A 57,671-nucleotide genomic window follows, 5' to 3' on the forward strand; every position below is an offset into this window, starting at 1 on the left:
GACGACTTTTTAGGCAAGGCTATTTATCTTAATTTCGATAAGCCACAGAATATTGTTGACAATAGTTCAACCATATAAAGTGATTAGACATGGATATAAATAATGAATAAACTACAACTCCAAAAACAATAATAACTCCTGATTCATATCGTTTTTTGATTAATAAAGTTACGGATATGTCAAGAAAAAGGCAAATTCCACCTCTACTATACAATATGCAATAAACTCAAAACGTTGCAAATTTCCGTCCTCATTTGCCCTGTTTACATAAATAAAAACTATCTTTGCGTTTCAGAATCCCGAAAGACGAAAAGAAATGGAGCAAATAGACAACCTAAAAGAGCTTATCAATCAGGGGGATGTGGACACAGCGATTAAGCAATTGGACCAGCTTCTCCAGGACAGTTCTGTCGAAAAAGAGAAAGATACTCTTTACTATTTACGGGGAAATGCCTACCGAAAGAAAGGAGATTGGAAGCAGGCACTGGACAACTACCAGTATGCCATCGAGATCAATCCGGACAGTCCTGCCGTTCAGGCCAGGAAGATGGTAATAGATATCCTCAACTTCTACCACAAGGATATGTTCAATCAATAAAAGAGATGTATAATCAATAACCGTACTCAAAGATAACGTAATAAAATAAAGATTATGGCAAAAATCAAAGGAGCAATCGTAGTCGACACGGAGCGTTGCAAAGGATGCAACCTGTGTGTAGTGGCGTGTCCGCTCGATGTAATCGCCCTCAATAAAGAGGTAAACATGAAAGGCTATAACTATGCCTGGCAAGTGAAGGAAGATACCTGTAACGGATGCAGCTCGTGTGCAACGGTTTGTCCGGACGGATGTATTTCAGTGTATAAAGTAAAAGTAGAATAAAAGAAAAGAATATGGCAGAAGAAGTTGTATTAATGAAAGGAAACGAAGCCATCGCCCACGCAGCTATCCGTTGCGGTGCCGACGGTTACTTCGGTTATCCTATTACTCCCCAATCGGAAGTGTTGGAAACGCTTGCCGAACTGAAACCGTGGGAAACAACCGGCATGGTAGTACTCCAGGCGGAAAGTGAAGTGGCAGCTATCAATATGGTATATGGAGGTGCAGGTAGCGGAAAGAAGGTAATGACCTCCTCTTCAAGTCCGGGTGTGAGCTTGAAACAAGAAGGAATCTCTTATTTGGCCGGTGCCGAACTTCCTTGTCTGATTGTGAATGTAATGCGTGGCGGTCCCGGATTGGGAACTATCCAACCCAGCCAGGCTGACTACTTCCAGACAGTGAAAGGTGGTGGTCATGGAGACTACAAACTGATTGCCCTCGCTCCGGCATCCGTACAGGAAATGGCGGATTTCGTAGCATTAGGATTCGAACTGGCCTTCAAATACCGTAATCCGGCTATTATCCTTGCCGACGGTGTGATCGGTCAGATGATGGAAAAGGTTGTTCTTCCTGCACAAAAGCCACGCCGCACGGAAGCAGAAGTAATTGAACAATGTCCATGGGCTGCTACCGGAAAAGCAAAAGACCGCAAACCGAATATTATCACTTCCCTTGAATTGAAACCGGAAGCAATGGAAATCAACAACCTCCGTTTTCAAGCTAAATATCGTGAAATTGAAGAAAATGAAGTACGCTTCGAAGAGATCAACTGCGAAGATGCAGAGTATTTGATTATCGCTTTCGGTTCAATGGCACGTATTGGCCAGAAAGCAATGGAACTAGCTCGTGAAAAAGGAATTAAAGTAGGTATCCTTCGCCCGATTACACTGTGGCCGTTCCCAACCAAAGCGATTGCTGCATACGCTGATAAAGTAAAAGGTATGCTCGTTACGGAACTAAATGCCGGACAGATGATTGAAGATGTCCGTCTCGCTGTTAACGGTAAAGTAAAGGTAGAACATTTCGGACGTCTAGGTGGCATCGTTCCCGATCCGGATGAAATTGTAACTGCCTTGAAAGAAAAAATAATCAAATAACGAAACAATGAATCCCGATAAAATAAGAAACGTACTGAACATCCTATTTATGATATTGGCTGTTGCAGCCATCATCACCTACTTTGTAGCAAAAGATGATTTCAAAATGTTTATCTACGTATGCGGCGCGGCAATCTTTGTCAAGCTGATGGAGTTTTTTATACGGTTCACCAACAGATAAGGAGATGAAGTTATGACTAAAGAAGAAATAATCAAACCCGAGAATCTGGTTTACAAAAAACCGACTCTGATGAACGATAACGCCATGCACTACTGCCCGGGTTGCAGTCACGGTGTGGTACACAAACTCATTGCCGAAGTCATTGAGGAAATGAGTATGGAAGATAAAACTGTAGGAATCTCTCCGGTGGGATGTGCAGTGTTTGCCTACAACTATCTCGATATTGACTGGCAGGAAGCAGCACACGGACGTGCTCCTGCTGTGGCGACTGCTGTGAAACGCCTGTGGCCGGACCGTCTTGTTTTCACTTATCAGGGCGACGGTGACTTGGCTTGCATCGGTACAGCCGAAACAATCCACGCTTTGAACCGTGGTGAAAATATCACGATTATCTTTATCAATAATGCGATCTATGGTATGACAGGCGGCCAGATGGCTCCGACTACACTAGTAGGCATGAAGAGTTCGACTTGTCCTTATGGACGTGACGTTGAACTTCACGGTTACCCATTGAAGATTACTGAAATCGCAGCCCAACTGGAAGGAACTGCTTACGTAACCCGTCAGTCCGTACAATCCGTACCGGCTATCCGCAAGGCTAAGAAGGCAATCCGCAAGGCTTTTGAGAACTCCATGAACGGTAAAGGTTCCAACCTGGTAGAAATCGTTTCCACTTGTAGTTCAGGCTGGAAGATGACTCCGGAGAAGGCGAACAAATGGATGGAAGAACACATGTTCCCATTCTATCCGCTGGGTGATTTAAAAGATAAAGAATAACGCTAAAAGTCAACAGAACAATGAAAGAAGAAATAATTATAGCAGGATTCGGTGGACAAGGCGTATTGTCTATGGGTAAGATTCTGGCATATTCCGGTTTGATGGAAGGCAAAGAAGTGACCTGGATGCCCGCTTATGGTCCCGAACAACGAGGTGGAACAGCCAACGTTACAGTTATTGTAAGCGATGACAAAATTTCCTCACCGATTCTTAGTAAATACGACGCTGCCATCATTCTGAATCAGCCTTCACTCGAAAAGTTTGAAAGCAAAGTGAAACCCGGTGGTATCCTGATTTATGACGGTTACGGAATTATCAACCCTCCTACCCGTAAGGATATTAAGGTATATCGTATCGACGCAATGGATGCAGCTAACGAGATGAACAATGCCAAAGCATTCAACATGATCGTACTTGGCGGATTATTGAAGCTTCGCCCCATCGTAACGTTGGAGAATGTTATCAAAGGACTTAAGAAAACCCTGCCGGAACGCCACCATCACCTGATTCCTATGAACGAGGAAGCTATCAAGAAAGGTATGGAGTTAATCCGTGAGGTTTAATTAACAGATAATGTACAATGGATAATTGATAATTATTAGCTACGTATAGTACGTATGCAACATAATTTTCAATTATCCATTATCATTAAATCAATTAAAGTAAGTATCTTTGCCTCCAATTATGAGACGAATCTTACTATTATATATAATCTTTTCCGTTATAGGTTTGACAACTGTCCATGCACAGTTCGATAATGGTCGCCAGAGAGTGGACGAGAACGGATACGACCAATACGGTAACCAGGTGGACCCTGCCATGATTCCGGACAGACTGGATAGTGCAAATGTAGAAGTACAGGGGTTACCTCCGAAATTATATATGTGGCGTATTAATAATCAGTTGGGCGACCGGACTATCATCCCGGCGGATACTGCTTATCACCACTTCCAGAATTCAAATCTTACCGAAGGACTTACCGGACATTATAATTATCTGGCCAATATGGGTTCTCCCCGTATGTCACGCATCTTCTTTGAACGTCGTGATCCGGAACCGACTATCTTTATGGAGCCTTTCTCCAGTTTCTTTATTCGTCCTACGGAGTTCAATTTCACCAATAGTAACGTACCTTATACCAATCTGACGTATCATAAAGCCGGTAATAAAATAAACGGAGAAGAACGTTTTAAGTCTTATTTCTCTGTCAATGTAAACAAGAAGCTGGCTTTCGGTTTTAACATAGATTACTTGTACGGACGAGGATATTATAATAACCAAAATACGGCTTATTTCAATGCGGCAATTTTCGGTAGTTATATCGGCGACCGCTATCAGATGCAAGCTATCTACAGCAACAATTATCTCAAAACAAATGAAAACGGAGGTATTGAGGACGACCGATACATCACTGCGCCTGAAGAGATGGCACAAGGGCAAAGAGAATATGAATCAACCAATATCCCGACTGTATTAAGTGCAACGACCAACCGTAATCATGACTTTTATGTATTCCTGACCCAACGTTACAATCTGGGATTCAGCCGCGACATACCGCAGGCCGAAAATGATACGACTCCAGCCAAACAAGAATTTGTGCCGGTCACTAGTTTTATACATACCATTCAGGTAGAGCGTGCACGTCATAGTTTCAACTCTGATGATGACATGCGTGAAAAAAACTATTATCAAAACACCTATTTGGAACCGGATAATCCGATTGCCAGAGACAGTACTACCTATATGGGTATCAAGAATACCATAGGTATTGCTCTACTCGAAGGATTCAATAAATATGCCAAAGCGGGTCTGACAGCATTCGCTTCCTATAAAATCAGCAAGTATACTCTTATGAATATGGAGGGGAATCCATTGCCCGACAAATACAATGAAAATGAAATATTTGTTGGAGGCGAATTATCCAAACGTGAAGGAAATGTACTTCATTACCATGCCATTGGTGAAGTGGGACTCGCCGGAAAAGCAATCGGACAATTCAATGTGAAAGGAGATATCGACCTTAACTTTCCGTTATGGAAAGACACTGTGAGCCTTATAGCCCGTGGTGAAGTCAGCAATAAGCTTGCGCCTTTCTATATGCGTCATTATCATTCCAAACACTTCATGTGGGACAATGATATGGACAAAGAATTTCGTACCCGTATTGAAGGAGAATTAAGCATTGCACGTTGGAGAACACGTTTGAAAGCAGGAGTTGAAAACATAAAGAATTACACTTATTTCAACCAACAAGCAATGCCGGAACAGAAAAGCGGAAGTATACAGGTGTTGTCAGCAAGTCTTAATCAGGACTTCAAGCTGGGAATCTTCCATTTAGATAATGAAGTAACCTGGCAAAAGTCCAGCGACCAGACCGTATTGCCTTTGCCTGATCTTTCGCTGTATCACAATTTCTATATGCAGTTCAAGCTGGCAAAGAAAGTGCTTAGTGTACAATTGGGTGCCGACGTGCGTTATTTCAGTAAATACAATGCACCCGCTTATATGCCGGCTATCCAAAACTTCTATTTGCAACCGGAAAATGACCAGGTAGAGATAGGAGGTTATCCGATCGTGAATGTATACGCAAACTTACACCTAAAGCGTACACGTTTCTATGTAATGATGTATCACGTGAATCAAGGTATGAGCAGCCCGAATTACTTCTTGTCTCCTCACTACCCTATCAACCCGCGTGTACTGAAATTCGGTCTTTCATGGAATTTCTATGATTAACAAAATCTATACGGCTTATGGTAACACGCCCCAAATTGAGACTGGCCAGATATTTAGTGCCCGTAATCATTGTATTGGCAATCATCTTTTCTATCCGCCAATGCGGTAATCAGGAAAAGCCGTCAGGACACCCACGTGATTATGCAGCCATTGCCAAAGAAGGTATATTGCGTGTAGCGACTGAATATAACTCGATCAGTTTCTACGTGGACGGCGATACCGTTTCCGGTTTCCATTACGAACTGATACAGGCTTTTGCCCATGACAAGGGATTAAAGACCGAAATAACACCCCTGATGAGTTTCGAAGAACGGCTGGAAGGATTAAGTGAAGGACGTTACGATGTAATTGCCTGCGGTATATTAGCCACCAGCGAACTGAAAGATTCTCTGCTCCTCACCTCTCCCATCACGCTCAACAAGCAAGTGCTCGTGCAACGGAAAGAAAACGGAGAAAACGACTCACTCTATATCCGTAGCCAACTGGACTTGGCTGGGCGGACACTTCACGTAGTAAAAGGCTCTCCCTCCATCCTGCGTATCCAAAACCTGGGAAATGAAATTGGCGATACCATTTATATCAAAGAAATAGAGAAATACGGTTCCGAACAATTAATCTCAATGGTAGCTCATGGAGATATCGACTATGCCGTTTGTGACGAAAGCATCGCACGCGCGGCTGCCGATTCCATCCCGCAGATAGATATAAATACAGCCATCAGCTTTACACAATTCTACTCATGGGCAGTCAGCAAACAATCACCAGCTTTACTCGATAGTTTGAATGCATGGCTGGATAAATTCCAAAAGGAGAAAGAATACCAGAAGATTTATAAAAAGTACTATGATAAAGAATAACCTTATCATTTTACAGATCAGAAGAAAACAATCAAAAACAGAATGTAAGATAGATATATTCATGTCTATTTCCAGAAATAAACTCCCAAAGACTTGACTTTCGCTTTCGAATGTCGTATCTTTACAGAGTTAATGATAAAGTAGTTTCAATTAAACTACATGCAAAGGAGGGAATCGCGATTCTCTCCTTTCTTTTTATCCAGCCGGGAAAAACCTCTCCCCGCCCCGGCTTTTCCTTGCGCTTTGCCCGGTGGTTATGGTCCTTCAGCCGGAGGATCAGCAGTGTTCACCTTGCTTCTTACCGAAATGAAGTATATATCCGCCTCAAACAGACGTTCTGTTTGCCTGAAACAGAGCCTCTGTTCCGATAAAACAGAGCTTCTGTTGAAACAAAACACAATGTCTGTTTTCCAACTGTCCCCGCTAAGTTAATAATCAATAAAGTTGCTCTTGACAAAAAATAGCTTTATCTTTGGGGTTTGTTAGAACAGACACAATAGGTATATTATATTATGAGTGAAAAGATTATCAAATGGGGCTTCATTGGTTGCGGAGAAGTAACCAAGACGAAAAGCGGTCCCGCTTTCCAGAAAGTAGAACATTCGGAAGTCGTAGCCGTGATGAGTCGTGACGGCGCGAAAGCGAAAGCGTATGCCAAAGAGAGAGGAATCAAGAAATGGTATGACGATGCACAGGAGCTGATAGATGATCCGGAAGTAAACGCTGTCTATATCGCCACTCCTCCTTCTTCACACGCTACGTATGCCATTATGTCCATGAAAGCGGGTAAACCGGCCTATATTGAGAAACCAATGGCGGTGACGTATGAAGAATGTACCCGAATCAACCGCATATCCAATGAAACGGGGGTTCCCTGTTTCGTAGCATACTACCGACGTTATCTTCCCTATTTCCAGAAAGTAAAGGAATTAGTAGAGAACGGGACGATCGGCAACGTTATCAATGTACAGATTCGTTTTGCCCAGCCGCCACGCGATCTGGATTACAATCGTGATAATCTTCCCTGGCGTGTGCAGGCTGATATTGCCGGCGGCGGCTACTTCTACGACCTTGCTCCGCATCAGATTGATTTGTTGCAGGATATGTTCGGTTGCATCCTCGAAGCAAGCGGTTACAAGAGTAATCGCGGCGGACTTTATCCTGCCGAAGATACATTAAGCGCCTGTTTCCAATTTGACAACGGACTGGTGGGTAGTGGTTCCTGGTGCTTCGTAGCCCATGATTCTGCCCGCGAAGACCGCATAGAGATTATCGGTGACAAAGGAATGATTTGCTTCTCTGTCTTTACTTACGAACCTATCGGACTACATACCGAGAAAGGACGGGAAGAAATCTGTATCGGTAACCCGGAACACGTGCAACAGCCTCTTATCCAAGCAGTAGTAGACCACTTATTGGGTAAGTCGGTTTGCTCTTGCGACGGCGAAAGCGCAACGTTGACTAACTGGGTAATGGACAAGATCTTAGGTAAGCTATAACCCTAAAAAAAGCAAAAAAAAGTTCCTTCTTTTTCCGGATTCTGCCAGTATTGTTAAGAAATTAATAGGGACATTCCATTGTATATTGTTAGTTTTTTCTATCTTTGTAGAAAGAAGCAAAGAAAAAATGAAACTAACAATATATTTTTTGTGCCATGACTAAAGAAGCTTTAATGAGAAAAGCGATCGAGCTTTCAAAAGAAAATGTTGAAAATGGTGGAGGTCCTTTCGGTGCTGTGATTGCCACGAAAGACGGAGAAATAGTTGCAACAGGAGTTAATCGTGTCACTGCATCTTGTGACCCTACGGCTCACGCCGAGGTAAGCGCCATACGTGCCGCAGCTGCCAAACTCGGAACATTTGATCTTAGCGGATACGAAATCTATACTTCCTGCGAACCTTGCCCCATGTGCCTAGGTGCTATTTATTGGGCACGCCTGGATAAGATGTACTATGGAAACAACAAGACCGATGCCAAAAACATCGGCTTCGACGACTCTTTTATCTATGACGAACTGCAACTGAAACCTGAAGACAGAAAGCTGCCTTCCGAAATCCTACTACATAATGAAGCCCTTACTGCCTTCAAAGCCTGGGTGGCCAAAGAAGACAGAGTAGAATATTAGAAAACCTCTCACTATTATTAACCTATTAATTACCCTCAAATGAAAAGAAAAAGCCTTTTATTTGTTATGGCATCAGTATGCCTGTTCAGTTGTCAACAGCAAGAAGAACTGCAAGATCCCAGTAATGGAGTGATCGACTTTTCTACTTCTATTGACCAAAGTATCAACAATGCTCTTACTCGTAACAGCAGTAGTCTGACACTTCCGTTAAAGAGCAACTTCGCTGCCGGAGATGTTATCTCCATGTCCGTTGCCGAGCAAGATTATCATCCGTTTGCCATAGGCATGGATAGCCAGACTTGGAACGAGGCGGGCACCGATTCGGAAACGGTTACTTTCTATGCTCATTATCCTGAATTGACCGACGAAGCTGCTACTACCAGATCATTGAGCAGCCGCTATCGTGAAATCAAGGGTGGCTTAGAATATTTGTTCGGTACAGCCCAAGCCAACAAAGGTTCTAAGAGCGTTGCTCTTGCATTTAAGAGAATGACAACGCCCGTCGTTCTGCTTGACGAGAACAACCAGCCGTACGAAGGTAGAGCAATCGTTAAACTGTTCTTGAAGAACAAAGGTGTGCAAGACCTGTTCAGCGGTAAAATCGAAGCTGACCCCAATGCAAAACCGGAATACATTGATATCCGGAAAGTATCTGAAGGTATCTTGACTAACTTGATTCCACAGCTCATCAAAGCCGGCGAGAAAATAGGAACGGTTATCCTGGAGGACGGTAAAGAAGAACCTATCATCGCAGAGGAGGACATTACCATAGAAGCCGGAACTCCTGTTGCGGTAAAAATGTACGCAAGACGCGGAATCATTGACGAACGAACTCCACTATTCAGATAAGACTAAAGAATAAAAAGTGATACTAATAAAAATCCCCGGAACCGCTGTAGACACTCAGCATTCCAGGGATTTTTTACACACAAAAGTTATTATTGAAATTGAAAACTGTCTTTTTTAGGTTAGAAACGCATACCTACGGTAAATAACACTTGACTACGTGTATTCGTAACTTTCGTTGCTTCCGGTGAACCAATGACTGTATTACCATCTTCATCTGTAAATCCATTCACAAACGGATAGAAATTTTCTTTATATGTAGAGTATTTATAAGCCAAATCAGCATAAAACATTGATCCGCGATAACCAATACCCAATGTATAATTACTCATTGATTTAGAATTGGCAAAGTCTGTATCTGTCTGAATAGAGTTAATAGCCAAATCTTTGAAAGCATCTTGATGGAAAGCCGCAGTACTATAATTATATCCTGCCCTAAAAGCAAACTGTGGAATCACCTTATACTCTAGACCAAGACGGACTGTACTAACCCCTTTCAACATAGACGTCGTACTATTCTCAAATTCATAAGCAGAAGAATTACCTTCAGTATCTTTAAACTTCATGGAAGAATAATCTTGATACTCATACTCTGCTCCTAAAGCCAAGCTCTTGCCTACCGTATATCCCAAACTTACATTATAAGTCCAAGGAGTCTGAAAATCGAAAGGAAGAATCATATCCCCTTTTCCCGGAAGATTATCCCATGATCTCACGTCATATCCTTTTATTTCTCCAGTTACAACATCCATCACATCCGATATAACTTGTGCACTCGTTTTATAATCCAAACTATAGAATATTGGCGTATGTATAGCTAATCCAACCCGAAAAGGCGAATATTCAAAAGGACGAATAATAGCCCCCAACTTCACGTCAAAGCCAGACCCCTTTATTCTATTCCAACTCTGCAAATTATATCCTTCATCGTTTCCATAATCCTCATCATAAAAAGTATACTTATTCTTAGTATATGACAAAATTTAAAAATAATTGTTGTAATCTACTGATTATTAGATAATTACTATTGCAAAAGACCTTAAAAATTCGTAACTTTAAGGTATGTTAACTCTCACATTAACACCATGTTACGAACTTCTAAGGTCCACTACAAAAGTAGTGAATTATATCCGATATTGCACGAACATTTTGGTAAAAGTATGAATCTGGCACGAATCAAGGCTCTCAGCATGATGTTATGCGCCCTCTGCAAGGTGCAGCGGGTTACGTATTCCAAGCTGGCCTCCGCCTTTGATAGCAATGCGGCATCTGAATCTTCCCTGCGGAGAATCCAGCGACTCATTGCCCAATGCGAGATTAGTACCGACCTCATAGCAAAACTCATATTAAAGCTGATTCCGGTACAGGGCCCGTACAACCTTACGCTGGACAGGACGAACTGGAAGTTCAGCAATACCAACATAAACATCCTTACCCTGGGCATCATCTACGACGGAATGGCTTTTCCTATCGTATTCAAAATGATGGACAAGCGGGGTAACTCCAATACCCAGGAGAGGATTGAACTTGTAGACCGGTTCATTCGTCTTGCCGGAGAAAACTCCATCAACCACCTGATGGCTGACCGTGAGTTCATTGGAAGCGAATGGCTGGGCTATTTGAACGCAAGAGGCATTCACTACCATATCAGGATACGAGAGAACTTCCGTGTGTATCGGCATGGTCAGGAAACACGGGCCCACTGGCTGTTCAACGAACTGAAACTGGGTGAAAGCAAACATCTTGACGGTATCTACTACGTTAATGGACAGGCCTGTTACCTGTCTGGCTCTAAAATCAAGGACAAGGAGGGTGCACCCGAATTGCAGATCCTTGTCTCGTACTGTAATGCAGAGGAAGCATTTGAGATGTACAAACTGAGGTGGCAGGTGGAGACGATGTTCAAGGGCATGAAATCAAGTGGCTTCGATATCGAAGGCTCCCATGTCCGTGACCATTCCCGTATGTCCAATCTCTTTGCCATCATCATGATTGCGTATGTCTGGTGCTACCTCGTAGGAATCTATATCAACGAATACATCAAACCGATAACGGTGCTGAAGCACAAGCGGAGGGCTGTAAGTCTATTCAAGTACGGACTGGACTACATCTTCCAGTCCCTTGTCAACCACACAAACCGCTACCGAATCGATGTCTTCAAATTTTTGTCATATACTTAGATACTTATTATAATCTACAGAATAAGCACCCAGCGTCAACCCCAAATATACCCGATCATTAAAATTAAATGATACATTAAAATCATATTGATCAATTCCACCGCGTTCTTCCGAGCGAAAATTTGCATATCCATTGTCCGGCATTCCTTCAAAATGTCCAGGAGAGATATAAAGAGGATTACCATTTATATCCTTATACTGTACCTCCTCCCCTTTTTCATCCTTATAGGTATAAGGAATATTGTTTACCCCTCCTGTTTTGTCATGTATTGTTATATCCCTAATCAGTCCAGCATCAGCTCCAAGAATAGAAAGCCACCCAATACCATTATCCGTATAAGGCGAATCTCCCCATTTTTCAATGCCAGCTGCTTGAGATGCCATTAGATAGGTTTGGGAGTAAAGCCCCAAATTACCTTCCATACGCATGTTGTTATTAAATGATTTCGCTTTATGATAGTTAAAACCGAAATTCACAAAACGCAGCGGAGTTTCATTACCAATCTTCGAAGAAAATACAAACCCGATGTTATTAAAATCTCCTTTAGTTAAATCGGAATTAAACTTTTTCCCCAAATACTGGCTTTCATTCCCATAAAGAGAAAGCCCAAATGAAGTCATTATATCATTACTGCGATAAAGGCCAATACCTGCCGGATTAGTCCCCATCGTAGATATGTCTCCTCCAAGAGCTCCCATAGCTCCACCCATACCCACAAATCGAGCTGTGCCATTCAAATCTTTTCCTGTTAGTTTGGCACCGTCATATATCGTTTGTGCCATTCCCCAAGGCGCTATCATTAGCATCCCCAGAACAATTAAAACACTTATCTTTTTCATTCCTGTCAAAACCATTTAATTAATACTTATCTTCTGGCACTGCTACTACGAGAGGAACCTCCACCTGATGATGATCTAGAAGAAGAACCACCGCTCGAATAACTACCCCGAGAGCTACTGCCACCTGACGAAGCTGGAGAATAACTACGTGAAGAAGAACGAGAAGTACCATAGGAAGAAGAACGGGTATTACTATTACTTGCTGGAGAATAACTACGCGGTGCTTCTGAACTTCCACGACTATAAGTTGATCTTGCACTACTGCTTCTAGTAGTGGTTCCAGACGAACGCGAATAACCAGAAGAACCAGTCGAACGGGAAGATGAAGAACTTCCGCTACTTCTAGTACTACTTGGACGAGAATAAGTAGCACTGCTACGACTACTTGAGCCACTGCGTTCACCTGAAGTCCGTGTACCCACTACACGTCTGGAAGTAGTTCCCCTACTATAAGTAGAACCAGAAGAACGAACAGAACTACCTTCTGAACGAACTGCAGAGCCTCCCCGAACAGAAGAACCACTGGAACGAACGGCACTCGAACCATAACGACGAATAGTAGAAGGATTCCTGTAACTGCTTTGTCCGGAAGAACGACGGTTTGTATAGGTAGGACCTGTCCAACGACCGCTTCCACCTCCGCCCCAGCCCCAGCTAGGACCACCATGCCAGTGGTGATGATGTCCCCAATATCCGCCGCCATACCAGCCACCCCAGTAGCCGCCACCCCAATAACCGGGGTAATATCCCCAAGAGTAATAAGGACGATTCCATCCCCAGCCATAGTTCCATCCCCAGCCGTAAGAGCCATAACGCCAATCCCACCAAAGCGGGTTACTGAACGTCGGGAATGCATAAGCATACATACCATCGGTATATACGTTCCAGTCCCATGAATTCGGACCGTAAACTACATCCCAGTACAACGGACTGCTGATACTGATAGCAAAACGCGGATTGCGGAAACGGATGATACGTTCAGCGTATTCATAGTCGTCTTCCGTACCATTGAATTCGCCCGTCACCCATTCTCCGTCCAAATCCGGATTAGATTTTTCTTTTATATATAAGGTATCATTATCCATTACGAATTCATTTTCACGTGCATCGTAACGGCGGTTATATTCATCCACATCCCGTGTTCTTCCCTTACGGTCCTGAACAACCACTGTAGTACCCGGTGAAGTATAGATGTTAGTCGTCACCTGTTTCTTCGGTTCCTTCTTAACTGGAGTTTCTTTCTTCTCCTGTTTGTCTTTAGAAGGTACGAAGTAAAGGTCGTCATCAACGCTTTGTGCAAAGATACCTATCGGAAGGCACAAGGCAAATAGCAAGAAATAAACAATCTTTTTCATATCATCTCGGTTTATGTAATTACTTAAACTTATTCACGTTACAAAGATAAGGAAGAGATTTTTCGTCCGGGGGAGATTTTCCCCAAAGGATAATAGGGAAATCCCTATTTCTAACTATCTTTGTAGAAGATACAACGCTCACCGGCATAAAGTTCAGGCAAACTTGACTTTCTATACCCGGATTGCTGTATCTTTGCACATTATTCACCAGCATTAAAAACAACTATGAAGTATTTTGAGTTCACATTCCGCACCCAGCCTTGTACCGAAACCGTCAATGACGTACTGGCTGCCATATTGGGTGAAGTCGGATTTGAAAGTTTTGTTGAGTGTGAAGGCGGACTGACCGCATATATCCAACAGACATTGTGTGATGAAAACGCCATCAAGATTGCCATCAACGAGTTCCCCCTACCCGATACGGATATTACTTATACATATACCGAAGCGGAAGACAAGGACTGGAACGAGGAATGGGAAAAGAATTTCTTCCAACCCATCATTATCGGAAACCGATGTGTGATCCACAGCACTTTCCACCAAGATGTCCCCAAAGCGGAATATGACATCGTCATCAATCCTCAAATGGCCTTCGGAACAGGACACCACGAAACTACCAGCCTCATCATTGAAGAATTATTGGACAGCGAACTGAAAGATAAATCCCTGCTCGATATGGGCTGCGGAACTTCGATTCTTGCCATCCTCGCACGTATGCGGGGCGCACGTCCCTGTACGGCCATCGACATTGATGAATGGTGCGTACGAAACTCCATCGAAAACATCGAGTTGAACCACGTAGACGATATTGCCGTATCACAAGGAGATGCCTCGTCGCTTGCAGGAAAAGGACCTTTCGACGTTATCATTGCCAACATCAACCGGAATATATTACTAAATGATATGAAGCAATATGTTGCCTGTATGCATACGAATTCCGAACTCTATATGAGTGGATTTTATATAGACGACATTGCCGCCATCCGCGAAGAAGCGGAGAAGAACGGGCTGACTTTCGTTCATTATAAAGAGAAGAACCGTTGGGCAGAAGTGAAATTTATTTATAAAGGATAAGAGCCAACAAATATCTTTAAAAGAGAAAGCTCCCTTATCATTAAAAGATATAAGGAAGCAAGCAAAAATCGCAGTCGATATACGCTATAAACAAGCGTAAGACTCCAGATTAATGCAGAAAAAAATAGTGACGGTATACGCGTGGGATAGTGACGCTATCCATAGCATATACCGTCACTATTTGCATTGGATAGCGTCACTATCTTATAAAGAGAAACAAAGTCGTTACGCGAACTCTTTTTTGACCTGTTGGCACCATGCTTTGATTTTCTTTTCCGCCTGTTCGGACTGATTATCCAAATCGACAACCAACCCGCACCACTGCTCGCCACGTAAAGCCTTTGAACGTTCAAAAGTGTAACCTTCGGAAGAAGTAAAACCGACCAAGGTAGCCTCATCCCCTTCAAAGACTTCTGCCAGCAAACCGATTCCATCCGCAAAATTCTCCGGATAGCGTATCTGATCTCCCAAACCGAAGATAGCAACCTTCTTACCTTTCAATTTCATTGTCCGGAGTTCCGGCAACAGTTCGTCCCAATAAGTAGGAAGTTCTCCGTCAAACCAGGTGGAAGCACCCACAATGAAGCAGTCATAAGCTGCAAAATCATTCTGCCAGGCCTGCTCGATAGGCACTACTTCTATCTTGTCTTCACCAAACTCTTTCTGTATTTTCTCTGCCACCCAACTCGTTCTTTCGGCTTTGGTAGCATAAAACAAACCTATCTTTTTCATAATTCTTCTCTTTTAATATTCCAATAATTTCCGTGCAGCTTCGTATATCTTAGCTTCGTCCGGCAAAATTTCTTTTTCCAGTATCGGATTGAAACCGACGGGAGTAAACGTAGAACCGACACGCTGCACCGGTCCGTCGAGATAACGGAACATTTCCTCACCAATCATTGCTGCAAGCTCCGCACCAAAACCGGAGAATACTTTATCTTCATGTACAACCAATGCTTTGCTGGTCTTCTTGACCGATTCAAAGATTGCCTCTTTATCCAACGGAATCAGAGAACGGATATCGATCACTTCTACTTTCCAACCACCCTCTTTCTCCAATCGTTCGGCAGCATGCAGACAGAAATGGGTCGTATTTCCGTATGTGATAATACTCAAATCCGTACCCTCACGGCGGATACGTGCTTTTCCGAAAGGTACTTCAAAGTCTTCCGGCACCACAGTGGCGGCTTCTACCGAATTATACAATGCTTTCGGTTCGAGAAACAAAGTAAATCCCTTAGAGCGCATACTAGTACGTAACAATCCGGCTGCATCATCGGCAAAAGAAGGGCAGACAATTCGTGCTCCCGGCAATGTAGTCAAAGCTCCTTCTATATTTTGAGAGTGATACAACCCACCACCGATATAACCTCCGGAAGCCAACCGCAGCGTTATATTCGGGGCAAACTTACCATTGCTGCGCCAATACTCATGCGTACATTCTACATATTGTTCTACGGCAGGCCAGAAGTAATCGGCAAACTCCGCTCCCTCTATCACGACATGGATTTTAGGATCAAAGCGGCTCATTCCGTTGGCGGTGCCTACAATATAATCTTCGGCAATCGGCGCACTGAACACACGGGCTTCGCCGAATTCCTGCTGCATCCCTTTGGTGACATTAAACACGCCGCCTTTCTCTCTGTTTGCTACGTCCTGTCCCCAGATAAACGTATCGGGATTGTAGCGGAATTCGGCTTTCAATGTCTCGTTAATGGCATTTACCAGGAAGGTCTTTTCGCCCTCTGCTTCATGAGTACCTTCTTTGTACTTCTGGGGTTGATAAGGTTCGGGTATCACAAAATCGTAGATGCTCTTAGGATCAGGATCGGGAGCAGCTAACGCTTTTCGGTTGGCAGCCGACAGTTCTTTCTTTGCGTCAGCTTCGATCTGTTGCAACTCTTCTTCTGTCAGGCGTTTGTAACGCAACAACATCCGGCGGAATTTCATCAGCGGATCGGCATCTTTTACGTATTCCAGTTCGTTCTCATCCCGGTACAGGGTATGTTTATCCGAGTTGGAATGGGAACCGATACGAACACAGTTGGCCTGCACAATCACCGGGTTACGGGTTTCCCTTGCATATTCGTGAGCTTCGGTCATGGCATTCATCGAATCGAATACATCTTTTCCATTGCAATAGATGATTTTCAGGTTCTTGAAACCGGAGAAGTTCTCGGCTACTTTGCGGTTGGCTGTCTGTTCCGATTTAGGGACAGAGATACCATATCCGTTGTCCTGTATCACAAAAATGACAGGAAGACGTTCAAGGCTGGCGCCATTGATAGCCTCATATACAAATCCTTCGGAAGTGGCAGATTCTCCGTGAGAAGTGATGGCGACTCCTTTATGTCCATAATATACCATTGCCCGTGCCACACCTGCCGCATGAAGGTCGTGTGTACCCGTTGCAGAAGAAATGTTTTCGATGTGCCATTCCGGTTTGGCGAAATGGTTCGACATGTGACGTCCGCCGCTGCCCGGGTCTGTCGCTTTCGAGATACCATTCAGGATGATTTCTTCCGGAGTCATTCCGGCAGAAAGTACAGTCAGCATATCGCGGTAGTAAGGAAACAGGAAGTCTTCGCCCAAAGTGAATACCTGACCGATGGCAAGCTGAATACCATCATGCCCCGCGTAAGGAGCATGATAAGACCAACCCAAAGATTGTAGCAGGTATGACGGTGCTTTTTCATCCAAAGCACGCCCCAATGTCATCAGATGATACCACTTTTTCAGGGTTTCTACATCTGTTGTTTTTATATCATATTTCTTTTTCATAGTGAATGAAGTTCTTAATGAGTGAAACAATCAGTTATCAGCCTTGCCAGTTTTCGAGGTAGTCGGCTATAAAGTGAAGGAAGTTACCTCCCAACATTCCGTCTACTACCCGATGGTCATAAGACAAAGACAGATACATTTTATGGCGGATGGCAATCGTATCGCCTTCCGGTGTTTCTATCACAGCAGGTTTCTTTTCAATATATCCTACTCCCAAAATAGCAACCTGCGGCTGATTAATTATCGGTGTACCGAACAGGCTCTTGAACGTTCCGAAATTGGTAATGGTAAATGTACCGCCATCAATATCTTCCGGCATTAATTTATTATCCCTTGCTTTCAGGGCTAAAGAGTCAATGGCAACTGCCAGGCCATTCAGATTCAAACGATCGGCGTCATGCACCACAGGCACAATCAGATTTCCATCATTCAGAGAGACAGCAATACCTACATTGATATGTTTCTTAAAAAGGATATTATATCCGTCTACTGACACATTCACTTGAGGATAGGCTGCCAATGCTTTCGCTACGGCCTCGGTTATCACAGGCATATAAGTCAACTTCACTCCTTCGCGACGGAAGAAAGCATCTTTATTCTTTTCGCGCCAACGCACCAGTTTGGTGACGTCTACTTCTACCACATTGGTTACATGAGGAGATACTTTCTTAGACATAACCATGTGGTCGGCAATAATCCGGCGGACACGATCCATCTCTTTCACTTCAACTCCAGGCATGGCAACAGGAGCAGACGATTTGGATGAAGTAGCAGCCGACTGTGTAGCAGGGGCAGATGCAACCGGAGACGTTTTCGGAGTTATCTGTTCGGGAGCAACAGCCACCGATGGTTTGCTTGTAGCCGGAGCAGCAACGGCAGAGGCTGGCTTCTGTTCAGCCATATCTCCTCTTTTCTTCTTTTCAATATAGTCTTTTATATCTTTCTTACTCAACCGCCCTTCATAACCCGTACCTTGTATAGCATCCAACTCTTCTTTCGGAATCTTAGCCTCCCGCGCCAACTGAATCACAACAGGAGAATACCAACGTTCTTCCTCAACAGCAACGGGTTTGGATGTATCAACGGGGGTTGATGCAGTATTCACTGATTGATTCTTAGCAGTGTCCGTTGATGATTGCGATGTTCCGGAAACATCAGCAGCAACCTGGCCAGCATCGGCTCCTTCATTTGCAGTACCTTCGCTTGCCGGCTCTGTACCGGATGCTTCTTCGCCATCCAAATCAATAATGGCGACAACTGTTCCTACAGCAACCGTGTCACCTTCCTTATATAAAATCTCCACCACTTTTCCCGCTACGGGAGAAGGGATTTCCGCACTTACTTTAGCAGTATTCACTTCAAAAAGCACATCGTCTTCCTGAATCATGTCACCCACCTTTACAGACCAAGAGACAATGGTCCCTTCGGTTATACTCTCGCCCAACTTAGGCATTTTTATTTCGAATTTTGACATAGACAGTAATTTTATTATTCAACCTTAGATATATTACAACAATGGGCTGAAATAGAAAGTTTTAAGTTAAGTAAATTTTAACCGGAGGCCAATCGGTACAACCAAGCATCAACGGCTATATATCCACTCTTTCTGAATATATTTCTCCTCCCGAAGCTGATTGACAGCTTCTATCTCCTCCTTAGTGAAAGCTCTGACAGATTGCGACTTACTGAAATACTGAAAAGCCTTTTCTTTGAAATCAGTGACAGTCCCCGCCGGCAAATGCCTGCGAATATTAGTTACCTCACTCCGAACGGAAGGAACAGCATATACAGACGATAACGTTTCATCATCGACCATCGGTTCCGGATTCAATGCTTCATGTAACGCTGTAAGATCTGTATCATACAATAGCGTGCAATGATACAATACCCGATCCTTGTACAGGCATTGCGCACTTCCTGATATTTTCAATCCATTCAGATAAATTCCCAATCGTTCGCCTCCTGTTGCCATCACTCCCATAGAGTTCAGGAAATCCAACGTCCGCTGCAAATACGTGACAAACTCCGGCAAGCGGGAAGTCGTTTCTATAAAAGTCAGATTGACATTGCCCAAATCATGGTACACTGCTCCTCCACCAGAAAAACGACGGGCAATATGTACCTGCTCCCGTTCCGCCCATTCCTGATCGACTTCCGACCGTAACCGTTGATGCTTCCCTATTACCACAGAAGGAGTGTCCTGCCAAAGCATGAAAATGTCTTCATTTCCCTGCTTCAACAGATATTCTTCTGCAGCCAAGTGAAAGTAAATATCAGAAAACGGACTATAGATACATCGAATCATAGGTCAGACAGAATAAGAGTTAAAACATAATCTCGTGATAAATCTCTCCGACCGTAGGATGCGGAAATACAGTCTTCTGAAATTCTTCCACCGTATAGCCTCTCTGAATAGCAATACCTGCGATCACAATGAGTTCCGACGCCGGATTTCCCAATATGTGACAACCAATGATCTTCCCTTCTTCATCCTGAATCAACTTACAAAGGCCGTTTCCCTGTTCATTCTCGGCTACAAACCGACCGGAATAAGCCATCGGTAATTTGGACACACGGTAAGAAAGTCCTGATTTTATCAATTCTTCTTCTGTCTTTCCCACTCCTGCCACTTCGGGATTGGTATAAACAACTCCCGGAACACAATCGTAATTCATCCGGTCTTCCACTCCCAAGATATGATTGATAGCGACTTCCGCTTCACGAATAGCGGTATGTGCCAATAAAGAATAACCTGTAATATCCCCACAAGCATATACGCGGGGATGCGAAGTCAACAGATGTTCATCTACTTTGACCCCATTCCGATGCAATTCTATATTCAGCTTGTCCAGCCCCACTCCGGATAAATTTGCCTTACGGCCTACACTAAGCAAGATTTTCTCCGCTTCAATAGTGGAAACTTTGCTTTCTTTTTCTATCACGACTCCATGAGCGTTCACTTCCACTACTTTCGTATTCAAATAGAAAGTGACTCCCCGTTTGGCATATTCGGCGCGAAGCATACCGCTCGTTTCCTTATCCATCACTCCCAAAATCTCCGGCATCATTTCTACCACATGCACCTTTACTCCCATGCTGTTGAAGAAAGAAGCAAATTCCATCCCGATCACTCCACCGCCAATAATAACAAGCGTCTTGGGAAGTTCTTTTATCTCCAACGCCTCCTTGGAAGTCCAATAACTGACTCCCGACAATCCCGGTATGGGAGGAATCACTGTATCGGAACCGGTACATACCAGCAAGTATTTCACGGAATAGGTTTCTCCATCACAGGTGATGCGGAGCATCCCCTCTTTCTCTCCTTCTATAAAAGCTTCTTTCTCCACGATCGTCACTCCGTAAGAATTCACAGTCATCTTCACGCCACCCGTCAACATTTTCACTGTTTTGTCTTTGCGGCTCATAATCTTGGATAAATCGAACGAAGGAGATTCGGCAGAAACGCCATATTTGGAAGCACTTTTGATGCTATCCAGTATTTTAGCAGAATATAACAAAGTTTTAGTAGGAATACACCCCTCATTGAGACACACTCCACCCATTGCCTTTTTCTCAAAAAGAACGGCTTTTAATCCGTTGGCCCCTGCCCGTTCGGCAGCTGTGTACCCGGCAGGACCACCACCAATAATAGCTATATCAAAGTTCATAATCGTATCTTTTTTAGTAATAATACGATTATAACAAATGAGAGAAGAGATAAGTTGTTGGGAAAAGAAATACCTGTTACTTAATTGTCAGCTTTTTAAGTTCCTCTAACGAGCCATTGAACACGTTCAGGTCTACGTCTTCTTTGATACCGGGAACACTTCCTACATCAGTATGTTGCCAAAAGTCCCATTTCCCCTGATACTTTACAGAGTCAACATAATAATGGGCAATCCAGTAAGGGTATGTATTGAAGATGGAATCGTCCAGATAACGGGTTTTAAATTTATAAGAAGTATAAAGAATAGGTTTCACTCCATAATGAGATTCCACCCGGTCTAGCCAGCGTTTAATGCCTTGCTGCAATTCCTTTTTTTCCTTCCGCCCGGTCACTTCCACATCAAGTACGGGAGGTAAATCACCCGTGTCCAGTTTCACCGTACGAATAAAGAAGTCCGCCTGTTTCAAAGCATCCGTACCAGGAATATAAAAATGATAAGCACCACGGATAAATCCATGGTTACGGGCATTGGCGAAGTTCGCCTCAAAGGTTGTGTCGTTATGATCTCCTCCTTCTGTAGCTTTCATAAAAACGAAATGCAAAGGAGTAGCCGTCTCTTTATTTTGCAACAGTCTTTTCCAATCAATCTTTCCCTGATAATGAGAAATGTCAATACCATGAATATCATATCCATCAGGGATACAAACTCCGTATTCCTTTAAACCATGACAAGGTTTCCATCGATAAGCATAAGGACGGATAAAGAAATAGTAGAATACAACGGAAAAACAACCGATAATCACCACTGCCAAAATGTTACGAATCCAGACAGGCATCACAGTTCGATGCTTCATCTGTTCCTTTTTTGAGGTACGGGAAGTTTTGGAAGAAGAGGTCGTTCCCTTTTTCTTGGTAGTGGAAACAGTTCTTTTCTTCTGTACGGCAGACATCGGGTTGTTGCGTTGCGGCATTTACTTTAAACGATCAATGTTTTTAGAGATAGGCACGGATTACGCGAATTAACACGGTTTTTTAGTTATTTCTTATAAACCGTGTAGTCCGTGTAGTCCGTGCCTGAAAGAATCTTTCATTGCAACTGTTACATCAACAACTGCTCTGAAGTGTATTTATTTAGCTTGTTCCAGCTGCAAAGTCTTAGTTGCCTGGTCGCAAACTTCTGTAGGACCGAAGTACTGGATCGGACCCGGATATACATAATCCGTTTCGATAGCCCAACGATCACGTTGCGCAGCAAATGCCTTGAAAGGAGCACCATCCAGTTTCACCAATGCTTTCTGAATAACCGGTTTCATTTCACCGTGGCGACGTTCCATGTTCATCATCATAGTGATAGGCACACCACCAGCAATCCATTCAGCAGCAGGAGCAGTTGTGTTGCGTACAGAAGACATATAACCAGTCTTACCGTTAGCAATCAACATAGAAGCTGTGTAACCCAGAGAGTAGCAATAGTCAGCGTCAAAGTTTGACGGAGCAGCACAACGTCCTTCATAACCGAAGAAGTGGTGTTGAGCAGCAAATTTACCAACATACTTGCCTTCTTCTTTCCATGCAGCCAACTTAGTAGCTACCATTTCAGACAACAGTTTTTCTGTTTCGATCAATGATACCTGAACGTTTCCGTGCGGGTCACGATCCAAAGTCAACTGACGAGCAACACCTTCCGGCAGACTTGCGTAGATAGCAGAGTTTTCCGGAGAAAGTTTACGGATGATATAATCACGTTGGTGAGATTTCTTAATCTGACCGAATTCTTCAGCATTAGCAGCCAGGAAGTCGTTCAATTCAGCAATCAGGCGTTTCATGGCAGGAATGAATTCTACCAATCCTTCCGGAATCAATACAGTACCGAAGTTGTTTCCCTGTGCGGCACGGTCAGCTACCACTTTAGCGATGTAAGTCACTACATCGTCCAAAGACATATCTTTAGCTTCTACTTCTTCAGACACGATACATACGTTAGGCTGTACCTGCAAAGCACATTCCAGTGCGATGTGAGAAGCCGAACGACCCATCAATTTGATGAAGTGCCAGTATTTACGTGCAGAATTACAGTCACGTTGAATGTTACCGATTACTTCTGCATAAGTCTTACACGCTGTATCGAAACCGAAAGAAGTTTCAATCATATCGTTCTTCAAGTCACCGTCGATTGTTTTCGGGCAACCGATTACCTGTACACCATACTTCTTAGCAGCATAGTATTCAGCTAATACACAAGCGTTTGTGTTAGAGTCGTCACCACCAATGATAACCAATGCTTTGATGCCAAGTTCTTTGATGATTTCATATCCCTTTTCGAACTGGCTTTCTGCTTCCAGTTTCGTACGTCCGGAACCGATGATATCGAAACCACCTGTGTTACGGTATTCGTCGATAATATCAGCAGTCAGTTCCATATAGTTGTGATCTACCAGACCACCAGGACCCAGGATAAAACCATATAATTTGTTTTCCGGGTTCAATTTCTTGATACCGTCGAACAAACCGGAGATTACATTGTGTCCGCCCGGAGCCTGACCACCGGAAAGAATTACACCTACGTTCATAGCGGGAAGAGCAACAGCTTCACCAGCTTCGAATGTAATCAACGGCATTCCATACGTGTTCGGGAATAACGCTTTGATAGCTTCCTGATCGGCTACAGATTGAGTAGCAGCACCTGCTACAGCCTTAACAGCTCCTGATGCCAATGCTTTCGGAAGTTTGGGCTGGTAAGCAGCCCTTGCGATTTGCAATGCACTTTTAGTCATTTTCTTTAATTTTTTATTTAAAGGTGTTAGTAAGTTTCTTGTCAAACTTGAAAAGCGTTGCAAATTTCGCACTTTTTTCCGAATTATGAAAATTCTTCTGTTGTTGTTTTTAAGACAAAAAGAAGAAGAAAGAAAAATTAAGGCTACCTCCCGGTGTGGGAGATAGCCTTTACGTTTTCTTCAATGAGTGAATCGATATGATAATTCTAGGGATTTTGTTCCCAACCTCCACCAAGAGCCTTATAAAGTTGAACTACCGCAATCAACTCGTCACGGATAGCATTACTCAACCCAATCTGTGCATCAAAATATCCACGTTGGGCATCCAATACGTCCAGATAATTAATAACTCCATTGATGTATTGCAGTTGTGCCAGGTCCATGTAGCTCTTGGCCGAACGTTCCAAATTGGCACGAAGTTCATACACTTCCTTGATCTTGTTGAAATTGACAATTGCATTACGTGTTTCCTTGAAAGCTTCCAGTACGGCTTTTTCATAACTATGTACTTCAGCCTCATAAGCTGCCTTTTTGGCTTTTAATGCCGCACGGTTCTTTCCCCAGCCAAAAATCGGAGTCAGCAAAGCTCCTTCCATCACTGCGTATGGAGATTTCAGAAGTTCCGACAAAGAAGTACTTTCACTACCGAAACCACCTGTCAGGGCAAGACGCGGGAACATATTTGTATAAGCCACTCCCACTTTCGCATTGGCAGCAATCAATTTCTGCTCTGCCTGACGGATGTCGGGACGACGTTCCAATAATGTAGACGGCAATCCAACAGGAAGTGTTTCCGGAGAATTGAATTCCTGAAGCAAACGGGAACGGGCTATCTTATTAGGATATTCACCCGCAAGATAGGCAATATCATTTTCTTTCAGGGAGATTTTACGTTCGAGGTCAGGAACCAAAGTTGCCGTACGCGCCAATTCCACCTGTGCCTGTCGATAGGAAGTCTCGGAAGTCAACCCGCCGGCAAACCGGATACGTGCCAGACGTACTCCTTCTTCACGGGCTTTTAATGTTTGCTTTACGATGTCCAGTTCTGTATCTAAAGCAACCAATTCATAGTAAGCCTGTGCCACTTCAGCAACAATCGTCATCCGCAATGCGCGTTGCGCCTCGATAGATTGCAGATATTCGGCAATACTGGCCGAACGTGCCCAGCGCAGATTTCCCCAAAGATCGAGTTCCCATGAAACGAGGAATTGTGCTTCAAAAGTATCTGATCTCTTGAAAGCGTCTCCTCCATGATTTTCGAGTTCACGTTCTGCCGTTACTTTTCCTTTGATATCCGGAAGTAACGCAGCGGTGGAAATACGTTTCTGTGCTGCCATTTCTTTCACACGGGCAGCGGCAATCAACATATCCTTGTTATGATCCAGTGCACGTTCTATCAGACTTCTCAAGGTAGCATCCGTATAAATATCCCTCCAGTCCTGATCGCCGAAACTGATCGAGTCTTGCGCTCTTTCCAAGCTGTCGGGCAAATGAAGATCAGGACGGACATAGCTTTTCCCTACCTTGCAGGAAGTCAAGACTCCGGCAAGTAACAGAATAGCAATATATAGTTTCTTTCGTTTCATTATTTCTTATGTTTTAAAATTTTCGACTTTGTTTTATACACCATCACAAAGAAGAACGGCACAAGAATGATACCGAATACAATGGCAAATATCATTCCGAAAAATACACCTGTACCGATTGCCTGTCGGCTTGCCGCCCCCGGACCGCTTGCCAATACCATCGGAAGCATACCGAGTACGAATGCGAGAGAAGTCATCAAAATCGGACGGAAACGCAATTTGGCTGCGTAGATAGCCGACTGCACCAGGTCTTCACCTTTATCTACCTGTACTTTTGCAAACTCTACAATCAAAATCGCGTTCTTAGCGGCAAGTCCCACCAGCATTACCAGACCAATCTGGAAATAGACATCGTTCTCCAATCCGCAAACCCAGACTCCTAAATAGGCTCCCAAAGCGGCAACAGGTAAAGAGAGCAACACGGCAATAGGCACCGTCCAACTTTCGTATTGTGCAGCAAGGAAGAGGAATACGAACAGGAATACCAATGCCATCACCATACCAGTCTGACCTCCCGCCTGCTTCTCCTGATAAGAAAGGCCACTCCATTCAAGACCGATATTATCGGGAAGATGGTCACGGGCAATCTGCTCCATGATTTCCATCGCCTGTCCGGAACTATATCCCTGTGCAGCTGCTCCACGGATAACGGCCGTAGTAAACATATTGAAACGTTTAATACTTCCCGGTCCTGTGGTATAGGAGGCATTTCCTAAAGAAGTCAACGGTACCATCGCTCCATTGGAGGCTTTCACGAAGAACAGATTGATGTTGTCTTTATGTTCCCGGTAAGGAGCTTCCGCCTGAATGTAAACCTTATATATACGGTTGAACATATTAAAGTCGTTCACATACACCGAACCGGTATAAGCCTTCATGGTAGAGAACACATCAGCCAGTGGCACACCCAGCATCTTTACTTTGTCACGGTCTACATCGAAATAGAGTTGTGGTATTTCCGACTGCAAAGAAGATGACAGACCAGCCAGTTCTTTGCGCTTGGATGCGTAGTACATTAATGTATCTGCCGCGTCTACCAAATTATCGAAAGTGGCTTCTCCACGAGCTTCCAATTGCATTTCAAAACCTCCCGAGCTACCCAGTCCCGGAATAACCGGAGGAGTGGACAGATAGACTTTACATTCGGGATATTCCCTCAAATGTTTTTCCACCGTATCCATAATCTTCTCAATAGTGGTGCTCTTCCGCTCTTCCCAAGGTTTCAGGATCACCGTCAGTTCAGCACGTCCCTGGTTACTTCCAACACGCGGACTACTTCCTGTTACGTTCTGTATATATTCAATATATGGATTCTTTTCCAAATAAGCAATGGCACGTTCTGTTACGATACGGGTACGTTCCAAAGTAGCTCCCTCCGGCAGTTCCAATTCAATCTTGAAATATCCCTGGTCTTCCACAGGCAAGAAACTGGTCGGAATAATACGGTGAATCAGCATGATAGCAATCAACACCATACCAAAAGCACTCAAAACCCGGCGAGGATGCTTGATGGTGCGAGTTACAGCAGCCACATATTTATTGCTACCGATGCCCAGCCATTCATTAATCTTCCGGAAAACGATATTCTTTTTCTTTCCGTTATCCGGCTTCAGAATCAATGAACACATCACCGGGCTCAATGTCAGAGCCACTACCGTAGAAATAAGTACGGACACCACAATCGTCACCGTAAACTGACGATACAACTGCCCTGTAATCCCACTTAAAAAACTAACCGGAACGAACACTGCCGCCAATACCAGTGATGTGGCAATCAAAGCACTAGCAAGTCCGTTCATCGCTTTCTTCGTTGCTTCGTATGGGCTTAGATGTTCCGTTTCCATGATATGTTCTACGCCTTCCACCACCACAATCGCATCATCCACAACAATACCGATGGCAAGAATCAATCCTAGTAATGTCAGTATATTCAGCGAGAAACCGAAAATCAACATGAATCCGAAAGTACCGATCAATGAAATAGGCACCGCCACTACCGGAATCAACGTTGCACGCCAGCTTTGCAAGGATAGATAAACCACCAATACAACTAATACCAACGCTTCAAACAACGTCTTATATACTTCATGAATAGATTCGGAAATATAAGTCGTCATATCGAACGGAATCTCATAGCTCAATCCTTCCGGAAAATTCTTGCTAATCTCATCCATAGCCTCTTTTACTCTCTCGGCTACTTCCATCGCATTTGCTCCCGGCAACATATAAATGCCAAGAACAGCGGCATTCTCGCCGTTGATACCACTTTCCGTGTTATAGGAAGAGGCCTCCAACGATACACGCGCCACATCTTTCAACCTGATAATAGATCCGTTGGCATTGGCACGCACTACAATATCTTCAAACTGCCCTACGGTAGACAAACGTCCTTGAGTCGTAATAGGAATGGTAATATCCAGTCCCTGTACCGGTTGTTGCCCCAATACCCCAGCTGCCGATTCACGGTTCTGATCCTTCAATGCATTCTGTAAATCCTGCACGGTCAGTCCAAAGTTTGCCAACTTATCGGGTTGCGCCCATATCTGCATCGCATAATAGCGGCTACCGATATTAGATACACGTCCAACCCCAGGAATACGGCGAATTACATCGAGCACATTGATAGTAGCAAAGTTACTCAAATAAATTTCGTCGAACTTCGGATCAGTAGAAGTCAAACAAAGCGTCATCAACTGACTGGGAGCCTGTTTTTCTACCGAAATACCATTCTGAATGACTTCCGCCGGCAGACGGGATTCCGCCAGTTTCACACGGTTCTGAATCTCAACAGCTGCCAAATCCGGATCGGCAGATACGTCAAAAGTGACCGTTGCCGAAAAACCTCCGGAGTTAGAACTGTTTGATTCCATATAAAGCATACCCGGCGTACCATTGATTTCCTGCTCAATCGGAGTGGCTACCGCCTGCGACACGGTAAGTGCGCTGGCACCCGGATAGGATGCGCTGATCTTCACCACCGGAGGGGTAATCTGCGGATATTGATCCACCGGAAGCATCGTCAGACCAATAATGCCGACAATCACAATCACGATGGAGATTACAGCCGAGAAGACCGGCCTATCTATAAAAAAAGTAACTTTCATCGTTTATTCTCCTTTCGCGTTATCCTTCGTTCCGGTAGTGTTTTCTTTTACTCCGGTCACTTCATTTTTTGTCGTAGTTATACTGTCCCCAGCTTCGGCTTCCGGATCACTGACCCGTACTTTCATGCCCGGAGTCAACTTATGGAACCCTTCTACAACCACCATTTCTCCTTCTGCCAGTCCTCTTTCTACCACCACATTATTCCCGACTTCCGGTCCTAATTCGATAAAACGTTTCTCTACCGCATTATCTTTGCGCATGGTATAAATATATGCTCCACCCTTTTCGATGGTAACGGCTTTCATCGGAACAACCAGTGCACCTTCACGAACATCCAGCAACAACTTTACCTTTGTAAATTGTCCCGGCAACAATACTTGTTTCGGATTCGGCATTTCTGCACGTACAGAGAAAGTTCCGGTTTGAGGATCGACTTGCGGTTCGGCAAAATCCACATATCCTTTAAATGGATAGACGGTATTATCCGCCAATGTAATGGTAATATTCGGCTGCCAGGAACGGGTGGAATCCTGCTGTCCCAAATTAATGTTTCTTTCTTTACTCTTCAAATAATCGAGTGCTGTCATACTGAAATCCACCAACACTGTATCACTCTTCACAATGGTAGCAAGCAATGATTTTCCTCCGGGACCGACTAATGTACCCAAGTCCACATTTCTTTCACTAATGTGTCCCGATAAGGGCGAACGAACAATGGTATAACCCAATTCCAGTTCAGCCTGTGCCAAATCCGCCTCGCTCATGGCTACCGTTGCCTCGGCACTTTCATATGCAGCTTCCGCATTATCCAAGTCCAACTGGCTTGCAGCGTTCTGTTCAAACAACGGACGGATACGTTTTAAATCACGTTCCGCTTTCAAAGCCTGCGCTTCGTCTTTTTTCAATTGTGCTCTGGCTTTATCTGCTTTGGCACGATACTGGTCCTGGTTGATTACAAACAAAACCTGATTCTTATTGACATATGTACCTTCGGCAAAAAGCATATTTTCCAGATAACCTTCCACACGGGCACGTACCTCGACGAACTGTTGGGCACGAATACGCCCCACATATTCCCCGTATATCTCTACGTCGTCTTTCACTACCGGTTCAACAATGACTGTCGGCATTTCCGGCGCAGCCTTCTGAGGTCGGGTCAGTATCCAGTACACACCCAACACAACTACCATACATATAATAGCAGCAATGGTTCTCTTTCTCCTCAGTTTCAACTCATGTTTCGAAAAGAATAATCTCATATCGAATCTTATTATTTAATTTAACTTATGTTTGTTCTATATCCTTATTTACAACTCATATACCAAAAATGCGTTAGCTGCATTATTTGCTTAAAATCAAAGCATTAGATATTTCTTCGTTTTGCAGAAAGTGTGGAAATTCACTGTATGGTGTAGAAAAAATCCACATTTCCGACTTTTGGAACATTTTTTTTAGTTCCTATTTCAACAACTAAACAAATTATGCTCTACATTTGTATTATATTAAACATCAACACTAGACCACATCCTAATGAAAAAACAAATCTTTTCAACATTAGTTTTATCAATTGGCATCTTATTGCCTTTTTCTTTGCATTCTCAAGAGCAAAGGAAAAAGGTAGGTGTCGTTCTAAGCGGTGGCGGTGCCAAAGGAATGGCACACATCAAAGCACTGAAAGTAATTGAGGAAGCCGGAATTCCTATTGACTATATAGCCGGCACCAGTATGGGAGCTATCGTAGGTGGTCTGTATGCCATCGGTTATACTACGGAACAATTGGACAGCATGGTACGAAAACAAGATTGGACATTCCTGTTGAGCGACCGTATCAAACGAAGTGCCATGTCATTGACTGATCGTGAGCGGTCTGAAAAATATACAGTCTCTATCCCTTTCACCAAAACTCCCAAGGATGCTGCTGCCGGAGGACTCATGAAAGGGCAAAATCTGGCTAACCTATTTTCAGATCTCACTGTGGGGTATCATGACTCCATCGACTTCAATAAACTTCCCATTCCTTTTGCCTGTGTAGCGGCCAATGTTGTCAATGGAGAGCAAATTGTATTCCATGACGGAATACTCTCAACCGCTATGCGTGCCAGCATGGCTATTCCGGGTGTATTCACTCCGGTACGGCAAGACAGCATGGTATTAGTGGACGGCGGCATTGTAAACAACTATCCGGCAGATGTTGTAAAAGCCATGGGAGCCGATATTATTATCGGAGTAGACGTGCAGAATGCTTTGAAGAAGGCTGACAAGCTCAACAGCGTCCCCGATATTCTGGGGCAGATTGTAGACATCACCTGCCAGTCTAACCACGAAAAGAATGTAGACCTCACAGACACTTATATCCGTGTCAATGTGGAGGGATATTCATCTGCCAGTTTTACCCCGGCAGCCATCGACACTCTGATGCGAAGAGGCGAAGAAGCGGCTAAAGAACAATGGAATTCGTTGCTTGCCTTGAAAAAGAAGATAGGAATAGCCGAAGATTATACTCCGAAGCAACATGGCCCTTATTCTTCTCTTTCCAATGCACGCACAGTTTATGTGACGGACATCTCATTTTCCGGTGTAGAGGTGGATGATAAAAAATGGCTGATGAAGAAATGTAATCTGAAAGAAAACAGTGACATTACCACTCAACAAATAGAACAGGCCTTGTATCAATTACGCGGTAGCCAATCCTATTCCAGTGCCAGCTATACGTTGAAAGAGACTCCTGAAGGTTATCACCTCAACTTCCTGTTGCAGGAAAAATATGAAAGAAGAATCAATCTGGGCATCCGTTTCGATTCGGAAGAAATCGCGTCTTTGTTGGTGAATGCAACGGCAGACCTCAAAACTCATATTCCTTCCCGCCTGGCTCTTACCGGTCGATTGGGTAAACGATATGCTGCCCGCATAGACTATACGCTGGAACCCATGCAGCAACGTAATTTCAACTTCTCGTATATGTTCCAATACAACGATATCAACATTTACGAGGAAGGTGACCGTGCCTATAATACAACTTACAAATATCATCTGGCCGAATTCGGCTTCTCTGATGTATGGTACAAGAATTTCCGTTTCGGACTCGGTCTTCGTTTTGAATATTACAAATACAAGGATTTCCTGTTTAAGAAACCTGAAATCTCCGACCTGAAAGTAGAATCGGAACATTTCCTAAGTTATTTTGCCCAAGTGCAATATAATACATACGATAAAGGACGTTTCCCTTCTAAAGGAAGTGACTTCAGAGCCGCCTATTCACTCTATACGGATAATACGGCACAATACAACGAACACGCTCCATTTTCAGCACTGAATGCTTCGTGGGCAAGCGTCATTCCTGTAACCCGCCGTTTTGCAGTCATTCCTTCCATTTACGGACGTATCCTGATCGGAAGGGATTTTCCTTATCCGCTACAAAATGCCATTGGTGGTGAAGTCCCCGGTTTCTATATTCCTCAACAATTACCTTTTGCCGGGGTTACCAATCTGGAATTAATGGACAACACCGTTATGATCGCCTCTATTAAATTCAGGCAACGTATGGGAGCCATTCATTATCTCACGTTGACAGGCAACTACGGACTAACGGATAGTAATTTCTTCGATATATTGAAAGGCAAACAATTATTCGGTATCAGTGCCGGCTATGGAATGGATAGTATCTTCGGACCATTGGAAATATCATTAGGATATTCCAATCAGACGGATAAAGGAAGCTGCTTTGTGAATTTAGGATATTATTTCTAATTACCCAGACAATATCGGTCAAGCTAAAAAGAGAAGTAAAAGAAAAACCGTCACTCACGTGAAAGTTATTCTTTTACTTCTCTATAACTTAATGAACAAACTTAATAATTAACCTTATGACTTAAATGTCTTCAGTGTACATCATAGACATACAATTATCTTATTATTCCCTTTAGATTTTAAAGGGTGTCATTTTCAGATATACCCGATAATCTTTAATCATGCCTGTCTTACCGGCTTCTGCTCTCGGCAAATATGAAAATCCGGTTACTACCTTATCTTCACCGAGATTAATCACAATCTGATGCGGGAATTTATGTTTGGCAGCCGAAGAATAGCTTGTGTGCCAAAAGGTAGATTCCTGCAAGTCGAACACATTCGTTGCAATATTATTCGCTTCTTCCGTTTCCTCACTATCTGCATAAACAACTTTCCAATGTTGGCGTGACAAGGGCTTGCCATCAGCTCCCAGTAACTCCAATTCCGCAATGGCTGCAAAATCTTTCCCATCATGTGCATTCAATGCTTCCAGACAGAAGAAACGTGTTTCCACCTCTTTTCCAAACTTCACATGTTGCCAACCATTACCCGCCTTGAAAGAACCTTTATAAACGGGCGTTTCTCCGCTCAAGTCCAAGTTCTCACCTACTTTACGATGTGCATAGGCAGCACCATGAACGCGTAAATTATCGAGAATAGGTTGTTGCAAGCCTGCCGTTTCCGGTTGTACAGGTCCAGCCATATCCAATATAATCACTTCGTTCTCACCTTTCTTCAACCAACATCCCGGCACATATAAGGTTTGTTGTGGTCCTATTTCCCAGTAACGTCCAATAGCATAACCATTCACCCAGACCATCCCTTTACTCCAGTTAGTCATATCCAGGAAAGTATCACCGGTTTTATCCAGTGTAAATGTTCCACGATAATATGCAGGGTCTTTTTTCGGATTATCTTGTTTCACAAATTTCTTATTCTTTGCAAAAGCATAATCAACCGGGATATTATAAACTTTCCAATTCTTCAATGAAGTAGCAGCACCGTCCGATTGAATTTCCACCTTTTCAGTAATACCTTTCCAATCATAAATACCTTTACCGAAATTCATACGGCCCATCGCTTCTACTAGAATATCCAATTGGGCTCCTTCTTTCACAGGTGGAAGAATAACAGTCCCTTCCCCTTTCAAACGACTTAACGTCGCCAATTTCTTGCCATCAAGGAAAACCTGTGCCCAGTCATGAGCCTCTGTAATTGTCAGAACTTGCTCTTCGTTAGATGCCGGAAGTGTAGTTCGATATAGAATACTTCCCCAACCCTGATCAAACGCTTCCATTGACTGAATATTTTCACTGATTTTTGGCTCCGGCAGATTATCAAACAGTATCGCCACTTCATCTAACTTAAATGAAGGAACAGTAATCGTTGGAATAGAATCCGGGATTTCCGGCAACGATTCGCCTTCAGGTAAATAGTTACTTAACAATTTACGTACTTCAAAATATTTGGGAGTGACTTTTCCTGATTCATTGATAGGTGCATCATAATCATAAGACGTACATGTCGGAGAGAAGTTCGGGAAGTTTGCTCCTCCCCAATGTCCGAAACTAGTACCTCCATGAGTCATATATAAACTAAATGAAATATTACGATCGAGCATATCTTTCATTCCTTTTACCAAATCCTCCGCACTGCGTGTTTCATGCTTCGCTCCCCAATGATCGAACCATCCGGACCAGAACTCACTACACATCAATGGAGTATCAGGACGAAGCTCTTTCAAACGTTCAAACTGCTGATCTATATTGGCTCCCGTACCAAAATTGACAGTCCAAAGAAGATCATCCAAAGCATTGTTCTCAAAATTAGAATTCCAGTCACACTGGAATAAAGGTACCCCTGTGAATCCCGCTTGCTTCACAAGATCACGGATAGCAGAAATATAAGGCTTGTCAATACCAAATGAGCCATATTCATTTTCTACTTGTACCATAATTATATTCCCACCTTTACTAATCTGAAGATCAGCAAGTTGTTTACCAACTTCATTCATAAACAGTTTCACACGTTCCATATAATACGGATCCTGTTCACGGAGCTTAATATCTTTCTTTTTCAGTAACCACCAAGGCAATCCGCCCATCTCCCACTCTGCACACACATAAGGACCAGGACGCACAATGACGTACATACCATTCTCCTGTGCAAGACGACAAAATGCTGCAATATCCTTTTGCCCGGTAAAATCATATTTTCCTTCTTCCGGTTCATGGAAGTTCCAGAAAACATAAAGGCAAATGGTATTCATACCCAACGCCTTAGACATTTTAATACGATGTTCCCAATATTCTTTTGGAATACGAGGATAATGAATCTCTGCCGCTTTTACGACAAACGGCTCTCCATTAAGTAAGAAAGTCTTGTCACCCACCTCAAATGTTCCCTTTGAAGATTGAGTACAGGAAGTGCTGAATACAGTCACTAACAAAATAAGCAAATACAATAAAGGTCTTTTCATTTTCAATCTATTCTATTGTTTTCATGATACATTAATCTCTTTAGAAATTCACCACCGGTTAATGTTTCCATTAAAACCGATAGCGAATTTGAAAACTAATCCCATTTAATTACCCCAAAAAACTAAAACTATTACCTATTGAAAACTAAAAAATAAACACACATATCAATTAATCAAATCTGAATCTGTTACTTTACAAATCAGTATAAAATTCTCGATACTATATTCTATGAAATTACAATTGCAAAGATGGAACATTATTTGAGAACAAAGGTCTTCAAATCAGTCAAAACAGTATAAATATCATTCAATATAACGTAAGAAACTGTCTTTGAGCGATAATACACCATTCAATAATAAAAATCCTGCCAATACCTTTTACAGTACCGACAGGATCAGCATTCATAGAGAGGGTTAGCTAGTTCTTATTTATTAGACATATTATTTTATCAGCCTAAACCAATTCTACTTAATATAAAAGGAAATAACCAAAGAAACAGAGATGAAACAATAGCTTAAAAAATTTCAATGACAATGGTAGCCGGTATAATATACCAGAACTGGGTAAAGCTTTCTCCTATAAGAATACCACTCCAAACAAAATCCAATAATACAGAATTCATATTCGTCTATTTTTTATTATAAGCTATTCTTGTGCAACACAACTTTTATTTTCCCGGCCTTCCTCTTCCTTACCCTCACCTCCTTCGTCTTCATACCTGAAAGACTAACCTCCAAAACAGGTCTTTTTCCTGATACTTGAAGCATGAATCGACCATTCAGGTCAGAATATGTCTTATGGTTAGCTCCTCTTTCAATAATTTCCGCACCTATATTCGGATGACCGTATTTGTCTACAACAGTACCTTTTACAGTGACAGCCTTTACCTTTTTAATGACAACTCCTCCCGCCACGACAGTACATCTTCTGACAACCCGATTTCCCATAACTTCCACTTGTGGAAGCATATTAGAGTCATTTTTCAAACGATCCTCCCCCACTTGCTGCCCATTCAATGATGTAGCCCCCATTGCAGACATTCCAAGCGAAACACCCACTATTTTAATAACCAGTCCCATCCTCCGACGGAAAAGAAGTTGCTGTTCCAGATAATGCACTTCAGCCTCACACTTTGGACATGTACCTAAACAATCTCCCCGATATTTACATTCGGATGTAATGAGTTCGATATCATTAGCTTCCGCTATCTGTCTCCGAATTTCTTTCAATATTCGGCATTTTTGCTTACCTTCTTTCATCACTATATTTATTTAAATAGGTTATTCTCTTGCCATATATCTATCTTTTCAAAGAATCAATCAATTTGCAAATGCAAGATAAGAAGAAAAAAAGAAGAAATAAGAGATAGGTGTACCCAAAAAGTTTACATTTTTTCCTCATCCCAAGAATCCGAATAATATTGAAAGAAATTATAATGAAGAATACTGGATATTTTGAGAAGTAAGAGCGTATTTATACCCGGCTTTGAGAAAATTTTATAAACATTGCTTCGCGAGCAACACAGCTGCTCTGCAAACCAGACAATAGACCGCCCTTGACGATATAATTCCTGTTGTATCAATTGTCCTATGTGTACTGCTTCTTGTTCCATTCGTGGTATAAAAGAAAGTTATGGAAAGAGCAAAACTCTTTCACATAACTTCTACCAATAATTAATTCCTTAAACAATCTTTTCTATTTAAACACACATCTATTTATCCTGCGGAATAATCAAGAAGCTGAATCCACAAGCTCCTCCACCACCGTTTTCCAATCGAACCAGAACACGATTCCATCCTTGCCTGAATTCAAAAGGAGCAATATGCTCGTCAATATTATACCAACTGGTACCATAATCACGCCACACATCTTTACCATTGATCCATACCCGTCCACTATCATCCGTACCGATAGCTACCAACATCGTAGTAGCCTCATCAAAATAAAGCTCCGTATAAGCATAATAGGTTGAATTTCCGGTAGTAACAGGTACCGTATTGTGCATGGACTCACTTTGCATAAATTTCCAACGCAATGTTCCATCCAAATGCACCTCTTCTCCAATCACTTTAATCGGGTCGGAATCCGTTTCCATAATTCCCGTCCCCACCTGTCCATCCGTATATACAGCATCAAAATCCACAGAAATTTCAGGTGGATGCACAATCGAAAAATCTTCCCGTCCATAACTATCCCATGGACCAATCATATACCAGGTGTTGATATACAACCACCCTTTGCGTTCTGCATTCTTAGAAAAACGACGTCCGGGTAAAGCTTGTGCTTTCACCATTGCCTGATTCAAACGTGAGCCTGCATAATGATTCATCGGTCGCTTGTTCCCATTCCCCTGGGCTGCTTCACCCATGCCACCATTACCGCTTCCATCTCCATTGCCTCCGCCTTCGCTTCCACCAGGCTGACCATTACCTTCACCGGCACCTCCACCAGGTTTTCCTACCTGCTTCACTACTCCGAAAAGATTTTCCAGACGTGATTGAGCAAGTCCGGCCTGCCGTGTCGCTTGTCCCAACAATCCACGATAGTTATTCAAATCAGCCGTACTTTTTATACTCAAACCGGCACTGGCATTACTGCCATCCGAAGTCCCCCATTCTCCACCCTTTGCCTGCATCCGAATCAATTCGTCAAAACTTGGCATACGGGAAGCACCCGCCTTTAATGAATTATACACTTCAGGAAATGAAAGTCCTCTCGAAAGAGCTTGTTTGGCAGCATTAGTCGCCAAATGATTCTGTTGTATTTCAGCTTCATATTCACGCAAAAGAGCATACATATCCTCTACAGATGCATTCGCCGGAGGATTACCAGTTTGCGGTATATTTCTTGCTTTTGATGTATCATTAGCATCGGCAGGAGCTGAACGCGGCAACTGGCGTGTTTCCACCTTAGTCAACAACTCATCTTTCCGTTCCCTCATCTTCTTGGCCATTTCCTGAAACTTACGAAGCTGATCCTCCAAATTCTTTTTAACCAACACTTCCGACTGTTTAACCAGTTGCTCGGAATAGTTGGCAGGAAGCACCCTTTGCGACTGCTCCTTCTTTATTTTTTCACTGACGCTTTTCGGAGACTTTTGTTTTTTCGCCTGCAAATCAATAGCTCCCTGATCCGGCGACGGCATCATCCATATAAACAAAGCTCCTCCCACGAAACAGGCCAGTGCAATAATCCATGACAGGATAACCGTCAGACGGCTACTCCCTGTTGTAGTTTTCGTCATAAGTCCGTATTCCTATATTCGTTAAATTATAAAACTGACAAGCATCCATCACTTCCACAAAACGGCCGAACGGAGTATGCTTATCCATATCGATGCGGATACGCCGGCCCGGATCAGAGATACAAGTCTCCCGCAATTGTTCCATCATAAAATTGGTTGAACAAGGTTGTCCGTCCCAATAAAAGTTACCTTCAGCATCCAGTCCCACAATAGCCTGTTTGTCATCCGGTTTCAATTTAACCGCAGACTCCGAAGTAGGTAAATCCACCGGAATATCCCTGTTTTTCACCTTTGTCATTGTCGATACAAGGAAAAAGATCAATAGCAGAAACACACAGTCGATCAAAGGCGACATAGACACTTCCGGTTCATCTTCATTATTAAACAACGATAGTCTCATAGGCCTAAATATGGTTTACTTCCCAAGCGGACACGTGTACGCGTGAACCCTTGTATTTGACATTGATCGAATATCTCTATCACCGTACTCACCGGAACAGTCCGGTAAGCTGCCACATCAATCGCAATTTCCGTCCCCTCACTATTACGAAGTTCAGTCAGAAAAGCATGTAAGTCCGAAATCGGTATATAGTGGCTCTCTCCCGAATAAGCATCGTGCCCCACTACCTGATACACATTCTTATCCTCATCTACCGCAATGATAACAGCCTCTTCTCCCGCACGTGTAGTAGAAAGGCTGGACGTCATCGAAGGAAGCGACAATGGGATTTGCATTTCCCATTTCTTCATCATGGTAGTCACGAGGAAGAAGATCAATAGCAAGAAGACACAGTCTATCAAAGGAGACATCTGCACCTCTACCTTATCTTCATCATCATAATTTAATCTCATGGCTGTACTTCTTTTATTTAGATACGTCTGTCCCTTTTGAGTTATCTTCCTCCAGATAAAGAGTAGTTATTACATTTTCTACTTCCACCTCTACCAAAGAAGCCATTCTCATAATACGGTTTTTAATGATAAAATACAAAGCAATGGCAGGAGCGGCGATGATCAAGCCGGCGGCAGTTGTAATCAGAGCTTTTGAGATTGAATCGGACAAAATGGAAGCTCCGCCTTCATCTCCATATAATGCTACCAACCCGAATGCTTCAATCATACCGACAACCGTACCCAAAAGACCGATCAGCGGAGCAAGTGAAGCAATGACCGAAAGTGGATAGATACGTGCGAGATGAGTACGAATATCACGAGCAGCCATGTCTCCGGCTGTCTGACTGACAGCTTCTCTTCCAGCCTTTATATGTTCAAGAATGAAACGTAAAGAATTAGCCAATGTAGAAGGATATTTGTCACATGCTGCCAAAGCCCCTTTCAGGTCACCCTTAGCCAGACATTCATTCACACTCTCACGAAGGGGTTTCGGAACCAGGCGACCTTCACGAGAAGTTATCAATCGTTGTATCGCAATGACCAAAGCGATTAGTCCCAGCAAATACAGTGGATACATCATTGAACCACCCGCCTTGATTTGTGCAGCCCAGTCTATCTGTACTCCTTCCGGCTGTTCATTTTTGTCTGTAGCCGCTTCTTCATATACCAACTGTTCTTCATCCTCATTTACGGGAACCGGAGTTGCTATTTCACTAGGCAGAACCTTGGGAGCATTTTTTATATCCTCTTGTGATTTAGCCAAAAATATTTCATCAAAACCAGCATCACGTCTTTCAGGGCAGATAAAAGAAATTCCTGTCAATGTGATATTACCGAAATCTTTCCAAAGGTCACGTGTCATTACCATCCAATGTCCTGGAACTTCCCCCACACTAAGTCCTTTCAAAGGATTAATCACATCCTTTGACTTTCCTGCTATATATGTAAAGTCATATTTTTGCCCCTTCTGATTAACAGATTTATCTGATACATGAAACTGCATACCTATTTGGTCACCTCCCCACTTAATCCAGGCAAAAGTGATATAACGATACTCGCCCGGACCCGGATTCTCCCGGATAGGAATGGATAATCCCGTCAGTTTGGCCGGACTCTTCGAGTCATCCAAATATATATAGTTTTCTGACTTCTTAGAGTATCCTCCGTCGCGTACATATCTATTATCCGGTTTTTCCCACTGTGCACCATCCGGTATTTTGGTACTAAACAGTTCATACAATCCTTTGCTGGGCTTTCCATTTGTTTGTGCTGAAAGCGGATAAGCAAATAGCATCATTACTCCCCAAATGAGTACGTTCAAAACACTCTTTCTAAAGCTAATTTTCATTCTTATGCAATTCATGTCTATTCTATTTTATTTATAATTTAAAAAATCACAACTATCACCAATCATCGAAATAATTCACTGGGACAAAGTTCTTAAAAATAGAAGAAAAACAGGTACTCTAATCAATCAAAAAACTCCAAATCCTAGCAACAACAATGAATAAAGCCTCAATAATCATTCAAAGAGGTTCAAAAATGATTCATTCAATCAATAATATATTCCCCTATCCTCATATTTCTTAATAAAACAACAACTCCCAAACAGACGGCTTGGTATTTCCTTCGGATACCGCAAAAGCAAGCCGCACAAACTTACATTCACCAGCTACAGGAATACTGACAGGAGAACCGGAAATACCATCTTTCGTACAATCAGTTACCGTATTCCAGTCTTTACCATCCACAGAAGTCTCTACTTTCATATAATATTTCTCCCATGGATATTCAAAACGCACTTCAACCGTATCAATAGCTACAACATCGCCAAACGAAACTGTCAATGCAGGATTTTCATCTCCATCAGCTGATTCCCAACGGGTACTATAATTATGGTCTACAGTATTCTCCGCGCCGGCATAATCGGCCAATACAGAATTGCTTATCACTGATTCGGGCTGAATATACTCTCTCTTTTCTTTAACCAAATCCGGAAATGCCTGTGTATGATAAGGAATAATATTCTTAATCTCATTCTTATCATCATCAAAAGTCAGCTTGCTGATACAGGTTTGCCGATACGCCGTACCTTTCACAAAAGGCAATCGATGGCGGTGATACAACATATAATCTTCACCTCCATAAGAGAATAAAGTATGGTGTCCCGGACCATATACCCGTAAGCTGTCATTCACTTTCAATATCGGGCTATTACCTGCTTCCGCAAAAGGACCGAACGGATTATCACCGACCGCATAACGCACTTCATACGTCTCATCAATAGTTTTCCCTTCAGAATAAGTCAAATAATACTTTCCATTATGTTTCACCATCAATGGAGCCTCAAAATATCGGGTCGGAGTGACTTCAACAGGTTTTGTACGGAAAGAACTCATATCATCATTCAGTTCCGCAGCGAAACAATGTCCGTTTGTCCAGTTCCATCCCGATCCCCAATAAAGATAAGATTTGCCGTCATCATCAACGAACGCTTCCGCGTCAATCACATGATAATACCTGGTCGTGTCGCCCGGAATCATAGGCTGGTTGCCCAATGCATTCTCCCATGGTCCCAGCGGATGTTTTGCTTTCCCACACCACACTTCAGACCCGACAGAGACATACATATAAAAAGTGTCCCCTTTTTGAACGACTGAAGGTGCCCATACCTTGTTTGTCTCCGACAAAGAAGTGGTACATGCAGCCTTAGTAGGCCAGTTCAATGTACGGAACGTCCAATTCTGAAAATCATCGGACACCCAACAGGAAAGAAAGTCCGTTCCCCACGGGTCGGCTGTCACATACATATAAAACTTTCCATCATATTGCACTAATGACGGATCAGCGAAATATCCCGGCAAAATAGGATTTTGCAGTTCTATCATTCGCACTTCTTTCTGTATTACTTTCGGCGAACAGCCAGTTAAACCTATTAGACCAGCCAACAAAAGGTTTGTCAATTTCATACTTCAAACGTTTTAATGGTAACCATACTATTTTCCGCCACGCCAATTTTATCGGCTGTCTTTCAGCCGATAAAATAAAAATGCCCGTAAGAAAATATTTTTGTTTTAACATTCCGGTTTATAGAAACATGGCAGAAGAGCCTTCTTGTCGCAGTCCTTACCATGAAGAATACATTCAAACAAGTGTTTCAGGTAATTCTGAGGGTCTATGCCGTTCAACTTACAGCTTTCTATCAGAGAGAAGGTGAATGCAGAGTTTTCTGCCGCATCCTCACTGCCAACGTTCATACAGTTCTTGAGCAGCAGCTTTACAGGTTTCATCCTTTGCTCACAGAGGTTGTTCGAGATTTCTGCTGAACCGTCCTTGAGGATATTTCTCAAGGATTTCCACTGGTTTATCGTATAGTTCACGGCCTTTCTCATCAGTTCGTTAGCCATAATCTTCGCATCCTGCATCATAATGACCACCTTATGATGGATACGTTCAAGAATCGGTCCTGTTAGCTTAAGCCTTCTTTCCTTAATCTGCTCACCGCTGAGTTTCATCATACGGAACAGGTCTTCATTTCTGAACATCTCACCGATAGGATCTATTATGTCCATCGCTGTTCTGTCTGAAGGCAGGGCATCAACCCACAACCTTCTACAATGCGTCCAGCATCCTATATGAAGCACCTTTGAGTCGTCTCCGTCAAACATCCTGTAAACCGTATATCCGTCAGTGGATATGGTTCCCATAAAATATTCCAGGAATGATTTTGCCGCATCGGACGACCTGCTGCCGTTATTATAGTGATAATAGACCATCTTAATATGCTTGGCAAAGAAAGCCCATAAGTACTTTCTCCTGTAAGCCTTACCTTCCTTTGTTTCCACTCCAACAAGCTCAGTAGTCTCATCAACCATAAGGTAATTAGCTCTCTGTACAAACTCCTTGAAGACATCTTCCATGAACTCCCTTAGTTTGGCGATTCCGTTATGGATATAGCTGTTCAGCGTGGTATTGCTTATGTGGATACCCTCTCTTGCAAGCAGTCTTATCTGTCTGTTCTCAGGCATGCTGAAGTCATATTTCAGACAAAGCAGACGGGCAAGCAGTTCAGGAGAGAAGATACCTCCAAGGTTTTTCAGCGGATGTTCCATGGTGCTTGTGAAAGTGCCGTCCGCAAGCTTTACCCTTGCCACCTTGTAAACATGCTCCACGTTATAAGCCCTTACATGTTCTATGACCCTGTATTCCCACACATCAGGCATACCGTTGCGGTTCATAAACCGTCCCCCTTCTGGAAGCGTGTAATACTCGTCCACTTCATGTACTACCACCTTGTCAACTTTCAATTTTGTTTTCCCGGCACGTGGTGCGGTTTCCTTTCTCCTTGAAGGTTTGCTGTTCTGGGCAGGTATGTTGCCGGAAGAGGTATTGCTGCCGGTTTCGTTATCATCGGTCTTATTATTATCATCCTTCCTGTCAGAACCGTCATACTCGGATTGTTCCAGAGCGGACTTGTCGAGATTACGGTTGTTCAACAGCCTTCTTTGCTCGGAAGTACGGCCGAAACGGTGTTTCCTGCTGTCCTCAAGCTGAAGTCTGAGATTGGAGATCTCGTTTGCCAGCATCCTGTTCACCTCATCCTTTGCTTCAAGCTGCTTTCTCATAAGTTCCATTTCTTTCCTGTAATGTTCAACCGTGGTTGACTGCTTTTCGATGGTATCTTTGAGATCATTGATGGTATCTATCAGATTTTTAGAGTTCTCCCTGTTGGATTCTTCAATAGACTCAAGCCTCGCAATCAATTCTTTATTCTGTTTGCGAAGACCTGCCTTTTCCTCATTCGCCAGACCCAGCTGGCAGCAAAGTAACTCGTATGCTCTTTCATCAATCATGATATAAAGGTACGAAAAATCAGGCACTTACGCAAACTTTTTACCGTTTATTTTTTATACTATCCTGTTGATAATCAGTATGTTAATATTAGCCTTTCGGACTAACGTACATCTTGTCAACTACAATGCTTTCCGTAAGATAAGCCATGTCCGACCACTGTATCCGGTAGCACCTGGAGACTTCATCAAATACAGGTTTCTTGAATTTGCCCATAACAGGACGTTTTTCGTAAAGCACATAAAAACCGCGTTCGTAATGAAGTATCTTCACAACCTTTCGGTTCCGGGACATGAACATATATACATTGGACGCATCGCTCGGGTCAAGGGACATTTCTTCCCTTATACTCTCACACAGACGGAAAATGCCTTTCCGCAAATCAACATTACCGTTAAACAGGTAATAGTTAAGGTTAGCACTCAGTCCAAGCATATCATCCTATCATTTTATTAAGCAACAGGCTCAAATCAAGAACGGTGGTGTTTCTCAGGAACAGTGTTGCGCCAGACGCCAGCTGTAACTTGATCCATTTTATTGGTGGTTCACCTTCAGGATGTTTCACGTCCAACTTCACAGTTGGACTATTGCATGGTTTCCCGGTTATCTGGACTTTGGCAACCTTGGGCTGCTCAACCTGGACTGTCTTGCCTAACTTCTCACTCCACAACTGGTGACGCTGCCAGTTCATGAACTTGTCGTAATTTACACCATAATCAGCACAGAACTCTCGAAGATCTTTGGTCTCGCTGCATAACTGGTAGAGGTCATATACCTCCTGATAGTTTACTTTTTCTTTTGCCATAATCATTCTTGTTAAAGGTTACGGCGCAAAGATATGGCGGCTAACAACTTATGTCAAGGCGGAAAATAGAATGGTTACTCAAGATACAAATATCCCCATATTATAACGAAATCAGGTACTCATTTCATTCAAAGAAGTTCAAAAATAACCTAAACCAAGCAATATACAACAATAAAAATCAAAGGTGTCGTCAGAAATGCGTAGTTTCCCGTTCTTTTGCAATCAAACTTTGTATACAAATACTTTAAGAGAAAAAATGCACATATAAAAATCAAAGGTGCTAAATTCCATTTGCTAGTACCAATATTAAACGGATCCATCACATAGCAATATGCAGACACAAGAACCGCCATCGCATTTACGATATAAAGAAAGATAGTTCTCATAAAATGCCAAACAATAAGGTTATATTTACTATCCAATATACTATCATATTAACAACCAATTTATAATTACACACTGGATTATCTTGCCTTTAATTAATCGAAATAATATATTTCTGTGTTTTTAAAATCTGAATGAGCCTATTTCGTTATAGAAAATCCCTCTGCATCAAAAAACAAAATTGTATCGCTTGCTATACGAATTTCATTTTTATTAATTTAAGCCACCTTTTGGGCATGACAAACAAAAGGTAATAACATAAATGGAGATACACCATCTGATAAGATTTCATCTATCCTTCACCTTTTCATTGTATCCCTTTATTGATGAGCGATAGCAGGTGAAGGGCAACTCTTCACCATCAACTTCACAAGTGTCAAAATGTAAAAATAGAATTTTCAGAGTTACAATAATTTTCTGGCCTCTTCTTTTATCTGATAAAGTTTCATCAATTCATATATTGACATAAAGCGAATTGGACACATCATTTTTGCTTTTTCTAAGTATTTTTCCGCTTTGTCAAGTAAGTTCAATTAGGAAACAAAGAAACTGTACACATTACTAAATCACTATTTACCTTTTACTCCATATTATATTCCTCTTTCCTTTAATCAATGCTCATATCATCTAGAGCATATAGGTAATAAATCATTTATCATATAAATTTCATCTTCATATTTTATATATTTTACATTTCTAGGCACATATAATAAACGTGTTGCCGTTTTTTTCACTTTTGCGAAGAACGAAATACATAATTTTGTGGTATACCTGTAATTCTAATGTGTCACTATTTTGTTCTGGCACTACACTTGTTAGATATGTAATAGAATTTCCTGCGGTAACATCCAATATCCGTAATTCATCATTGTAACGAAGTGATATGAGGGTATTATTTCTCATTGAAAAGAGAAAAGGAGAAATAATTAATGCTATAATAGTGGTACCTATAATTATAACTTTCTTCTTCATAATTCTACATTAGTGGTTATTAATAATTGAGGTTTCTACCGCAAAGATGGGGTATTTATTTTCAACACGAGTACAATAATCGGTCAAAAAGGTTCAATTATCTTTCAACAGTTTTTACAGGTCAGAAATTATTTTTTTCAACTATTCCTTTGTGCTTATACCTCCCATTATCATGTCCCCAACGGACCTATTACCTTAATATTTTTATTTACGACTTCCCTTCACCCCAACTTCACGCTCTTTAAACCGCTATTACACGATACACATTGCCAAACTTTGTATGTTTACGTTCTATCCCCACCGTTACCAGAATTTGTGCCAGACTTGCCGGATTCGCCCCACGCATAGCCGCCGGATTTTTCTTCTTTAGACATTGAAATATATCGGCTGCTGAAAGAAGCTCACACTCCTCCCCTTTTTCTACAGAACGATAACAAGAACGCAATACATCTTCTACCGGACCTTGACGGTAAAAAGACAGATTATTCCTCTGCAATTCCTGTTCTTCCTCCTTTGTAAACCAGTAACGTTCACCAGACAAGACTTCCTCTTTCAACTGCGCATAAAGCTGTTCATACTCAATCGCTTTGCAGTCAATGGGATGCTCCACTACCACACAAATAAATCTACGGCTACCGGTTGGATCGGTCAGTAAATCTTTTCGATTAGACGTTCCGATAAAAGAAGCAATACGGGGTAATGAACGGTAGTTTTTCTGATATGCCTTACACAAACTCAATGAAGCCATCTGCATCAAATTTTTCAATAAAGGCATTTTTGCTGGAGAATATTTATCAAACTCATCCAAGTTTAGAAGTCCCATCTCCGCCAGTCTACGTTCCACGTTTCCCTGACTCGTCAAATCCACTTTATCCATATAATAACGCTGAAGCACAGACGGAAGCAGAGACTTACAGAAAGTAGATTTCAAATACCCTTGTTCCGTACTGATGAGCAAAGGAGCTACACTATTAGCGTGATCGCCCATTATTCCCATCCATTGTGCCGTCATTCCCAACATCCAAATGCGAAACTCCTTTTCCCATAAGGGATTTTCCGAAACCCGTCGAGCCAAAGCCAACACACGATCTACACCATCCCACTTCGGTAATTCATCCAGATAAAGTCTGAAAGGATGATAGTCCACAATACGAGTGGAATAAATGCAACGTGACAAATCACGATCCCAACAAGCAATGCCAGCTTCATGCGCTTCCAGACATAAAGTATTCAATACACGTTGATTTACTGACTGGAATCCTTCGCTCATCCGTTCCAATGAACGGAATTCTGTTTCTTCCGTCAGAACATTATAACGGAACTCATAATGAGACTTCAAAAAACTTTCTACATTCTCGGTCAAATTCTTCGTTTTGCATGATGTATCCTTTTCCTTACCTTCCTTTGTTTCCATAGGGCTTGTTGAAAACTCCGATATATACGCCATTAACTCGTCTTTTTTTTCACTTTTACAAAAATGACTCGCAAATTTCTGCCACAACGCTAGCAATACACTTTTCTTGTTCATAAAATTCTGTTTTTAGTATTTAATGAGTGCGAATATAATATCCTCCCAATAGGATCTACAACTTTTTAATCCCCTCATTTTCATAAATATGAACTTGGCATTTCATGCGGTTCTTTCTTGTTTATCTCCTAATTAAACCTTATCTTTGGTGCTGATATTTATATCTTATCACAGCCATGATAATATCTTATCATAACTGTGATAATAAAGTTTCATTGCAATGATAAGTACTTATCACAATAATGATAAATAGTAAATATCTAAGAGAAAATTAAGAAACATCAAGAAGATAATCTACAAATATCTAAAGAAAAAAGAAAGACTATGTCAGTACAATTTGAATTATACAAGACTCCTATGCCGAAGGAGAAAAAAAACAAAGTGAGATACCATGCTCGTCCGATCAGTTTTGAGACTGTGAATACAGAGAAGTTAGTATATCGAATTCACGATCGTTGTTCACTTAGTCCATCGGATGTAATAGCGACGTTGGAAGAATTAAAATACGAAGTAGCCCAATGCCTCAAAGAAGGAAAGAAAGTACATATCAATGGATTGGGATACTTACAAATCACTCTTAGTTGCGAAGAAGAAATACGTGATCCCAAAGCTAAACGAGTACATAAAGTCAAATTAAAGGCTGTCAAGTTCAAGGCAGATAAGGAACTTAAAGCTGAACTTTCCGATATGCACTTCCAACGTTCAAAATACAAGCCACATTCTGCTGGACTTTCTGAAGTAGAGATAGATATGGAATTGACGAAATATTTTGCCGAAAACCAAATAATCACCCGGAAAGACTTTCAGTATCTCTGTGGGATGACACAAATCACTGCCTATCGGCATATAAAAAGACTGATTGCGGAAAAGAAACTGCAAAATAAGGGGACTACTCACCAGCCTATTTATACACCGATACCGGGTAATTACAGAGTTTCTGTAGATATAAAATACAAGGATAAAGAATAATATCAGGGTATATAGCAACTAATTATGTATATTTGCGTTATTCATTGAGTAAAATTACTTAATGCGTTGAGTAAAAGTATTCTCCACAAATCCGAAGTAAAATTAATCAGAGCGAAGGAGCAGGTGAACAGATTACCCTTCACCCGCTATCTCCTACCAACAAAGGGATGCAGAGAAAAGGTGAAGGGAATCTGATTAAATAGATTTTCTATTTAATCATCATATTTATTTGAGAAAACATACAATAAAGCAATTTCCTCCTCCCATACAGGTCTTTCCAATTCCCGGATATGTTCTTCTGACATTGACTTCAAATATCCCTCTTTCCAATCTTTTCTAATCTTTCCATTGTATATTTACTGATATATTCAGAACCCTTCTTGCGTGGAAGCGTCCAGGCTATGCGAAGCACCTGTTGAAGTTCCGGCGTATCTACTATCTCATAAGCTCTGATTTTTATCAAGGACATTTCAATCTCATCTTTGTATTGCTGCATCCTACAAGCTAATTCATAATGTTTGGGATAGTTTTCCTCCATATAGGTAGTAAGATAATCATGGTAAAATTCCTCATATTTACATAATTCGGTTAATGCTAGTTTCAAAGCTTGAATCATTTCTGATTTATTCAAAGGTTTACCCTTTCTATAATATGACATTTTCCGAGGACGACTCGCACTCTTATAAAAAGAATACTTTTCCGTTACATCATTATTCACACTACGCAAGTGATTGAATATTTGCTGATAACTTTGGAGTTCTGGAATCTCCATTTTTTTTTCTATTGCGGCTTCTTGTGCTTGCAACGCAAAAGTAGTACCCATTAATAATAGTACTAATTGAAATAGTAAAGTCTTCATATTTTTCTTTTTTAATATTCTTAAAATTTAGTATTACGTCCTCTTTTTTTCGGACCAAAACCGTAAAGCATTCCCTCTGTATACTGCTTACCTGCCATAATTATTTTTTCATAAAAACCTATTGAATCTTCTCCGACAAAATCAAAGACTAAACTTGGAAGCCCATCATCTATAGCATTTTCAGCCATTCTTTCATCAGCAGATGAAGCACCAGCAACCAAATGGGATACCTTCATCTGTTCAAGAAATCATTAATGTGTTCCATAATACTACAGTTCTTTGTTAATAAATAGATTTAGTCATTCCAAACGATCGCTCTTTTTTATTTTCCGGATACACAAAGTAAAACAATTTGCTCCTCATAGCATAGAAAAAAGCAAAGAAAGTCACGGACAAGTTATCTATTTATCATTCAGCAAATTAGTTCAAAAATAAAGCTAAAAACCGGACAAAACAGAAAAAAATTGCCCCTCCTTTACATGGAGAGGCAATAATTCATAAGTCGAAACTACTGTCAAAAGAGGAATGGGTTATCACTCACGATCACGCCATTCCAAATCATTGGTATAATCACCCAACACAGTTTGTGTCCATGTTGAACGGCTCAATAGCGGATTCCATGTATATGACACAGCATCCAATTTTGAAGTTCGGAAAGCACCTGCATAATTCTCACTGGTCGTCTCTAAGGGCAAAGTAACTCCTATCCATTCTAATATAGCAGGAACAGGCAGACTGCTATCCATCAGACGTCCCTTACTTTCAACTGTTTGAGACAAGGTATTGAGTAACGTCATGTAACTTACGTCTTCCTTGTCAATATGAGTATAGTAAGTTTTGCCATTTTGTACGCTTGGTTTGCGGAGACGGATAGGCTCTGTAGCAATCTCTTCAATCTGTTCAACACCATTTCTATTCACACGTTTCATCACTGTCTTTATCTGATTCACTACCAGCGAATCGTCTTTCAGATACTTTTCTTCACCGTCTTTATCTTTATAGAATTGCCAATATCCTATCAAATCTTTATATAACGGATCGGCTTCTGTCAATTTCAACTTATTGCTATACGCTTTCACTTCTGCCTCGGTCAATGCTCTATTCCAAATACGAATTTCCAGAAAATAACGACATGTATTATACATTTCACCCTTAAGAGTAAGATTTGCATTATCTATGTATTCCGAAGACGCTCTGTCCATTGAGCTTACGCGGGTTGAAGCTAGTTTCTTTATACCATCATAATAACTATATACTTCTATATTCCCCTTCCTTTTGTAATTCTTTTTCATATAAGCAGGTGTTATATTCCCCCACTGGTCTACCTTTTCATCTACTTTCTCATCCTCCGTATATCCTACCGAATTGGATACATTCACCGTGGTAGTAGCAGTATGTATCATAGGGTTCAAAAAGCCTGCATTTTGTTGTGTCCATGTACCATCCGAATAATTACCCCATTCAAAGAAATATCCGATGGGGGATGCATTATACCCTTTGCCTCTTTCATGCTCTATTCTCATCGACCATCTGCCTTTTACCATTATCTTTGTTTGATTATGACTATGGGTTACGTAACTTCGGTTCTCCGCCGGACGGGCTGCCATGATATATTCCACCGTCATTCCTCCGTTCAAAGAATCGAGCGAATAAACTTGCCTCATGGTTTTAATGTTCTTGAGATCCGGAGTACGTATGATAGAATCGAGAACTTCTCCCTGAAACTGCTTGTCAAAACGCATTACTTCGTCTTCTATCAGCCCCGGATTCATCTCCAACGGATGCGACAGATGCTCGTAATAGAAGATGCCGAACATATTTCTTTCCTCCAATGACATTCCTCCATAAGTTCCATCAGCCTTTCCACCATGATTGGAAGTGATAACAATCAGCCAGTCTTCATAATAATAATTCGAGCGTGCCTTAATGGCATCCAGTAACTGGCCGATATAATCGTCCATCTTATGCATGGCATTCACATATCCGGCATTCGAAGACTGCCACCCTCCTTGTTTTGCAGCATCCAGTACACTACGGAATGAAAGATAAGTGGCACGATAATTCTCTTCGTTCAATTGTGTCAACACTGTATTCAATGTTTCTTCATCAGTAGAAGTCGTTATGACACGTGTCGCTTGGGACAGTAACTTTTTATTCTGATTCTCCCATGGAGTAACTGCCAGAGTAGATATACTCTTGTCATAATCTACTATATATTGGAAAAATCCGGGATATTTCTTGATTGATTCAAGAGTATTCGGGTCATAATACTGTTCCGAAATATATGTATTGTCCGAAATTCCATGCCGGCCCGGCATGTTACCCGTAAGTAAAGAAGCACAAGCTACAGCATGTTCTTCTGTAGGCGCATACGAAATATCGTCGGCATGTTCCAGTTCCAACCCGCTCCATGCATAACGGCTGTGAGGTAACAATCCTTTTACCACCCCGTCGTCAGGAAAGGCGTTCTTCACCAAATCACCGCCACCGGCCCCTTCAATATTGACCCAAAGAACATTTCTCTTAATATTCAGACGGTTTTCGCCCGTCGTATCCCCCTCTTCTACGGAGAGGGGAGTGTCATACTTCGTACACGAAGTCAATATATTGCCCAGTAGCATCATAGCCAGACAACTTATTTTCACTATCATTTGTGCTTTCATATTCTTCATCGATCTTCTTTATAATAGTAAGTACCAAATTCACCGAACATATGTATCCTTTCCAAATTCTTGTTGGGCGCTAGCGGGCGACCCGGGAATTTATCCTCTGTCAGAAAGTCCGGACGGTCAGGTTCCTCATGACTTACTTCCGGTATTTCCAAGCGTATGCCTGTCACATTGGTATAGCGTTTGTCAAACTCAACATAGAACATGTTGTAACGGTCGGGCCAGAACTGCTTTTTATCCGGGCTAAGAGCTTTTTCGTTATCCGAATCGTAGACTAGAGTCCAGTTTATATTTTCTACACTAACAAAAGTGGAATCCTGATAATGATATTCCAACGGATCATGCGTCACATGAACACGAATACGTTGTGGTCTGAAGCTGTACTGGCCCCAATCTTTACCGGTAGCTGTTTTTACATCACCAGAATAAACTGAATTAGAAAGTCGATAACCGGCTGCCATATAAATACCATCTAAAACAGGTAATGATGTTTCACCCGGCTGTATCACAATGGAATAAGGTAATTCCGGGGTCTGTGCCTTATAATATATCTTGTCTCCATAAAATGCCTGATAGGTATACCCGTTTTCCGTATATGTCTGATAACGGTCATAATAGGACTCCCACATAGTTCCACGATCGCCGTCAAAAAGCGCATAAGGAGTCTTTTTATCCTTCCAGTTGTAGTTGTTATGTTTCCAGTCTTTGGAGTAAGCCACAGCCTCCCATTCGGTCCTCAAATGGCGATTGGGAGTATACCCTGTCCCCGCTTTCGTCTGGAATACTTTACCGTCAAAATCAGCTACCGGTTCATTACGTTTCAGTGGATTAAACATCCAGATACACTTTTCCACGTAAGGCTTGTCAAGGGCTTCCTGACGTCTGATATCACTGACTTCAATCCCAACACGGTCGAACAATTGGGAAAAGTCACGTTCAAAATAATCAGTCAGACATTTCAGCATAGCATCCTGCAGATTCATTTGTCCTATACTCTTTTGAGAGTCTTCCAGCAAGAAGCGGTTGAGATAAGCGAAATATTTCCACCCGTCTTTCTGTTCCGCTTCCTGTTTGTACTGAAGAATAGAAGAACAAATGAATAATGTAGACGGCCAGCTCTGTTCGCTTCCATAATCCTCTTTCACAGGACGTCCCGCTTCGTCTGAATAGACCTTACAACTGTCCGCCGCTGCCCATGAAACCAAATGATCAAAAGCTGATGACTTCAGAACATAGGTATTTCGTTTGATTACCTTATCACCATCATAAAATGACGGAACCTCAATCTGGTCGGACTGTCCCCACCAATTATTCTTGTAGAGGAAATAATAGTTGGGCAACAGTGCAAACATCTCTTTGAAATTATTCGGATATTTACTGGGGAAATAAGTTTGTTTAAGCATACTTGCTTGCAGCCATCCTACCACATGACCTGTATTGAGAGTGGTTTTCTTAATTTCTTCCGGGTCAGTGATTACATTGATCAATTCTTCGGTAGAAAGCAGGTTGACATTGGTATTGCCATAATAAGAATAACGTTCCGTACTCAAATGTGTATCCATCACCTCACGCACAGGGAATCCAGGCATAGGGAATGATTCACTCGCACCATCCAGTCCATAAAATTCAAGATAACATTTCACCCAGTCATCCCACATATCCAATGCCTGCTGTAATTGAGTCGGAAAAGCATCTCCCAGCATTTGTATCTTCAGCTTCATATAGCTGGCAGGTACCGAAAATACAATATTCTTTCCTCGCAATTCCACCCAGGGAACGGTGGTCTCCCTGATGGCATTCATCCATTCGTCTTTTTTGCTTCCTGTTTCTCCACTGACAAAATCGGGAGCGGCATATACACCCTGCACCTTCAAACTTACATTCCTTTGAATCGCATCACCATTTCGCTTGATCCAAATATATCCACCATACGGGTTACGAATTTCATTACTACCTTGAAACAAAGGCATGGAAGTCACAATCTTCGGATCACGTCCCAAATAAGTATCGGTCAGGGAGGACAAATCGGTATTATGAATTCCAATCTGGACCGTCAATCCCTTCACGTCCTCATCCAATACAATAGTTACCTTTTCGCCCGCACCTGCATAGAGCCCCGTACTGTAAACTGCAAGCGGAGTATAAGCCAGACCGACTTTACTTTTATCCACTGCCGGAAGGCTCATGTCTATCGCCAATGTTGCTTCATCCAAGCGTCTCTCCGTCAGTGTGTCCACCAGTCCCGGAAACGTACGCGCCTTATCGTAGTGACTGACGTCAATACCCTCACCTTCGTAATAGTCGCCTCCGGTCTCGGATGTATAGTCACCGGTGCCCGACACAAACTCATCAAAGGTCTTATCTTCGCATGCTGTTCCTCCCCATACCATCCATGTAGCAAAGAGGAAATACACTAATTTATTTTTCATATTTCTTTCCATTTTTAAGGTGTTTCTCAATTTTGTTCATCCGCCATTTCGCGGTAAGCAAATTGCCATGCCTGTCCTTTTTGATTCCAGTCCCATTGAATCGATTTTCCCAGCCATAAAAAGATTTGTCTCGGAATGTCGATTGTCTTTATTGTTTTGCCATATACCAACTCCGGATCACGATAAGGGACCAACACAGATGATGATGCATCAACACTCGAGATATATGTAGCAACGCCACGATCGATATGGAAATCATATGCATGCTCATCAATGTTCTCTTCAGTACCGGCTTCTGTTTCCACAGGATCGGCATAATTCTTCAGATATACAGAGCCCTCATCCTCTTCCAAATCACACGGCCAGTATCCTATCATATTTTTCCAATAGGGATAACTTTCTTTCTGGAGATGAAGCTTGGTCATACCCAGATATTTGTTGATATCATCTTCTGGAATGGCTGTGTTATATAGCTGAATATTCGTTATATAGAATTGAGTACGACCATCTCCATATTCTTCCCAGTCCCAGTGTGGCCAACAACCATCTTTACCTCCCTCAATACCGCGTCTATCTGTCGAGCCTATACGCATAGGAGATTTTGACAATTCTCCATATCTGGCTTCATGCTTAAGATATTGCTGTCTTAAGTCAGAATTACCATAATCCCTAGTTCCTTTCAATTTTCCATCAACATACATTTTCAAATAGCACCTGCTTTTATTGGTAGGGTTAGGTTCGAGCATCCATGTAACAACATGCCATTTCGTCCAATCTATATCCCAAACTGTAATCTGCCACGTCCAGCCTCCAAAACAAGTCGTAAACTCATTATCCTTGGCCACTGCAATATTCCAACCATTTTCTCTTGCATATGTAGATTTAGAGAGGATACATGAACGAAATATTCTGCTCGTTTTCCCTCTCATAAAGAATTGAATTGTAATCGGTTCTTCCAAGACCCAATTCTTTGATTCATCCTGACTGAATTTGAGATCTCCAAGGGTCGTATCCCCTAATCGGGCTGATTCAGTATACAGGGTAGGATTCAAATTCTTAATATCGAAAGACCAGGAAGGTGTATAGTATGAATAAGGAAATACTTGATTTCCCGGAAATCCCTGTACCTGTTGCTTCAACCGGTCATTGTACATCACCGTGAATGTATTTCTGTTCAAATCATCGTAATAAGTTTCAAACTCTTCACCCGGTTTATAAAGTCCTCCGTAATTGGAAGTGACTATGACCAGCCAATTTTCTTTTGAAAATTGGGGACGACTCTTCAACGCTTCCCAAATCTCCCCGACATATCCGTCCAATGTGGCTATTGCATTGGTAACCGTAGCGGTAGGCACATTGCGATCATCATAGAACTTGCCGTCACCTACAGCTTCCACCACTCCACGCAGTTGTGCCACAATCAGTTCGGAAGTCTCGTCCTGTTTCAGTTCACTCAATACAGCATCTTTCACTGCCAAGTCGTTGGTTACCACCGGCAATGCAGTTGCTTTGGAACCAAAAGATTTCCTGATCGTCTCATCCGACGCATAAAGACTAACATTGCTTCCCGACTCCGCCAGATATGACACCAAATTGTCTACGGGGCTATCCGGCGACAGGTCATCACTCGTTTTTATTTCATGAACCGTGTTTCCTATCAACAGATTAGCCCAACCACGTGCGTCCGTCAGTCCTGATTCAGTATCCAACTTAGTAGGATCGCTCGTATCACCCAATCCAAAATCCGTATACAATGCGGTAGAAAGCATGGCTGTTATATTAGGGGCTTTCCCGGCATTCCTTGCCGACATCATAGACGTTCCGCTCACACCATCCACTACCACCAGCAAAACATGCCCGGATCGCAAATTTCCGGTGTCCGTAGCCGGATAATCATACTTCAACGAATCTTCCATTACATCGTTGCAAGCCACCATGCCACTACAAAGCAACAGCGCTGCTACAGCAGTACGGGCATTAACTTTTATATTTCTATAAATATTCGCTTTCATATATTTCTCATTTTCTTATTTAAGGTTCATCTACTTCTTCATCTTTCAAATTGATCTTCAGCATAACGATGTCGTACATCCTTTTTCCATCGAAATAAGAAATATTGCCGGTTAGCAAAAGTCCGTTGGCATTGTCTGAAGTCAAAGAATATTGGGCGTCATAGAGTTCTCCGGAAAATCTTCCGGGTACATTCAGATTCTGAATAGCTTTACCCTTCATATCCAGAATAAGGAAACCTTGACGGGTAACATTGTCATACTTGTTAAATGTTCCGGATATAACTATATAAGGCTTTCTCTTTTCAGCATTTGGAGCACTCAAATCTACTATTTTCGCGAAGTTGACACTCCCTCCCTGCATATCTCTGAGTTTAAAGTTCTCATCCAACGTCCCGTCGGCCTTGAGCATCATAACGCCTCCCTCTACAGGTTGTCCATTGAAAGTTGTGAAGCTACCTACCATCATCATTCGTTCCACAAGCGTTCCATCATTGTCCGTATAAGAGGTATAGGTAATCTTCTTGATCACTCCGTCGGTACCAGATCCCACCCGTGTCAGGAATTCATCATCTACTGTACCATCCTCTTTCAACTTCAGTATATTGTGTACCTCTTTTCCATCAAAACGACTCAAGTTTCCACCGATAATAATTGTTCCGTCATTAAGCATACAAGCATCTTTTATCTCTCCGTTATCTCCTACACCGGGCAAGGATTTCTCCTCTGCATTTTCAGCAGCACGGCGATATTTCTTGTCCAATGCTCCAGTTTCATCCATTCTCATGACGGAACGTGCCTCCGTATAAATATATTCAGGGAGAAAAGTTGAGGTTTTAGCAGACATATATGTATTGGCAAAATCAACTGATCTATGATAATAGAAATTTCCTACGGCTATAACTTTGGTTCCGTCCGCATTGCTGAAAGCACG

Annotated in this window: 45 protein-coding genes and 2 pseudogenes (2 of these 47 cut by a window edge); 17 read left to right on the forward strand and 30 right to left on the reverse strand. The window is 42.2% G+C overall.

What is annotated here, in order from left to right; genetic code table 11:
* The 13 genes from HMPREF9009_RS19425 to HMPREF9009_RS19475 form a co-directional block, all read left to right on the forward strand.
* A protein-coding gene (locus HMPREF9009_RS19425; RefSeq protein ID WP_225449825.1) for an SMI1/KNR4 family protein crosses the window boundary here: on the forward strand, positions 1–78 show its final stretch. The gene continues 327 nt to the left of window position 1, outside the view; 78 of the gene's 405 nt are visible here — the last part of the coding sequence; the start codon falls outside the window, past its left edge; its stop codon occupies positions 76–78.
* A 238-nt stretch (positions 79–316) separates the two neighbouring features.
* Entirely contained in the window at positions 317–598 is a 282-nt protein-coding gene (locus HMPREF9009_RS19430) for a tetratricopeptide repeat protein (RefSeq protein ID WP_004297420.1), read from the forward strand.
* 54 nt (positions 599–652) lie between these two features.
* Positions 653–880, forward strand: a complete 228-nt coding sequence (locus tag HMPREF9009_RS19435; protein ID WP_004297419.1) for a 4Fe-4S dicluster domain-containing protein — start codon at positions 653–655, stop codon at positions 878–880.
* 11 nt (positions 881–891) lie between these two features.
* A complete protein-coding gene (locus HMPREF9009_RS19440) occupies positions 892–1,974 on the forward strand; it encodes a 3-methyl-2-oxobutanoate dehydrogenase subunit VorB (RefSeq protein WP_004297418.1) in 1,083 nt (360 codons plus the stop codon).
* A gap of 7 nt (positions 1,975–1,981) precedes the next feature.
* Entirely contained in the window at positions 1,982–2,155 is a 174-nt protein-coding gene (locus tag HMPREF9009_RS25860) for a hypothetical protein (RefSeq protein WP_004297417.1), read from the forward strand.
* A 12-nt stretch (positions 2,156–2,167) separates the two neighbouring features.
* Positions 2,168–2,932 (forward strand): thiamine pyrophosphate-dependent enzyme, encoded by a 765-nt coding sequence (locus HMPREF9009_RS19445; RefSeq protein ID WP_049703043.1) that lies wholly within the window; start codon positions 2,168–2,170, stop codon positions 2,930–2,932.
* Positions 2,933–2,952: 20 nt separating this feature from the next.
* Positions 2,953–3,495: a 2-oxoacid:acceptor oxidoreductase family protein gene (locus HMPREF9009_RS19450; RefSeq protein WP_004297415.1), complete on the forward strand. Its 543-nt coding sequence runs from the start codon at positions 2,953–2,955 to the stop codon at positions 3,493–3,495.
* A 121-nt stretch (positions 3,496–3,616) separates the two neighbouring features.
* On the forward strand, positions 3,617–5,668 hold the full coding sequence (locus HMPREF9009_RS19455) for a putative porin (protein ID WP_049703044.1): 2,052 nt from the start codon (positions 3,617–3,619) through the stop codon (positions 5,666–5,668).
* Positions 5,669–5,685: 17 nt separating this feature from the next.
* Positions 5,686–6,525 carry a transporter substrate-binding domain-containing protein gene (locus HMPREF9009_RS19460; RefSeq protein WP_008774894.1) on the forward strand — a complete coding sequence of 280 codons (840 nt, stop codon included), beginning with the start codon at positions 5,686–5,688 and terminating at the stop codon, positions 6,523–6,525.
* Positions 6,526–6,684: 159 nt separating this feature from the next.
* Complete coding sequence (locus tag HMPREF9009_RS25425) at positions 6,685–6,957, forward strand: hypothetical protein (protein WP_083444216.1); 273 nt, start codon at positions 6,685–6,687, stop codon at positions 6,955–6,957.
* An 80-nt stretch (positions 6,958–7,037) separates the two neighbouring features.
* A complete protein-coding gene (locus HMPREF9009_RS19465) occupies positions 7,038–8,024 on the forward strand; it encodes a Gfo/Idh/MocA family protein (RefSeq protein WP_004325616.1) in 987 nt (328 codons plus the stop codon).
* A 155-nt stretch (positions 8,025–8,179) separates the two neighbouring features.
* The gene (locus HMPREF9009_RS19470) at positions 8,180–8,650 is read left to right on the forward strand and encodes a nucleoside deaminase (RefSeq protein ID WP_004314961.1); all 471 of its coding nucleotides are present in this window, start codon (positions 8,180–8,182) and stop codon (positions 8,648–8,650) included.
* A 39-nt stretch (positions 8,651–8,689) separates the two neighbouring features.
* Positions 8,690–9,499, forward strand: a complete 810-nt coding sequence (locus HMPREF9009_RS19475; protein WP_049703045.1) for a fimbrillin family protein — start codon at positions 8,690–8,692, stop codon at positions 9,497–9,499.
* Positions 9,500–9,618: 119 nt separating this feature from the next.
* Here the strand turns inward: HMPREF9009_RS19475 and HMPREF9009_RS19480 are convergent.
* A pseudogene (locus HMPREF9009_RS19480) lies at positions 9,619–10,461 on the reverse strand (outer membrane protein transport protein); the annotation flags it as partial.
* Positions 10,462–10,581: 120 nt separating this feature from the next.
* Here HMPREF9009_RS19480 and HMPREF9009_RS19485 point away from each other — a divergent pair.
* Positions 10,582–11,676, forward strand: a complete 1,095-nt coding sequence (locus tag HMPREF9009_RS19485) for an IS4 family transposase (RefSeq protein WP_232313561.1) — start codon at positions 10,582–10,584, stop codon at positions 11,674–11,676.
* Here HMPREF9009_RS19485 and HMPREF9009_RS19490 read toward each other — a convergent pair.
* Positions 11,677–12,516: pseudogene (locus HMPREF9009_RS19490) on the reverse strand (TonB-dependent receptor); the annotation flags it as partial.
* 26 nt (positions 12,517–12,542) lie between these two features.
* Positions 12,543–13,871: a hypothetical protein gene (locus tag HMPREF9009_RS19495; protein ID WP_009040822.1), complete on the reverse strand. Its 1,329-nt coding sequence runs from the start codon at positions 13,869–13,871 to the stop codon at positions 12,543–12,545.
* A 225-nt stretch (positions 13,872–14,096) separates the two neighbouring features.
* Here HMPREF9009_RS19495 and prmA point away from each other — a divergent pair, with 225 nt between their 5' ends.
* A complete protein-coding gene (gene prmA / locus HMPREF9009_RS19505; RefSeq protein WP_009040821.1) occupies positions 14,097–14,945 on the forward strand; it encodes a 50S ribosomal protein L11 methyltransferase in 849 nt (282 codons plus the stop codon).
* A 225-nt stretch (positions 14,946–15,170) separates the two neighbouring features.
* Here prmA and HMPREF9009_RS19510 read toward each other — a convergent pair whose 3' ends face one another.
* The 10 genes from HMPREF9009_RS19510 to HMPREF9009_RS19555 form a co-directional block, all read right to left on the reverse strand.
* Positions 15,171–15,677: a flavodoxin gene (locus HMPREF9009_RS19510; protein WP_004314967.1), complete on the reverse strand. Its 507-nt coding sequence runs from the start codon at positions 15,675–15,677 to the stop codon at positions 15,171–15,173.
* 12 nt (positions 15,678–15,689) lie between these two features.
* Positions 15,690–17,726 (reverse strand): alpha-ketoacid dehydrogenase subunit alpha/beta, encoded by a 2,037-nt coding sequence (locus tag HMPREF9009_RS19515; protein ID WP_049703046.1) that lies wholly within the window; start codon positions 17,724–17,726, stop codon positions 15,690–15,692.
* Positions 17,727–17,763: 37 nt separating this feature from the next.
* Positions 17,764–19,200, reverse strand: coding sequence for a dihydrolipoamide acetyltransferase family protein (locus tag HMPREF9009_RS19520; protein ID WP_049703047.1), 1,437 nt, complete (start codon positions 19,198–19,200; stop codon positions 17,764–17,766).
* Between the two features lie 108 nt (positions 19,201–19,308).
* Positions 19,309–20,031, reverse strand: a complete 723-nt coding sequence (locus HMPREF9009_RS19525; RefSeq protein ID WP_083444217.1) for a lipoate--protein ligase family protein — start codon at positions 20,029–20,031, stop codon at positions 19,309–19,311.
* Between the two features lie 19 nt (positions 20,032–20,050).
* Positions 20,051–21,394, reverse strand: a complete 1,344-nt coding sequence (gene lpdA, locus HMPREF9009_RS19530; protein WP_049703048.1) for a dihydrolipoyl dehydrogenase — start codon at positions 21,392–21,394, stop codon at positions 20,051–20,053.
* Between the two features lie 76 nt (positions 21,395–21,470).
* On the reverse strand, positions 21,471–22,364 hold the full coding sequence (locus HMPREF9009_RS19535; protein ID WP_004325606.1) for a glycoside hydrolase family 25 protein: 894 nt from the start codon (positions 22,362–22,364) through the stop codon (positions 21,471–21,473).
* 156 nt (positions 22,365–22,520) lie between these two features.
* Complete coding sequence (locus tag HMPREF9009_RS19540) at positions 22,521–24,167, reverse strand: diphosphate--fructose-6-phosphate 1-phosphotransferase (protein ID WP_049703049.1); 1,647 nt, start codon at positions 24,165–24,167, stop codon at positions 22,521–22,523.
* A gap of 206 nt (positions 24,168–24,373) precedes the next feature.
* Positions 24,374–25,753: an efflux transporter outer membrane subunit gene (locus tag HMPREF9009_RS19545; RefSeq protein WP_008643984.1), complete on the reverse strand. Its 1,380-nt coding sequence runs from the start codon at positions 25,751–25,753 to the stop codon at positions 24,374–24,376.
* Entirely contained in the window at positions 25,753–28,857 is a 3,105-nt protein-coding gene (locus tag HMPREF9009_RS19550) for an efflux RND transporter permease subunit (protein WP_049703050.1), read from the reverse strand. Before HMPREF9009_RS19550 ends, HMPREF9009_RS19545 begins: the two co-directional genes overlap by 1 nt.
* A 3-nt stretch (positions 28,858–28,860) precedes the next feature.
* Positions 28,861–30,117, reverse strand: a complete 1,257-nt coding sequence (locus tag HMPREF9009_RS19555) for an efflux RND transporter periplasmic adaptor subunit (protein WP_008021831.1) — start codon at positions 30,115–30,117, stop codon at positions 28,861–28,863.
* A gap of 271 nt (positions 30,118–30,388) precedes the next feature.
* Here HMPREF9009_RS19555 and HMPREF9009_RS19560 point away from each other — a divergent pair, with 271 nt between their 5' ends.
* On the forward strand, positions 30,389–32,605 hold the full coding sequence (locus HMPREF9009_RS19560) for a patatin-like phospholipase family protein (protein ID WP_049703051.1): 2,217 nt from the start codon (positions 30,389–30,391) through the stop codon (positions 32,603–32,605).
* A gap of 172 nt (positions 32,606–32,777) precedes the next feature.
* Here the strand turns inward: HMPREF9009_RS19560 and HMPREF9009_RS19565 are convergent, their stop codons facing one another.
* From HMPREF9009_RS19565 to HMPREF9009_RS19620, 11 genes are all read right to left on the reverse strand, one after another.
* Positions 32,778–35,123 (reverse strand): beta-galactosidase, encoded by a 2,346-nt coding sequence (locus HMPREF9009_RS19565; RefSeq protein ID WP_049703052.1) that lies wholly within the window; start codon positions 35,121–35,123, stop codon positions 32,778–32,780.
* A 639-nt stretch (positions 35,124–35,762) separates the two neighbouring features.
* Positions 35,763–36,383, reverse strand: a complete 621-nt coding sequence (locus HMPREF9009_RS19570) for a carboxypeptidase-like regulatory domain-containing protein (RefSeq protein WP_049703053.1) — start codon at positions 36,381–36,383, stop codon at positions 35,763–35,765.
* 452 nt (positions 36,384–36,835) lie between these two features.
* Entirely contained in the window at positions 36,836–38,368 is a 1,533-nt protein-coding gene (locus HMPREF9009_RS19575) for a hypothetical protein (RefSeq protein WP_049703054.1), read from the reverse strand.
* Positions 38,343–38,768 (reverse strand): ExbD/TolR family protein, encoded by a 426-nt coding sequence (locus tag HMPREF9009_RS19580; protein WP_049703055.1) that lies wholly within the window; start codon positions 38,766–38,768, stop codon positions 38,343–38,345. The genes HMPREF9009_RS19575 and HMPREF9009_RS19580 overlap by 26 nt, the downstream gene beginning before the upstream one ends.
* Positions 38,765–39,220, reverse strand: coding sequence for an ExbD/TolR family protein (locus tag HMPREF9009_RS19585; RefSeq protein WP_049703056.1), 456 nt, complete (start codon positions 39,218–39,220; stop codon positions 38,765–38,767). Before HMPREF9009_RS19585 ends, HMPREF9009_RS19580 begins: the two co-directional genes overlap by 4 nt.
* A 13-nt stretch (positions 39,221–39,233) precedes the next feature.
* Positions 39,234–40,625, reverse strand: coding sequence for a MotA/TolQ/ExbB proton channel family protein (locus HMPREF9009_RS19590; protein ID WP_083444219.1), 1,392 nt, complete (start codon positions 40,623–40,625; stop codon positions 39,234–39,236).
* A gap of 223 nt (positions 40,626–40,848) precedes the next feature.
* On the reverse strand, positions 40,849–42,231 hold the full coding sequence (locus tag HMPREF9009_RS19595) for a family 43 glycosylhydrolase (protein WP_049703057.1): 1,383 nt from the start codon (positions 42,229–42,231) through the stop codon (positions 40,849–40,851).
* 105 nt (positions 42,232–42,336) lie between these two features.
* Positions 42,337–44,115, reverse strand: coding sequence for an IS66 family transposase (tnpC, locus tag HMPREF9009_RS19600; RefSeq protein WP_004300191.1), 1,779 nt, complete (start codon positions 44,113–44,115; stop codon positions 42,337–42,339).
* 88 nt (positions 44,116–44,203) lie between these two features.
* Positions 44,204–44,548 (reverse strand): IS66 family insertion sequence element accessory protein TnpB, encoded by a 345-nt coding sequence (gene tnpB, locus HMPREF9009_RS19605; RefSeq protein WP_004297053.1) that lies wholly within the window; start codon positions 44,546–44,548, stop codon positions 44,204–44,206.
* A 1-nt stretch (position 44,549) separates the two neighbouring features.
* Positions 44,550–44,918, reverse strand: coding sequence for a hypothetical protein (locus HMPREF9009_RS19610; protein WP_170834904.1), 369 nt, complete (start codon positions 44,916–44,918; stop codon positions 44,550–44,552).
* A gap of 1,597 nt (positions 44,919–46,515) precedes the next feature.
* Positions 46,516–47,721: a DUF3874 domain-containing protein gene (locus tag HMPREF9009_RS19620; RefSeq protein WP_369798500.1), complete on the reverse strand. Its 1,206-nt coding sequence runs from the start codon at positions 47,719–47,721 to the stop codon at positions 46,516–46,518.
* 405 nt (positions 47,722–48,126) lie between these two features.
* Between HMPREF9009_RS19620 and HMPREF9009_RS19625 the strand changes: the two genes are divergently transcribed.
* Complete coding sequence (locus HMPREF9009_RS19625; RefSeq protein WP_049703060.1) at positions 48,127–48,771, forward strand: HU family DNA-binding protein; 645 nt, start codon at positions 48,127–48,129, stop codon at positions 48,769–48,771.
* A 310-nt stretch (positions 48,772–49,081) separates the two neighbouring features.
* On the opposite strand, the gene HMPREF9009_RS19630 is transcribed toward HMPREF9009_RS19625, so the two are convergent.
* The 6 genes from HMPREF9009_RS19630 to HMPREF9009_RS19655 form a co-directional block, all read right to left on the reverse strand.
* Positions 49,082–49,630 carry a hypothetical protein gene (locus HMPREF9009_RS19630; RefSeq protein ID WP_157446490.1) on the reverse strand — a complete coding sequence of 183 codons (549 nt, stop codon included), beginning with the start codon at positions 49,628–49,630 and terminating at the stop codon, positions 49,082–49,084.
* 20 nt (positions 49,631–49,650) lie between these two features.
* Positions 49,651–49,866: a hypothetical protein gene (locus HMPREF9009_RS19635; protein ID WP_049703062.1), complete on the reverse strand. Its 216-nt coding sequence runs from the start codon at positions 49,864–49,866 to the stop codon at positions 49,651–49,653.
* A 297-nt stretch (positions 49,867–50,163) separates the two neighbouring features.
* On the reverse strand, positions 50,164–52,302 hold the full coding sequence (locus tag HMPREF9009_RS19640; RefSeq protein WP_232313641.1) for an alkaline phosphatase family protein: 2,139 nt from the start codon (positions 52,300–52,302) through the stop codon (positions 50,164–50,166).
* The gene (locus tag HMPREF9009_RS19645; protein ID WP_049703394.1) at positions 52,299–54,728 is read right to left on the reverse strand and encodes a M60 family peptidase N-terminal accessory domain-containing protein; all 2,430 of its coding nucleotides are present in this window, start codon (positions 54,726–54,728) and stop codon (positions 52,299–52,301) included. Before HMPREF9009_RS19645 ends, HMPREF9009_RS19640 begins: the two co-directional genes overlap by 4 nt.
* 26 nt (positions 54,729–54,754) lie before the next feature.
* Positions 54,755–56,740, reverse strand: coding sequence for a hypothetical protein (locus HMPREF9009_RS19650; RefSeq protein WP_049703063.1), 1,986 nt, complete (start codon positions 56,738–56,740; stop codon positions 54,755–54,757).
* Positions 56,741–56,759: 19 nt separating this feature from the next.
* Positions 56,760–57,671, reverse strand: the 3' portion of a protein-coding gene (locus HMPREF9009_RS19655) for a DUF5008 domain-containing protein (RefSeq protein ID WP_049703064.1). Its footprint extends 939 nt past the window's final position; 912 of the gene's 1,851 nt are visible here — the last part of the coding sequence; the start codon falls outside the window, past its right edge; its stop codon occupies positions 56,760–56,762.

The organism is Bacteroides sp. 3_1_13 (assembly GCF_001185845.1).
Lineage (GTDB): Bacteria > Bacteroidota > Bacteroidia > Bacteroidales > Bacteroidaceae > Bacteroides > Bacteroides xylanisolvens.

Coding starts and splice junctions, on each gene's coding strand:
- HMPREF9009_RS25860 (WP_004297417.1), top strand. CDS start 1,982: ATGAATCCCGATAAAATAAGAAACGTACTGAACATCCTATTTATGATA.
- HMPREF9009_RS19445 (WP_049703043.1), top strand. CDS start 2,168: ATGACTAAAGAAGAAATAATCAAACCCGAGAATCTGGTTTACAAAAAA.
- HMPREF9009_RS19535 (WP_004325606.1), bottom strand. CDS start 22,364: ATGCCGCAACGCAACAACCCGATGTCTGCCGTACAGAAGAAAAGAACT.
- HMPREF9009_RS19545 (WP_008643984.1), bottom strand. CDS start 25,753: ATGAAACGAAAGAAACTATATATTGCTATTCTGTTACTTGCCGGAGTC.
- HMPREF9009_RS19620 (WP_369798500.1), bottom strand. CDS start 47,721: ATGGCGTATATATCGGAGTTTTCAACAAGCCCTATGGAAACAAAGGAA.
- HMPREF9009_RS19525 (WP_083444217.1), bottom strand. CDS start 20,031: ATGATTCGATGTATCTATAGTCCGTTTTCTGATATTTACTTTCACTTG.
- HMPREF9009_RS19565 (WP_049703052.1), bottom strand. CDS start 35,123: ATGAAAAGACCTTTATTGTATTTGCTTATTTTGTTAGTGACTGTATTC.
- HMPREF9009_RS19460 (WP_008774894.1), top strand. CDS start 5,686: ATGGTAACACGCCCCAAATTGAGACTGGCCAGATATTTAGTGCCCGTA.
- HMPREF9009_RS19435 (WP_004297419.1), top strand. CDS start 653: ATGGCAAAAATCAAAGGAGCAATCGTAGTCGACACGGAGCGTTGCAAA.
- HMPREF9009_RS19450 (WP_004297415.1), top strand. CDS start 2,953: ATGAAAGAAGAAATAATTATAGCAGGATTCGGTGGACAAGGCGTATTG.
- HMPREF9009_RS19485 (WP_232313561.1), top strand. CDS start 10,582: ATGTTACGAACTTCTAAGGTCCACTACAAAAGTAGTGAATTATATCCG.
- HMPREF9009_RS19645 (WP_049703394.1), bottom strand. CDS start 54,728: ATGAAAAATAAATTAGTGTATTTCCTCTTTGCTACATGGATGGTATGG.
- HMPREF9009_RS19510 (WP_004314967.1), bottom strand. CDS start 15,677: ATGAAAAAGATAGGTTTGTTTTATGCTACCAAAGCCGAAAGAACGAGT.
- tnpB (WP_004297053.1), bottom strand. CDS start 44,548: ATGCTTGGACTGAGTGCTAACCTTAACTATTACCTGTTTAACGGTAAT.
- HMPREF9009_RS19610 (WP_170834904.1), bottom strand. CDS start 44,918: ATGGCAAAAGAAAAAGTAAACTATCAGGAGGTATATGACCTCTACCAG.
- prmA (WP_009040821.1), top strand. CDS start 14,097: ATGAAGTATTTTGAGTTCACATTCCGCACCCAGCCTTGTACCGAAACC.
- HMPREF9009_RS19430 (WP_004297420.1), top strand. CDS start 317: ATGGAGCAAATAGACAACCTAAAAGAGCTTATCAATCAGGGGGATGTG.
- HMPREF9009_RS19475 (WP_049703045.1), top strand. CDS start 8,690: ATGAAAAGAAAAAGCCTTTTATTTGTTATGGCATCAGTATGCCTGTTC.
- HMPREF9009_RS19465 (WP_004325616.1), top strand. CDS start 7,038: ATGAGTGAAAAGATTATCAAATGGGGCTTCATTGGTTGCGGAGAAGTA.
- HMPREF9009_RS19515 (WP_049703046.1), bottom strand. CDS start 17,726: ATGAAAAAGAAATATGATATAAAAACAACAGATGTAGAAACCCTGAAA.
- HMPREF9009_RS19455 (WP_049703044.1), top strand. CDS start 3,617: ATGAGACGAATCTTACTATTATATATAATCTTTTCCGTTATAGGTTTG.
- HMPREF9009_RS19640 (WP_232313641.1), bottom strand. CDS start 52,302: ATGAAGAATATGAAAGCACAAATGATAGTGAAAATAAGTTGTCTGGCT.
- HMPREF9009_RS19560 (WP_049703051.1), top strand. CDS start 30,389: ATGAAAAAACAAATCTTTTCAACATTAGTTTTATCAATTGGCATCTTA.
- HMPREF9009_RS19555 (WP_008021831.1), bottom strand. CDS start 30,117: ATGAGATTATTCTTTTCGAAACATGAGTTGAAACTGAGGAGAAAGAGA.
- HMPREF9009_RS19580 (WP_049703055.1), bottom strand. CDS start 38,768: ATGAGACTATCGTTGTTTAATAATGAAGATGAACCGGAAGTGTCTATG.
- HMPREF9009_RS19635 (WP_049703062.1), bottom strand. CDS start 49,866: ATGAAGGTATCCCATTTGGTTGCTGGTGCTTCATCTGCTGATGAAAGA.
- HMPREF9009_RS19470 (WP_004314961.1), top strand. CDS start 8,180: ATGACTAAAGAAGCTTTAATGAGAAAAGCGATCGAGCTTTCAAAAGAA.
- HMPREF9009_RS19495 (WP_009040822.1), bottom strand. CDS start 13,871: ATGAAAAAGATTGTTTATTTCTTGCTATTTGCCTTGTGCCTTCCGATA.
- HMPREF9009_RS25425 (WP_083444216.1), top strand. CDS start 6,685: ATGCAAAGGAGGGAATCGCGATTCTCTCCTTTCTTTTTATCCAGCCGG.
- lpdA (WP_049703048.1), bottom strand. CDS start 21,394: ATGAACTTTGATATAGCTATTATTGGTGGTGGTCCTGCCGGGTACACA.
- HMPREF9009_RS19595 (WP_049703057.1), bottom strand. CDS start 42,231: ATGAAATTGACAAACCTTTTGTTGGCTGGTCTAATAGGTTTAACTGGC.
- HMPREF9009_RS19625 (WP_049703060.1), top strand. CDS start 48,127: ATGTCAGTACAATTTGAATTATACAAGACTCCTATGCCGAAGGAGAAA.
- HMPREF9009_RS19520 (WP_049703047.1), bottom strand. CDS start 19,200: ATGTCAAAATTCGAAATAAAAATGCCTAAGTTGGGCGAGAGTATAACC.
- HMPREF9009_RS19630 (WP_157446490.1), bottom strand. CDS start 49,630: ATGAAGACTTTACTATTTCAATTAGTACTATTATTAATGGGTACTACT.
- HMPREF9009_RS19650 (WP_049703063.1), bottom strand. CDS start 56,740: ATGAAAGCGAATATTTATAGAAATATAAAAGTTAATGCCCGTACTGCT.
- HMPREF9009_RS19570 (WP_049703053.1), bottom strand. CDS start 36,383: ATGAAAGAAGGTAAGCAAAAATGCCGAATATTGAAAGAAATTCGGAGA.
- HMPREF9009_RS19440 (WP_004297418.1), top strand. CDS start 892: ATGGCAGAAGAAGTTGTATTAATGAAAGGAAACGAAGCCATCGCCCAC.
- tnpC (WP_004300191.1), bottom strand. CDS start 44,115: ATGATTGATGAAAGAGCATACGAGTTACTTTGCTGCCAGCTGGGTCTG.
- HMPREF9009_RS19590 (WP_083444219.1), bottom strand. CDS start 40,625: ATGAATTGCATAAGAATGAAAATTAGCTTTAGAAAGAGTGTTTTGAAC.
- HMPREF9009_RS19585 (WP_049703056.1), bottom strand. CDS start 39,220: ATGAGATTAAATTATGATGATGAAGATAAGGTAGAGGTGCAGATGTCT.
- HMPREF9009_RS19540 (WP_049703049.1), bottom strand. CDS start 24,167: ATGACTAAAAGTGCATTGCAAATCGCAAGGGCTGCTTACCAGCCCAAA.
- HMPREF9009_RS19550 (WP_049703050.1), bottom strand. CDS start 28,857: ATGAAAGTTACTTTTTTTATAGATAGGCCGGTCTTCTCGGCTGTAATC.
- HMPREF9009_RS19575 (WP_049703054.1), bottom strand. CDS start 38,368: ATGACGAAAACTACAACAGGGAGTAGCCGTCTGACGGTTATCCTGTCA.